This window comes from Streptomyces sp. NRRL F-5135 (genome assembly GCF_000719775.1).
GTDB classification, from domain to species: domain Bacteria; phylum Actinomycetota; class Actinomycetes; order Streptomycetales; family Streptomycetaceae; genus Streptomyces; species Streptomyces hebeiensis.
This window is the reverse complement of record NZ_JOHR01000003.1, coordinates 115,344-173,014: the sequence shown is the minus strand read 5'-3', so window position 1 is coordinate 173,014 and position 57,671 is coordinate 115,344. Positions and strand designations below refer to the sequence as shown.

Below are 57,671 nucleotides of genomic sequence, written 5' to 3'. Positions count from 1 at the left end.
CGATGGAACCGTAGATGCTGATCGGCGAGAATCCGCCGCCCTGCGCTCCGTGCACCACCATCGCGCCCATCAGCAGCGGGCTGATCCCGTGCCGCGCGGCGAAGCTCAGGGCGATGGGCGCGACGATCGCCACGGCCGCCGGGGAGACGGCACCGATGCCGGTCAGCACACCGGCGACCGCGAACATCACCCATGGGATCAGCGCGATCCGGCCGCGCACCAACCGGATCGCGGCATGGACCAGCCAGTCCGTGGTGCCGTTGGCACGCGCGATCGCGAACAGGTACGTGACCCCGACGAGGACCACGAACAGATCGCCGGGGAAACCGGCGAAGATGCCGTCCGCGTCGAGGCCGGCGACCAGCTGGCCGACGCCGAAGGCGGCGGCGAAGGCGAGAGCGCCCATGTTGATGGAGCGGGTGGTGGCGATCACGAAGACCACCACCAGCACGAGGATCGAGATCAGTTCGGCGGACATGGCGGGGCTCCCGTCCTGGGTCCCTGAGGCTGGCCGAATACGACTGGCCAAGTGGCTGAACCACAGTGAACGGAGGCTTCTCCGACCGTCAAGGGATCGGACAGAATTGGCTCAGCCACCTGACCGGCCGGTGCTCTCGCCGGGAGGGGCACTAGGCTGCCGGTCACAGGCATCGGGAGAAACCGGTCAAGCGTCCGGTCAGGGATTGGGGGTCCGGATGTCCGACGCGTTGCGGCCGATGGCCCGGCAACGGCTGTACGAGCAGGTGCTCGACCGGCTGCGCAGCTATGTCGCCGAGGCGGACCTGGCCGCGGGCGACCGGCTGCCACCCGAGCGGGAGCTGGCCCAGCGGCTCGGCGTCAGCCGGGCCTCGGTCAAGCAGGCGATCGTGGTGCTGGAGGTACAGGGCCTGGTCGAGGTGCGGCACGGCGGCGGCACCTACCTCACCGGGAACAGCCTCGAACCCGAGCCGGTCGAGCGACTGGTGGAGCGCAGACGCCGGCTCCCCGACGTACTGGAGGCCCGCGAGGCGCTGGAGACCAAGCTGGCCGAACTCGCCGCGGAACGCCGCACGGAAGAGGATCTGGCGGCGCTGCGCGACGCGCTGCGCCACATGGCCGACGAGATCGAGGCGGGCGGCCTGGGCGTGGAGGGCGACCGGCTGTTCCACGCCGCGGTGACGGCTGCCGCGCACAGCGCGCTGCTCGCGGAGTTCATGCGGTCGATCTCGGAGCAGATCGCCGAGAGCCGCACGGAATCCCTGCGTCAACCGGGCCGCCCCGGGCGGTCGCTGGCCCAGCACCGGGCGATCCTGGACGCGATCGCGGCCAGGCAGGGCAAGGCGGCGGCCACCGCGATGCGCCGGCATGTGCGTACGGTCGCGAAGGTGCGCCTGCTGGACTGGAACCCGGAGGACGAAAGCCGGTAGGACGCCCGCGGCACGGCGTCAGGGCCCTGGGCACACGCTCGACGGCGCCCGATGAGCGGTCCCGGCGGCTCGCCCCGGGCCAGGTCAGGGGCGGGCCGCCGGGCGGTGACGCCGGAACCGGTCCCGTCCGAAGCAAACCTTCCGAATGGTACAGTTTGGCGATGCGACCGAGTTCGAGGAACCTGATCCTGGATGCGGCGATCCGTGTCACGGAGCGTGGAGGAATCACCAGCCTGACGCTGGAGTCGGCGGCCGAGGAGGCCGGCGTGACCAAGGGCGGGCTGATGTACCACTTCCGCACCCGGGAGGAGCTGCTGCTGGCGATCCAGCGGCAGCTGACCGGGGCGTGGGAGGAGCAGCTGGCGGCCGAGCTCGGCAAACCCCTCGAAGAGGCCTCGCCGCGCGAGACCGTCGCCGCGTACGTACGGGTGGGCGCCGAGGCCGGGGCGAGCAAGGCGGATCTCACGTTCATGATCGAGTCTGTGAGCCGCCCGGAACTGGCGCAGGTGTGGAGCGACATGCTGAGCCGCTGGGCCGCGCCGGCACGATCGACCGAACCGCGGGACATCGACCTGTTCCTGGCGCAGTTGGCCGTCGACGGGCTGTGGCTGTACACGGCCACCAGCGGCGACCGTCTGCCCGAGCCGGTTCGGGAAGCCGTGCGGCAGAGGCTGATCGCGCTGACCGAGGCGGAGCCCACCGGCGTCGTCTGAGCGACGGCCCGACCCGTCGGCGACTCCGCCGTTGAAGCCTGGCCGACCGCCGGACGCCGGGGCGGCCCGTGCCCCGTGCCCCGTATCAGTTGAACGTGTCGGGGTCCGGGCCGGTGCGCCGGCCCTGGTCGAGCGTGCTGATCGCCGCCATGTCGCTCTCCGAGAGCGCGAAGTCGAAGACGTCGATGTTCTCCCGGATGCGCGCGGGCGTGGCGGACTTGGGGATGACGACGTTCCCGAGCTGGAGGTGCCAGCGCAGCACGATCTGCGCCGGCGTCTTCTCGTGGCGGGCGGCGACCTCGACGATCGCCTCGTCCTGGAGCAGCGCGCCCTGCGCCAGCGGGCTCCATGCCTCGGTCGCGATGTCGTGCTGGGCGTGGAAGTCCCGCAGTTCCGCCTGCTGGAAGGCGGGGTGCAGTTCGATCTGGTTCACGGCCGGGACCACCGAGGTCTCGTCCAGGATCCGCTGGAGGTGCGGGGCCTGGAAGTTGGACACACCGATGGCGCGGGCCCGGCCGTCGGCCAGCAGCGTCTCCAGCGCGCGCCAGGTGTCCACGTAGCGGTCGCGCGCCGGCGTGGGCCAGTGGACGAGGTAGAGATCCACGTGATCCAGGCCGAGCCTGCGCAGGCTGGTGTCGAACGCGGCGAGAGCCGAGTCGTAGCCCTGCGCGTCGTTCCAGAGCTTCGTGGTGACGAACAGCTCCTCGCGGGGCAGGCCCGAGCCGGCGAGCGCGCGGCCCACGCCCTCCTCGTTGCCGTAGGCGGCTGCCGTGTCGACGCTCCGGTAACCGGCCTCCAGCGCGGCCAGGACCGTGTCGGTGGTCCGGTCCGGTGCGACCTGGAAGACACCGAAGCCGAGCTGCGGAATCTTGACGCCGTTGTTGAGCACGATGTGAGGGACGGAAGCCATGGTGGTGTTCCTCTTCTCTCGCTCGACGTTTTCCCGGTGCCCGGGCCCGGGACGCTCGGGGTCCACCGCCTGCCACCAACGTAAACGAGGTCTGCCCGCCTCACCGGGTCACCGGCGCCGGATGGGGAGACACTGACCTTGGTGCCCCCGGCGGGTCCCCACCGCCGCCGGGGGAAGGTCACCACGGCGGTTCACACGGAGCAGGGAACGGACTGATCCCATGGGCGAGTTGATCCTGGTGCGGCACGGCGAGACCGCGTGGTCCCGGTCCGGTCAGCACACCAGCCACACCGACCTGCCGATGACCGAGCACGGCGAGCACCAGGCCCGCTCCCTGGTCCCGCTGCTGCGCGCGCACCGCATCGCGCTCACCCTGGTCAGCCCCATGGCCCGGGCCCGGCGCACCGCGGAACTGGCCGGTCTCGACGCGCCGCGGACCGAGCCCGGGCTGCGCGAGTGGGACTACGGCGGCTACGAGGGCGTCACGACGGACGAGATCCACCGCACGCGCCCGGACTGGGACCTGTGGACCGACGGTGCGGTGCCGGGTGCCGACGCGGCGGGCGAGAGCCCGGCGGAGGTCGGCCGCCGCGCCGACCGGGTGCTCGCCGCGGCGCTGTCGGCGCTCGACAGGGGCGAGGGCGACGTCGCCCTCGTTTCGCACGGCCATTTCCTGCGCGTCCTGACCGCCCGCTATCTGGGGCTGGCCCCGGCCGCGGGGGCGCTCTTCCAGCTGGCCACCGGAACCTTGTCCCGGCTCGGTACGGAGCACGGCCGTCCGGTGATCACCGGATGGAACCTCACGCTTCCCGAGAGCGTTCTCCGCACCGCTCCCCAGGAAGGACGACGCCCGGCCTGACCGGTTCCCGGCCCCGGAACCGCTCTCGCGCTCCGGGGCGAGCGGCGCGTGCGCCGGCGGGCGGCGGCCGGTCACGGCGACCCGCGGCGGAGGTCCGGCCCGTCCGGTCCGCGGCACACGCGCCCGCGCGCCACGGACCGGAGGGAGAGCCCGGGGCCGAGCAACGTCCGCCCCGGGCCACGCGGGTCAGGAGGGGAGGATGTTCTCCGCCTGCGGGCCCTTGGCGCCCTGGGTGACGTCGAAGGTCACCTTCTGGCCCTCCGAGAGCTCACGGAAGCCGGACATCGAGATGTTCGAGTAGTGTGCGAAGACATCGGGACCACCGCCGTCCTGTGCGATGAATCCGAACCCCTTCTCCGAGTTGAACCACTTCACCGTTCCACTGGCCATTGCTCAGTCTCCGTTCCGAGGGACACATGACGGCGCCCGCACCACACGGGCACCGGAGGTGATCGCCCTGGTCCCCGACAGACGCTGAACAGCACAAACGCCCGTGACGGCACGTCACGGGCGAGCGGTACTTCGGAACCACGACAGCTGATCACGACGCTACCGTGCGCGAAGCGATCCAGCCACAGAAACAGCCAACTCTTGCGTCTGTGGCGCGTAATCGGCCCATGACCGAGGGCCACGATCACCCGTTCGTACCAATTACCGCCAACGGGGGTGCGCACAGGCGCGCAACCGTCGGTCGTGCAGCCCCGTACGGCGCGAAATGATCAGCCCGGGCAGCGCCGGACGAGTGACGCCCGTAAAGAATTTTGCGGATCCTGCACTTTTGCATACTCTGCATCTCGTGAGAACGGAAGGCACGGTCCTGGGACTGCGCGAGCGCAAGAAGCGGGCGACCCGCAGGGCCCTGGCCGAGGCGGCCGTGCGGCTGGCGGCCGAGCACGGCGCGGAGAATGTCACCGTCGAGGCGATCAGCGAAGCCGCGGGGGTTTCGCCACGTACATTCTTCAACTACTTCGACACCCATGACGACGCATTCGTCATGATCGACCGGGATGTCGGGGAGCGGGTACGGCGTGCCGTGCGCGAGGCGCCGGCCGGCCGGCCCCCGCTCGAGGTGGTGCGCGAGGCGTTCGCCGCCGAGTTGATGAACGTGGAGGAGCAGCAGGAGATCTGGCGGCTGCGGGCCACGGTGCTCCAGCGCTCGCCTCACCTGCTGGTCCGCGGCATGGGCGCGCACATCGCCGACGAGATCGCGCTCGCCGGGGCCATCGCCGGACGCGCCGGGGCGGCCACCCCGACAGTGCCCCCGACTGGGCGGCGCCGGCCACCGTGCGCGGAGCGCCCCGCTCCGGGGCCGTTCCCCGACACCTCACACCTGGACCTCTACCCGAAGCTGCTGGCGTCCGTCGCCAACACGGCCGTACGGGTCTCCGCCGAGCACTGGTGCGCCCAGGCCCAGGCGGAAACGCCGAGTCCCGCGGCGTTCCTCGAAATCTTCCACGACGTCTTCGATCAGCTGGCCGCCGGGCTGCCGCAACCACAGCCCGGCGACCGACCATCCAAGGATTCAAGAAGGACACCTTGAGTACAACGCAGGCGCCTGACCAGGCGCCGACCTCCATGACCGACCGGCAGATACTCCAAGTCATGTCGGGTCTGATGGCGGGCATGTTCGTCGCCATCCTGGCCGGCACGGTGGTGGCCAACGCGCTGCCCCGCATCATCACCGACCTCGGCGCCAGCCAGTCCTCGTACACCTGGGTCGTCACCTCGGAGCTGCTCGCCATGACGGCGACCGTCCCGCTGTGGGGCAAGCTCTCCGACCTCTACAACAAGAAGCTGCTGCTCCAGCTCTCGCTCGCCATGTTCGTCGTGGGATCGCTCCTCGCCGGCTTCTCGCAGGGCGCCGGGCTGCTCATCTTCAGCCGTGTCGTCCAGGGCATCGGCGCGGGCGGTCTGACCGCCCTGGTGCAGGTCGTCATGGCCGCGGTCGTCCCGCCGCGGCGGCTGGGCAAGTTCTCCGGGATCTTCGGCGCCGTCTTCGCCGTCGGCACGGTCGCGGGCCCGCTGGTCGGCGGTGTGCTGGTGGACACGTCGTGGCTGGGGTGGCGCTGGTGCTTCTTCATCGGCGTGCCGTTCGCGCTCGCCGCGATCCTGATCCTCCAGCGCACGCTGCGCCTGCCCACGGTCCGCCGTGAGGTGAAGATCGACTACCTGGGCGCGTTCCTGATCGTCGCGGGTATCAGCGCACTGCTGATCTGGACGTCCCTGGCGGGCAACGAGTTCGACTGGGCGTCCTGGCAGACGGCCGCCCTCACCACGACGGGGGCGGTGCTGCTGCTGGCCGCGGTCTTCGTCGAGTCCCGGGCGCCCGAGCCGATCATTCCGCTGGACATCTTCCGCAACCGCACGATCACCCTGACCACGGTGGCGAGCCTGCTGGTCGGTGTGGCCATGTTCGGCGGCACGGTCTTCCTGTCCCAGTACTTCCAGATCTCCCAGGGCAAGAGCCCGACCGTCGCGGGCCTGATGGGTCTGCCGATGATCCTGGGCCTGCTGGTGTCCTCCACGGTCGCGGGTCAGATCATCAGCGCCACCGGCAAGTGGAAGATCTATCTGGTCGCGGGCGCCGTGGTCATGACGGCGGGTCTGGCACTGCTGTCCACCATCGGCTCCGACACCGGCTTCGGACTGCTGAGCCTGTACATGGCCGTCCTCGGCATCGGTGTCGGCATGCTGATGCAGAACCTGGTCCTCGCGGCCCAGAACGACGTCCCCGCGGCGGAACTCGGCGCGGCCACGTCCGTGCTGTCGTTCTTCCGCAGCATGGGCGGCACGATCGGCACGAGCGTCCTGGGGGCCGTGCTCGCCAACCGGGTCAGCTCCGAGCTGGCCAAGGGCATGGGCGGAGCCGGCCAGGGCGAGGGCGGCGGTTCCGGCGAGGGGAAGATACCGGACATCTCCACGCTGCCCGAGCCGGTGCGCGAACTGGTGCAGAACGCGTACGGGGTGGCCACGGCGGAGCTGTTCCTGGTCGCCACGCCGTTCGCCGCTCTCGCGCTGGTCGCGGTCCTCTTCATCAAGGAGAAGCCCCTCAAGACGACGAGCGGCATGGAGCGGCTCGCCCAGGAGCGCGGGACGTCCGACGGAGCCGGCGGGGACGCCGACGGTGCCGCCGCGACGCCGGCGACGCCCGTGAGCTGACCGCGAACCGGCCCGGGCCGGCCGGCCCGTACGGTCGCGGTCGTCACGCGCGTCGCACGCCCGCTCCGTACGGACCGCTCCCGCGCGACGCCCCGGCCCCTGCGTGGGCCGGGGCGGTTCCGGCCGCCGGCCCCGGTCGTGTCCTCGACGGACACGGCCGGGGCCGGCGGTCTTTTTCCACCGGCGTGCCAGGGGTGTCAGGAGTGTCAGCCGGACGTGGCGGCCAGCGGCCGGTCGTCGTCCGTGCTCACTCCCAGGTTCTGGTGGATCTCCATCGTGGCCGTGGAGCGGTTGAGCGTGATGTAGTGCAGGCCGGGCGCGCCCTCGGCGAGCAGTCGTTCGGCCATCACGGTCGCGTACTCGACACCGATCCGATGGCCCTCCTCCGGCCGCCCCGCGGCCGCTTCCAGGCGCCGGGCCAGCTCCGGGGGGAAGCGGGCGTCGCTGAGTTCGGCGAAGCGGCGGATCTGCCGTGCGTCGGTGGCCGGCATGATCTCCGGGATGATCGGAGTCGTACACCCCGCCGCCTCGATCCGGTCACGCAGGCGGAGGTAGTCCTCCACGTGGAAGAACATCTGGGTGATGGCGTAGTCGGCGCCCGCCCTGCATTTGGCGACGAAGTGGCGGATGTCGCTCTCCCAGTCGGGCGAACGCGGGTGCCGCTCGGGGAACGCGGCCACCCCGACCGTGAAGTCCCCCAGGTCCCTGATGAGGGTGACGAGTTCACCGGCCTGCGCGAACCCCTCCGGGTGGCGGACCCACTCGCCGCGCGGGTCGCCGGGCGGGTCACCGCGCAGGGCGAGGACGTCCCGGATGCCCGCGTCCGCGTACTGGCCGATGATGTGCCGCAGTTCCGCCACGGAGTGGCCCACGGCGGTCAGGTGCGCCACGGGGCGCAGCGTGGTCTCGGCGGCGATGCGCTTGGTGACCTCGATCGTCCGGTCCCGTGACGAGCCGCCGGCCCCGTAGGTCACGGAGACGAAGGTCGGCGCCAGCGCTTCGATACGGCGGATCGCGTTCCAGAGCGTGCGCTCCCCGGCGTCGGTCTTCGGCGGGAAGAACTCGAAGGAGTACGAGCGCTTTCCCTCGGCCAACAGGGCGCGGGGACCGGGCCGGGCGTGCGGGGGACGGTCCGCGGTAGCTGCCGCCATGGCGGGGGTCCTTTCTTCACGTCGCTCGGTGCGTGGACACGCACACGGTGCGCACACACTAGCCGTGCGGGCTCGTGCGCCCATGGTGTGCCCACGAACTGGTCAGCGGTGCCGCGGTGCAGGTCAACGCGACGTCTACCAGGGCGCGTTGACGAACATGGCTTCGGGCGTGCCGGGCCCCGGGCCGGTCAGGCCGGCCCGCGCGTACTGTCCGCGGCCACCTCCTCGACGAGGTCCAGGTAGCTCTGTGCGCGCCGTTCGGCGGCCGGGCGGCGCGCCGGGGGCAGTGTCCGCAGGGCGCGGCGCCGGGAGCGGCGGGTGAGCAGCGTGAGGGAGAGGTCCGTCCGGGGGGAGCGCAGGAACACGCGCGCCCGCCGCCGGGCCCGGTGCCGGAGAGTGAGGTAGAACCCGGCGGCGATCAGGAAGTTCAGGGCCACCTTGGCGACGATCCCGGTGGCCGAGGTGAGGACGGGGGCGTCGAACAGCGCGTGCATGCCCATGGCCGTCAGGACGCAGAGCACGGCCGGTCCGGCGCGCCGACGGCGGTCGTCGTGCGCGAGCAGGATGCCGACCGCCGTCCCGGCGACCGCGCTCAGAGCCCAGTGGGTGCCGAGGCCCGTCACCAGGACGCGGGTGAGGAAGGACCTGAGGACATCGGCGGAGCCGTCCACCCCACCGCCCATCAGAACGGAGTTCATCGCGTAGGTCCAGTTCTCCACCACCTGGAACCCCAGTCCGGTGAACGCGCCCAGGAAGAACCCGTCAAGGGGCCCGCGTACGCGGCTCCGGGCGCCGAGCGCGATGAGCGCGACGCCGGCGAGTTTGAACAGTTCCTCGTTCAAGGGGGCGGTGAGGGCGGCCGCCCACCGTGAGGCGAACGCGATGCCGGCGGTCTTGGCCCAGATGCCCTGGAGTCCGGTGTTGGCGACGATCGCGCAGCCGGCCGCGGCGGTGGCCCCCCAGGCGACCCCGCTCCAGGCCCAGGCCCGCGGTGGCGGCCGGAAGGGGCGCACCCGGCCGAGGACGGCGACGCCGATGCCCACGGTGAACAGCAGCAGCAGGAGGGCGAGCGACGCGGGGCCGGAGAAGACCCGGATGACGGCGGCGAACTCGGCGAGCGTCAGCAGGGCTCCGAGCAGACACAGTCCACCGCCGAGCCAGCGAGCCGGTCTTTGCCGCCAGGACCGGCGCACGGCCGTGTACGCGGCGGGCAGGGCGGGGCCGGTCATGACCCTCCCCCGAGGAAGGCGACGCTCCGGGCCGTCGCCGAGGCGTCCGCTCTCGCGCGCGGGCCGGCGCCCGGTTTCGCCAGTACGGTGACCTCGACGGCGTAGCTCGCGCCGGGCGGCAGCCAGAGGGTTGCCGTCCCGGCGCGGCCGTCCCGGGCCAGCGCCCCCGTCAGTCCGCTCGCGCCCCCGCTGCTGGTGACCGGTCGTGGTCCGCCCAGGCGGCTGTCCTGGTCGGCGACGGACTGCACCCTGCCCAGGCCCGCCCACAGGCGTCGGGCGCCGGTGCGGGAGGCGAGTGCGACGTACCTCGCCACCAGATCGACGCCGTCGAGCGAAAGGGCGTACGACACGTCGGGGTCGCTCTCGGCCTTGCGCACCTGCCAGCCGTCGCCGACGATCCGCAGCGCCGCGCTCTGCCGACCGGGTCCGAGCCACAGCACCGTGCCCGGCCGGACCGGCTCCCGGTCCGACAGGGCCAGGCCGATCAGCGGCCAGCCGGCCGTCAGCGTGACCATGCCGAGCGCGATCGCGACGATCCGCCGGCGGTCCCGCGGCCCGTGGGGCGGCGGGTGCCCGAGTGCCGATGTGTTGTCCATGTGTCCACGGTCCGTCTGACACCGGGTTCACGCGGTGTCAGACCCTCGTACGAGTGAGACGGGTGGTGAGGGGCACGCGCTCAGGGCTTGTGGCGGAGCGGGGTGATCTGCTCGATGTCGTAGCGGAGGCGCAGGTCGGCGATGGCCTCGGGGTCGGGTGTGGCCCCGTCCTTGAGGATGTCGAGCAGTTCCTCGAAGTAACGTTCGTGGTCGGAGGGCGGGGACGACTGGAAGAACATCCGGGCCGGCGCGTCCGCCCGGTTGGCGAAGGCGTGCGGGCAGCCGGGCGGGACGACGATGACCGTGCCGGGCGTGGCCCTGACCGCCGTCAGGCCGGACTCTGACTCCCAGTGCCGCCAGTCCTCCGTGCGTACGCGCGGCTCGAAGGCGAGGACGTCGAGTTCACCGTCGAGGATGTAGAACAGTTCCTCGCTGTGCGCGTGCCGGTGGGCGCCGACGTCGAATCCGGGCGGCACGACGACCTCGAAACTCGAGGACACCGTCGAGTGCTCGCCGGTGACCTTGAAGGTCACCTGCTGGGCCGGGGTACGGACGGTGGTGCCTCCGCCCGGCGGGACGATCAGCCCCTCCGTCCGTGTCAGCTGGGTCATCCGGTTTGCTCCAGGCAGTCGAGTTCGGGGGCCGCGGGCCCGGCGATCCTAGGGTCGGCAGTGCCGGGACCGGAACCTTCGGCCCCGCGGAGCGGGACAGGGCCCCCGCGACACCGGTCACGGCCGGCGCCGGGGACCCGGTCCCGTCCTCACCGTCGTCAGCGCATGGACCCGGCCGCGGAGCGGAGGTTCGTTCCCTGCGCGCCCAGCATATGAGGCTCCATCAGCTCCGGTACGATGCCCGGCCCGCCGGCCGTCCACCGCCCCAGGGCCATCTCGGCGGTGATACCAGGGCCGAATCCGGCGATGATGCCCTGGGCCCCGTCCGTCACCGCGCCCTCGTCGAAGAGTCTTCGGACGGCGTCGAGGACGACGGCGCTCGCGATGTTGCCGTACTCGGTGAGAGTGCCCCGGCTGAACCGGAAGGCGTCCGGTGGCACTTCGAGGAACCGGCTGAGGTCGTCCAGAATGCGCGGACCGCCGGCGTGGATGATGTAGAAGTCCAGCCCGGTGGCGTCCCAGCCGTGCTGGTCGGCGATGGTGCGCAGGGCCGGGGCCAGCGGCTCCATGGTGGTGGGGACCCGCTTGTCGAGCAGGAAGTGGAACCCGGTGGCCCGGACGCTGTAGGCGATCCAGTCGGTGGTGTCCGGTACGAGGTGCGACGCGTTGCGCTCCAGCGAGATGCCCGTGCCGCCCTCACCGCGTACGACGGCCGCGGCGACCGCGTCCCCGAACAGGCCGTTGGACAGCAGCGATCCGACCCCGAGATCGGTCGGCTGGTAGCACAGGGAGCAGAACTCGCAGGCGACGATGAGGACATTGGCCTCGGGGTACGCCTGGCAGAAGTCGTGCGCCCTGTTGATGGCCGCGCCGCCCGCCGCGCAGCCGAGCTGGGCGATCGGGAGCTGCCGGGTGTGGCTGGGGAAGTCCATCTCGTTGATCAGCCAGGCCGTCAGCGACGGCATCATGAAGCCGGTGCACGAGACGTAGACGATCAGGTCGATGTCCGTGGGGCGGAGTTCGGCGTGGTCGAGCGCGCTGTTGATCACAGCGGGCACCCGCGCCTTCGCCTCGGCCTCGTACAGCACGTTGCGGTCCTCGAAGCCCGGGTGCTGGAGCGTCTGCTCGATGGGTTGGACGATATGCCGCTTCGCTACGCCGGTGTTCGAGATCAGCCGCAGTGCCAGGGGCAGTTGTGGATGGTCCGCGTGCAGTGAGCGCGCGAGAGCGAGTGTGTCTTCCATGGTGATCACGTGCTCGGGAACCGAGACAGCGGGTTTACACAGAGTCGCCACGACACGCCTTTCTTGATGTCTGTTCGCTCAGAAACTGCTGCCCACACTCACGGGCGATCAACCACCGCCGCAACCCTACTTGTGCAGGTCGAGAGGGGTGCGAGAGGCATTGCTGACTGATAATCCATTCATCAGATGAGCCGTCAAATCCTTGTCTGACGGATACAGAACGTAAGAATGACCAAGAACGGCCTCACCCGTTCAGGGGTCTGTGCGCGGCGATCCGGTGACCGTTCGCGGAACGCAGGAACCGATGCGACGCGACGCCCATCGGCCCCGCCGGCGCCGTTCCCCCGGCACCCCGGGCCACGCGGTCCTCATGACAACGTTCACTCGTCCGGCTCCATCCCGTACCTCCGACGGGTGAACGTCCCCGCGGAGGCGACGACCGGACCGGTCGTCCCACGAGATATGCCGACCCCTCCGCCCGCACCGGCCTCTCCGCCCGGACGAGTGCGACGGCACCCGGATCGGGCGGTAGATTTCTCCTGTCGGCCTCGGTTCTCAGGGTGGGCTGCCGACGGATACGAATCCGTGCGAGACGGTGGGGTTGTTGGTGCGGGCGTTCACCGGAATCGAGCTGATGTCCCGGGCCCCCGCCCGGCGTGCCGTCCTCGGGCACCAGGTCTCGGGGGCGCGGTGGCGTCTCCTCCCCGCACCCGCCGCTCCCGGCACGCCGCCCTGTCCCGGCATCGGGCCCGGCCGGGACGCCGCACGCGCCGCGGCGACGAGCCAGGCGGTCCCGGCGTGATTCTGCTGACCGGGGTCACCGGCACCGTCGGCGGGCTGGTGGCACGACGGCTCGCCACCGACGAGCCCGTACGCCTCCTCGCCCGCGACCCCCGCCGTCTCACCGCGCTCACCGGACCGCGGACGGAGGCCGTCGGCGGCGACTTCACCGACCGCGCGAGTCTGGTCACGGCCCTGACCGGGGTCCGGGCGGCGTTCCTGGTCACGAACGACCCGCTGACCCACGCGCACGACGAGAACTTCGTCGCCGCGGCCCGCGCCGCGGGCGTACGCCACGTGGTGAAGCTCTCGGCGCGCGCGGTCGACGAGCCGGACGCCACCGACCTGGTCACCCGCTGGCAGCGCGGCAACGAGGAGCTCATCCGCTCCTCGGGCCTGGGCTGGACCTTCCTGCGCCCCCGGGCCTTCATGTCCAACACACTGGGCTGGGCCCGTTCGGTCCGGGAGGAGGGCGTGGTCCGGGTGTTCGGCGCGTCCTCGCCCAACGCCAGCGTCGATCCGCGCGACATCGCCGATGCCGCCGCGCTCTGCCTGACGGACGGTGAACCGACGACCCGGGCCCTTGCCCTGACCGGACCCGCTGCCATCAGCCCCGTCGAACAGGTCGCCGTCCTCTCCCGCCTGCTGGCGCGTCCGGTGCGCCTCGAGGAGCTGACGTGGGGTCAGGCGTGGAGCCGGTTGCTCACCCGTCATCCGGCCCCGGTGGCGGATGCCCTGATGGAGAGCGCGGTACGGCAACGGGCCGGCGCCAAGGGTGAGGTGGATCCGACCCTGGCCACGCTCCTGGGGAGGCCGGCGCGCGACTACGCCTCCTGGGCCGCCGACCACCGCTCCGCCTTCGCCGCCGGCCGCGGGACCTGACCTGCCTCGGCCGCCCGGCCTACCCGACTCGCGGCCTACCCGACTCGCGGCCCCGCCGCAGTGAGATAGCGCTGCACTGTCGGCGCCAGCCAGGCCACGATCTCGTCGTGCCCCATCTCGACGGCGGGCGGCAGCTTGAGCACATAACGGTTCAGCGCCATGCCCAGCACCTGCGAGACCAGCAGCGCGGCCCGCGTCGGCGCCTCGGCCGGATCGGGACAGACGGCCGCGACCAGGGGGGTCAACTGCTCCCGGAACACGGTATAGATCCGATCGGCGCCCGCGGGATGCGTGACGCCGACCCGCACCAGCGCGTTCAGCGTCCCGTCCTCCTCCCAGCGGTGCAGGAAGTGCCGCACGAGCCGGGCGCCCGCCTCCTCGCGCGGCGTGTCCGCCAGGGAGGGGAGCCCCAGATCGATCGCGGACGCGGCGGCGAACAGCCCTTCCTTGCTGCCGTAGTACCGCATCACCATCGAGGGGTCGATGCGGGCGTCGCGCGCCACGGCGCGGATCGTCGCCCGGTCGTACCCGTCCACGGCGAAGCGGTCGCGGGCGGCCTCGAGGATGGCGGCCCGCGTGACATCCGAACGCCGCGGCTTCTCGTCCGCCCCGGCTGGTTCCCGTTCCATGCCCACAACTGTAGGCCAACGGTTGTTGACGCACCAGAGACGCCCGCTCTACGCTTGTCAACGAGTGTTGGCCAACAACCGTTGGCTACTGATGCACGGCATCTTCGGGAGGTCGTCATGGCTGCCGGCACACCCATCCCGCCCCACTCCCCGACACCCGGTCCCCCCTCCGTCCCGCGCGCGGAGGGGACTGCCGACGTCCTGGTCGTCGGCGCCGGACCGACCGGACTGCTCATCGCCGGAGACCTGGCCGCGGCCGGGCACGACGTGACCCTGGTCGAGCGCCGCGCGGCGAGCGTCGGCAATCTGACCCGCGCCCTGGTCGTCCACGCCCGCACCCTGGAGTACCTCGACGCGCGGGGCCTCGCCGACGAGCTGGTGAGCCGGGGCCATCGCGTGCGGGAACTGCGCCTGTTCGGCCATGCCACGATCCGGCCCACCCGGCTGGCCAGCCGCTTCCCGTACGTCCTGGTCATCGGGCAGTACGAGGTGGAGCGCCTGCTGGAGCGCAGGGCCCGCGAGGCGGGAGTGACCTTCCGGTACGGCACGGAGGTGACCGGTCTGCGGCAGGACGGCGGCGGCGTCGAGGCGGACGTGCGGCCCGCCCCCGGCGGGCGCGGCCGGTCCGGGGCGACCGTGTCCGACGCGGCACGCGAGGACGGTTCCGCCCGTACCGTGCGGGCCCGGTATCTGATCGGCGCGGACGGCGTGCACAGCACGGTCCGCGGCTGTCTGGGGCTGCCCTTCCCCGGCACGTCCGTGATCCGCTCGATCGTGCTGGCCGACGTCCGGCTCGCCGAGCCCCCGTCCACCCCCTTCGAGCTGGACGCGATCGACAACGCCTTCGCGCTGGTCGGTTCGTTCGGCGACGGCTGGTACCGCGTCATGGGCTGGAACCGCGACCGCCAGCTCCCCGACAGCGCGCCCGCGGATCTGGCGGAGGTCAGGGACTTCACCCGGCTGGCCCTCGGTACCGACTTCGGCATGCACAGCCCGCGCTGGATCTCCCGCTTCCACAGCGACGAGCGGCAGGCCCCGCACTACCGGGTGGGCCGGGTCTTCCTCGCGGGCGACGCCGCGCATGTCCACTCCCCCGCCGGCGGCATGGGGATGAACACCGGACTCCAGGACGCCGCGAACCTCAGCTGGAAGCTCTCGGCCGTGCTCCGCCGCCACGCGCCGACGGCGTTGCTGGACACCTACGAGCGGGAGCGGCACCCGGTCGGGACCATGGTCCTGCGCACCAGCGGTTCGCTCCTCAGGCTGGCGCTGGCCGGCAACGCCCCGCTGCGGGCGCTGCGGAGCGCCGCCGCCTAGGTGGTCAACCGCGTCGGTCCGGTGTCCGACCGCGCGGTCCGTACGGTGTCGGGCATCGGGATCTCCTACCCCCGGCCGCGCGGCGCCCACCCGCTGGTGGGCAGGCGCGCGCCCGACCTGGCGCTGACCTCCGGACGGCTCTACGAGGCGCTGCGCCAGGGCAGGTTCGTCCTCGTACGGCCGACCGGCAGTCCCGGGCCGTACGGAGCCGACGACCACGTCCTGACGGTCGAATCGGCACGGAACGGTCGGCGGACCCTGCTGATCAGGCCCGACGGCCATATCGCCTGGGCGAGCGACGAACCCGACCCCGACGGCCTGCGCCGGGCGCTCGAGCAGTGGACCGGACGGCGACCCGCGCCCGTCGGCTGAGCCCCCGCTCCGCGACGGCCCGGTGACGGGCCGGGAGCCGAGTGGGCCGACGGCCGGCCGGCCCACGCGGTCAGCCGTCAGGCATCACCTTCCTTCGACGCTCCCGTGGCCGCGCCCATCGCCAGACCGGCCACGATCAGCACGGCGCACACGTAGACCTCGTAACCGTCGAAGAAGCTCACCCTGGCCACCAGGGACCAGAGGTCGAACCACCCGTCGGTCCACTCGTGCAGCAGGCCGCCCACGCCCTGGGAGAGCAGGATGAAACAGAGGATCCCGAGAAACGTCTTCACCCCCGCACGCTAAGAAGTGCCCGCCGGGAGCGGCCAGCGGCCATGGGGAGGGAACGCGCCTACCGAAGTCGCGGATCCGGCCGCGCTCCCTCCTACCGAAGTCGCGGCGACGGCCCGGCCGGCCGGTGCCGCGATCCTGATCTCCGCCCGCCGTGTCGTCCCGCCCACCGTCACGGCGAGCGTGACCGTGCCCGGCCGCAGCGCGGTCAGCGTGCCCGTGGCCGGGTCGAAGACCGCCGTATGACGAGGCCGCGCGCCGTGCCGGTCACCGACGCGCAGGTTCGGCGACCCGGTCCAGTCGGCGCTCAGCGGGAAGCCGACCGGGACCGCCCGGGCTCCCTGCGTGACGGTCGCCGTGACCTTCCCGCTCCCGCCCGCCGCCAGGACCGCCGGCGCGTCCAGTGCGAGGGCGTCGGTGTGGGCCCTGGTCTGTACCGAGACCCAGTCGGGCCCGCCCCGCCACGGCCGCCGGACGGCGGCGGCGCGCTCGCCCCGGCTCACCGCGTCCACCCCGACCAGTGACCAGCCGGTGAAACCGCCGTCGGCCGCCGGCCCGGCCGGAGCCTTGCCCGCGTTGCCGTTGACCAGGTACGGCACCCCGTCGACCCGTGCCGCGTCGAACACGCCCACGTGGCTGCCGACGAGAGCCGCGCCCTTGCCCGTGGTGCGGCGGAAGTCCGCGAGCCAGCCCTCCAGGAGCGCCGCTTCCTTCCGGTCGCTCAGCTCACTGGCCTTCTGCGCGGTCGGGTCCCGGGGCGGTACGTGTTCGATCAGCATCACCGATCCGACGCGGTCGTCGTCCGCCGCCTCGTCCAGCCCCCTGCGGAGTTCCTTGATCTGGTCGAGGCCGCCGCCGCGCAGGCTCAGGGTCGAGGTGTCCAGGGTGAGGAAACGGGTCCCCCTGTGGTCGAAGACGCGGTGGGCGGGGCCGAACTGTCCGGTGAAGTTCGCCAGGGAGCCGCCCATCACCTCGTGGTTGCCGGGTACGTAGTACCAGGGGAGGTCGCCGCCCAGTTCCTCGGTCAGGACCGTACGGGCGAAGGCCAGGTCCGCGGGGGAGCCCTCGTCGACCAGGTCGCCGTTGACGACCAGGAAGTCCGGCCGCGCCGCCTTGATCTCCCGGAGGGTGCGGCGGGCCTGCGCCACGATCGCGCTGTCCGGCTCGCGCGCGACGAACTGCGCGTCGGACATCACCGCGAACCGCCAGTCCCGGCCCCGCACGCGCGCGGCCGTGCCGATCAGCGGGTCGGCGGGGCGGGCCTGATCGGGCAGGTCGACCGTCGGCGGCACCTGCGCGGTCAGCTCGTCGATGACGATCCCGCCCGTGTACTGCTTGGCCGCGGCGGTCTCCGCGAGATAGAAGCGGTGCACGCCGAGGGGCGCGGCGGCCCCCGGCGGCACGTCGAAGGTGACCTGCCGCCAGCCGGTCCAGGTGAGGTAGGGGCCGCGCAGCAACTGGTCCGATCCGGCGGCGTCCTTGAGGTGAAGGGTCGGCCAGGCGCCCTGGCCGTCGCCCTTGATCCAGAGTTTGAAGGACCGCGGCTGCCCGGCGACCGGGATCCGCGCGGGCGGGGTGGCATAGGCCGCCCGGGTGGCGGTGGACCGGGTGAAGTCATAGGTGAGGGCGAGCCCGGTGCCGGTGCGGCCGTCGGGGGTGGCGGAGAGGGAACCGCCCGCGCGGGCCTGGCCGAAGGTCCATGCCGCGGCGTCGTCGAGACCGGTGACCGCGCGCTCCTCCAGGCCGACGGTGACGGCGAGGGCGGTGGTGACACCGCGGACGGTGGCGGTGATCCGGCCCGCGGCGCCCTCCGTCCGGGACGTCACGGTGAACGATCCCCGGCCGTCGTCGGTGACCGTGAACAGCGAGCGGTCGTAACCGAGCCGCACGTCCCGGGGTTCGACGGGCGCGCCGGCGCCCTGGGCGTCCAGCCCGACGAGGCCGAAGGTGCCGGTGGACGCGGCGTCGGCGAGCCCGAGGCGGCGAGTGGTCGGCTGCAGGCGGTCGAGGGCGCCGAGGACGGTCAGCACGGTGCCGCCGGCGGCCCGGCCGCGTTCCGCGCGCACTTCGGTGGTACCGCTGTGGAGCGCGGTGAACAGCCCGTCGCGGTCGACCCGTCCCACCGAGGGCCGCAGGGACCGCCAGTGCGGGGAGCCGGCGGCCGGCCCGTAGGTCTCGTCGTGTCCGGCGGCGGTGAGGCGGCGGGTCAGCCCGGGGAAGACCCGGTCGGGGTGGCCGCCCTTGACGGGATCGGCGGTCGGGGCGTCGGCGGCGGGCGTCCGGGTCCGGACCCAGTAGCCGGTGAGGCGTCCGCTGCCGTCGGGCACGGTGAGGGCGAGGCCGTTGGGGACGGCCCGTTCGCTGCCGTCGGACGGGCTGTTCTCCACCGTGAGGGTGTCGCTGCCGGGCATCCGGGCGACCAGGGTGGAGGAGCCGCCGCCGTCGAGGTTGAGCGCGTTGTGGGCACCGGCCTGACGCATCATCGCGCCGAGCCGGGTGAGGGTGACTCCCCCGCTGTCGGCCTGCCGGCCGTCGACGGTGATCACCTGCATGGCGGACCCGTCGCGGGAGAAGCCGACGGCCGTGCGGGGTGCCGCGGTGTTGTTGCCCTCGCCGTCGTGGTTCTGCGCCACACCGTCGACGACGAGCAGTTCCCGGCCGCCGACGGCGGTCCTCGGCACGGGTCCGCCGTCGGCGCGCGGCCGGTAGGCGAGGCTCACGGGGTCCCCCGGCCGCAGTGCGGCGAGCGCTTCGGCGCCGGCCTCGCGGCCGACCAGGACGGTGCTGCCGGCCGCGACGGGGCCGCTGCCCGGGCGGTCGGCGACGGAGGTGACCTTCCCGTCCCGTACGGCCACTTCGGCGACGGGGGTGGCCCGGTCCACGGTGAGTGCGCGGTCGGCCGTGCCCCAGGCCGCCGTATAGGCGCCGATGCCGCCGGCGGGCACGTTCGCCGCGTTGTAGGCGGCCAGCGTCCGCGTCCCCGAGGGAAGGGTCACGGTGCCGTCGAAATAGAGCTCCAGGATGCGCCCCGCCGCCTCCGGACCGATGCCGACGGCCCGATGGGCGCCGGTCTGCGGAGAGTGGACGACCTCGCCGTTCGCGACACCCGGGCCCTGGGGCGCGCCCGTCTCGTTGATGTCGAAGAAGTCCCCGTTGACGGCGGCGACGGTACGGCGGCCGGGGCCCGGGTCGTGCTGTGCGGCGAGTTCGGAGACCGTACGGCGGTCGCTGACCCGGCCCGAGGAGAGGTAGTCGGCCCTCGTGCCGCCGGCCGCGAGGTCGACGGAGAGCGCGTCGACGCGCAGCCACCCGGCGGGTTCGAGGCGGTCGTAGGAGGTGAGGCGTACGCCGGGGGCGACGGGACGTGAGGTGCGCGCGGTCTCGATGCCGTCGGCGTCCACCGCGCTGCCGGGGGCCGCTCCGGCTCTCGCGTCCGCGGGCGTTCTCGGGTCCGTGGGCGGCGCGCCGGCCGGGGGCGGCGCGATCGGCCGCAGTATCTCGGCTGCGGTACGGGGGCGGGGGTCGGGGTTCGAGTCGGCGGCGGAGGGCACTGCCGCCCCCGCCGTCAGGACGGTCACCGCCGCGAACAGCACGGCGGACCGCTTGGCGGTACCTGGGCCCACAACTACTCCTGGAGGACGGTGGATTCACGCGCGTCGGTTCTGTCTGCTGCCGTCAGCATCGCCGTGCCCGCGCCAATGAACCAGGGGGCCGCGGCGACGGCACGGGGAACACGCGGTGTCCGGACCCGTACGGGTCGTTCGCCGGCCGCCACTGCGCTGTTCCGGTGGCCGTCCGGGCAATTCGGTTATTTCCGCCAAGTTGTCCGTTACCGACCGCGGGTAGCGGCGTTGAACGTGCGAAGGCCGCTCACCGTGCGGCCGTGCTTCACACGTTCAAGGAGAAACTTGATGTCGCGTATCGCGAAGGCAACCGCTGTACTCGTCGGCACGGGAGCGGTGCTGGCCAGCGGCGCCGGCCTGGCTGTCGCCGACTCCGAGGCCGACGCCGCGGCCATCGGCTCGCCGGGTGTCGTGTCCGGCAACGTCATCCAGCTGCCCATCCACATCCCGGTCAACGTCTGCGGCAACACCATCAACGTGGTCGGGATCCTCAACCCGGCGTTCGGCAACCAGTGCGCCAACGTCTCGAAGAAGGAAATCAAGCACCACAAGGGCGGCCACCACAAGCAGGGACACCACAAGGGTGCCCACCACATGGGCGGCTTCAGCGGCTGACCCCCGGTCCTCGGCGCACGGCCCCGGGCCTTGTGACACCGGCGAATTGACGGCCCCCCGCGACCGCGCGGGGGGCCGTCGCACGTACCGGGCCGTGCGCGTCGGCGGACCCGTCCTGTCGGCTCCCGGGGCGGCCCGTGGGCCCGGCGGGAGTGCGGTGCGGCGGTGCGGGTCACGGGTCCGAGAGCGGGATGAGGCAAGGTAGGCCCTGGTCGCAAGAGGTCGTACATGACGCGGGAGGCAGCGTGTCCGCCGAGGAACACGGGCGTGGGGGGCCGTCGCGGTCCCGCGGAGGGGAGCCCGCCGAGCGGGGTCCGGACGTACGGCGGCACCGGAGCCGGCTGTCCGGTGCGCTGCTGCGGACTCCGGTGGCCCTGTGGCGGGACGACGCGGCGGACCGGGCCGCGGCCCTCACGTACTACGCGGTGCTGGCGATCTTCCCGGCGCTGCTGGTCACGGTCTGCTGCATCGGCCTCGCCGGGCCCGGCGCGAGCGGGAAGCTGGTGGGCCAGGTGGCGGCTCTCGTACCGGGTGAGTCGCGGGCGCTGGTGCACAGCACGCTGGCGGAGATGGCGGACCAGCGGTCGGCGGCCTGGCTTCTGGTGTCCTTCGGGACGGCGGGCGCGGTGTGGTCCTCGTCCAGCTATCTCGGGGTGTTCCGGCGCGGGCTGCACGCCATGCACGGCGCGGTCGATCACCGTCCGCCGTGGCGCACGGTGCCGCGGATCGCGCTCGCCGCCTGCGCGCTGCTGGCGCTCCTGGTGACCAGTGCCTTCACGCTCGTCCTGACCTCGGAGGCCGCGAGCGCGCTGGGGAAGGCCCTCGGGATGGGGTCCACCGTGTCCCTCGTGTGGAAGGGGCTGAAGTGGCCGCTGTTGCTGGGGCTCGCCGCGGTGCTCGTGCTGATCGTGTTCCGTACCGGCCCGCCCGGGACGCGCCGGTTGCGCCGGGCACTGCCGGGCGGTGTGCTGGCGGTGGCGCTGTGGCTGCTGACGTCGGCGGGTTTCACCTTCTACACGGCGCACGCCGGTACGTACAGCCGGCTCTACGGGTCGCTCGCCGGAGTCATCGTCTTTCTCGTCTGGCTGTGGGTCACCAACCTGTCGCTGCTGGCCGGTGCCCAGTTCAACGCCGAACTCGCCCGGGCACGGGTCCGGCACGAGGGTGATCCTCACACCGGTCCCGTGCCCGTGCCGGCGCCGGGCTCGGGCCGGTCCGGCGGCACACCGAAGAGTGATGTGCCTGTCGCCGGACCGGCGGAGCGAACGTCCTAGAAAGCCTTGGGCGACGGCGGCCGGGCCGCTCAGCAGCTCAGGTTGGAACCGGGGGTCGTCCCCAGGATCTGGACGAAGCGCTGGTAGCTGTTGATCCGGCTCTGCACCTGCCCGGGATTGCCCCCGTTGCACTCGAGGGAACCGTTGATGCTGCGGATGGTCTCGCCGAAGCCGCGGCCGTTGACCATGGCGTCATGGGGCGTCATCGTGCCGGGGCCCCGCTGGGTGTTCCAGTACCACAGGGCGGTCTTCCAGGAGACGGCCGCGTCGGTCTGGACGAGGCTGGGATTGCGCAGCAGGTCGATGCCGAGGGCGTCGCCCGCCGCCTTGTAGTTGTAGTTCCAGCTCAGCTGGATCGGGCCGCGGCCGTAGTAGGCGGCCTGGCCGGCGGGGCACCCGAAGGGCTGGTTGGCGTCGCAGTAGTGCGGGTAGTTGGCGGTGTTCTGCTCGACGATGTGGACGAGTCCGCCGGTCTCGTGGCCGACGTTGGCCAGGAAGGCCGCGGCCTCCTGCCGCTTGACCGTGTCACTCCCGGTGTTGGCGAAGCCCGGGTAGGCGCTCAGCGCGGCGGTCAGGCCGCGGTAGGTGTAGAAGGAATTCCGGTTCGGGAACATCTGGTTGAACTGGCTCTCGCTGACCACGAAGCCGCCGCTCGGGGGCGGGTTGTCGCCACCGCCACTGCAGGAGTAGGGCTCCCAGTACCAGGTGCTGATGACGGGGTCGTAGCCCGGGTTGTCGTGCTCGGCGCGGTAGTACTTGCCGTCGGTGTACTTGACGATGTCCCCGGCGACGTACCACTTTCCGGCGACCCACGCCGGGTGATTACAGCTCCCGCCGTTCCCACCGCCGGTCCCGCCGTCGCAGGCGCCCTGGTCGGCCCAGACGTCGCTGGTGCCGGGGGCCTCCCCCTGGGTCCACCACTTCGCCTGCCAGTTGCGGCCGTTGTACGAGGCGCTGTTGCCGCCCACGTAGACGGCGGACGCGTTCCAGCCGGCGGCGCAGGCGGCCGCGGAGGCCGAGGACGCGGGGAGGAGGACGGTGAGGGCGAGGGCCGATGCCACCACGGTGAACAGGGTCAGTACGCGTTGTCTCAGTTGTCTCAAGCGACTCACTCCTTCGCGCGACGCACCGGTGCCCCGGTGGTCGCCATGGGGGGTGAGGGAACCAAAGCGGAAATCTCATGCACCTGTCAAGGTCTAGACCAAGCATGTCCGCTTCCGGCCGCGCCCGGCCCGGCGGGTTCCGGTCCGCGTCCGCCACGACGCGTACGGGCGCGCTACGGCAGCCGGGTGGGCAGCGCGGCGGGCTCCTCGACGGCCCGGTCCGCCGTGCTCTCTGCGGGGATACCGCGCCAGCTCGTGCCCGGCCCCAGGTGCTCCCCCTTCATGAGCAGCGACAGCGCTCCGAGCCGGGCCCCGCTCTCCACCACGGAGTCGTACAGCACCACCGCGCGGGTGCCGACGCCGGCGCCGGCGCGCACGGTGACGGCCGACATCTTCATGACGCGGTCTTCGAACAGGTGCGTCTGCAACGACGCGTCCATGCCGATCGCGGCGTCGTCGCCCAAGGTCACCAGGTCGAACTCGGTGAGATACGTCGTGCCGATCCAGACGCGCCGGCCGATCCGCGCGCCGAAGCGGCGCAGCACCACCGGCAGGAGGGGCGTGCCGGTCAGGTAGAAGAGCGCCGCCGGCACCGCCGCCGCCTCGTACAGGCCCGTGATGAACTCCGTACGCCGCACGAACAGGCTCCACAGCGGTTCCACCCGTGGCCGGTAGGTGCCGATGACGACACGCTTGAGCACCACGCAGTACGCGATCACCGCGAGCGCCGCGCCCGCTGTCAGGACCGGCGAGAGGAGGGCGACCGCCGGCGGGGCCAGGGAGCCTGCCAGCGCGGAGAGTCCCAGCAGATACAGCCACGCGCTCGTCGCCAGCGCGGAGGCGGGCATCGTCACGCGGAAGAACTCGATGCCGAGCCGCTGGAGCACCGCCGCGCGGGTCGGCCGGAACGTGAGGTGCTCCGGGTACGACCCGCTGCTCTGGCGGACCGGCAGGCGCAACGCGGGCGAGCCCAGCCATGTCGTGTCCTCGGGCACACAGGACCCGGGCGGCACCGTCGCCACCCCGACCAGGGAGCCGGGCCCCATCGACGTGCCGGCCGGCACGAACGCGGCGTTGCCCACGAACGCGCGCCGCCCCACCTCGGTGGGTCCGAAGGCGACCTGGCCGGCCGCGAAGGTGGCGGTGCCGACGCTGGCCAGGTCGGCGACGAAGCTTCCCTCGCCGAGGGTGAGCAGGTCGGGGTCGAGGTGGGCGGCGGTGGAGACCTCGGCTCCCCGGCCGATCCGGGCACCGAGCAGCCGCAGCCAGGGCACCGTGTACAGAGTGGCGTAGAGCGAGTTGGTGTACAGCAGGCTCGTCTCCAGCAGCTTGTCCACCAGCCACTTGCGCACGCCGAGCGAGGACCGCGCCGGATGGATACCGACCGGCACCCGCCACAGGACCAGCCGTTTGCCGACCGCGACGACGGCGCACGCCGTCACCACGAACACCGGGCCCGCGAGTGCGGTGGCGGCGATTCCGCCCCACGCCCCCCAGGTCAGCGACGCCCACCAGAAGAGCGCGACACCCGGCAGGAGCATCGCGAACGGGGCGCCCTCCAGGCACACCAGGCCCAGTAGCGCGGCCGCCCGGTGCCGGCTCCGCCACGGGCCGATGGAGCGGTGGGAGCGCAGCATGCTCTCCACCGCGGGGCCGAGAGCGTCGACCGGTCCGGGCGGGGACCCGGCCCAACGCGCCCCCGCCGGTACCGTCTCGCCCTGTCCGAGGACGGACTGTTCGCCGAGCGCGGCCCCCACCTCCACCCGCGCGCCCGGTTCGAGGACCGCGTTGGCCCCGACATAGGCGTGCGCCCCGATGTCGATGGGGGCGAGGGTCACCCAGCCGTCCGCCACCTCCCACGCGCGCAGGGAGACGTCGTAGCCGATCGAGGCGCCCCCGCCGACGCGCAGCATGCACGGCAGGCTGATCCTGCGCGTGGCGATCAGGGTGCGGGGTCCGATCCGCGCCCCGAGCAGCCGCAGGTAACCGGCCATCAGGGGGGAGCCGCTGAGTATCGGCAGCGGACTGAGGGCCAGCAGCAGGTTCGCCGTCCACAGCCGCAGGTAGGTCCTGCCCCACAGCCGGTGGCGTCCCGGCACGACCCCCGCCGTCAGGGGACGGACGAGCAGCACGGGCAGGAGCCAGCGCACGGCCAGGTAGCCGGCCAGCACGCCGGCCGTCGCCTGCGCCGCGGACCCGACCGAGATCCGGCCCGCGTGCCGCCCGTAGACGACGGACACCGGGAGCGTGAGGACCAGGAGCAGCCCGTAGAGAACCGCGGCCTGGGCAGCGCCCGCGGCCGCGACGCGCCGGGCGGTGTGCCTGAGGGGCGCGGCCCGGGGCGGCGGCGCGGGCCGGTTCGTGGCCGCGGGGGCGCGCACCAGCCCCGCCAGCCCGCGTACGGTCGGACGCGCGTAGAGGTCGCGCAGCGCCAGACCGGGGCCGATGTCCCGGGCGCGCAGCACCGATACGGCCCGGGCCGCGAGCAGGGAGTGGCCACCGAGTTCGGTGAAGAAGTCCGCCTCGACCGACACCGACGCGGGCTCGATGCCGAGCACCTCCGCCCAGACGTCGCGTACCCGCGCCTCGTGGTCGTCCACGGGAGGCGCCACCGTCCCCCGTCGACCGGTCGGCGAGCGTCGGCCGGTCGGCGGAGGCAGTCGGCCGCGGTCCACCTTGCCGCTCGGCATGGCGGGCAGGGCGTCGAGCACGTCGAGGAACGACGGCACCATGTAGGCGGGCAGCCTGCGTCCGAGACGTTCGTACAGTCTGGCGAGGAGGGTCGTCTCGTCCTCCGCGCTGCCCGGCGCGCGTGTCACGTAGGCGGCCAGTTCGCCGGTGTCCCCGTCCTCGCCGGGCCGACGGGCAAGTACGGTGACGGCCTCGGCCACGGCCGGGTCCTCCAGCAGCACACTGTCGATCTCGCCGGGGTCGACCCGGTAGCCGCGGACCTTCACCTCGTCGTCGGCCCGGCCCAGGAACTCGATCTCCCCGTCCGTCCCGCGGCGGCCGAGGTCCCCGGTGCGGTAGAGCCTGCCGTTTCCAGGAGCCAGCGGGTGCTCGACGAAGCGTTCGGCGGTCAGGGCGGGAAGGCCGACGTAGCCACGGGCGACACCGGGGCCGCCGACGCAGATCTCCCCCACCGCGCCGTCGGGCACGGGCCGCAGCGACGCGTCGAGAAGTTCCACCGTGTAGGTGGGCAGCGGGCGTCCGATGGTCACGGGACGGCCCGGCAGCAGTTCGGACCAGGTGGCGGTGACGGTCGTCTCGGTCGGGCCGTAGGTGTTGAGCATCCGTCGCCCCGGTCCGCTCCAGCGCGCCACGAGCTGCGCCGGGCACGCCTCGCCACCGACCACCAGGCTGCGCAGTCGCGGAAGTTCCCGCGGGATCGTCTCCAGCAGGGTCGGCACGCAGTAGAGGACCGTGATGTCCCGGGCCGCCAGGAAGTCGCCGAGGTCGGCCCCGAGCAGGCCCACGTCGGGCGGGCCGGCCACGACCGTGGCGCCGACCGCCCAGGTCGGCCAGATCTCCTCGATGGAGAAGTCGAACGAGATCGTCATGCCCTGGTACACCCGGTCCTCCGGCCGCACGTCGTACACGCCGGGGATGACGTCGAGGAAGTTGCAGATGCTCGACTGGGCGATCTCCACCCCCTTCGGCCTGCCGCTCGACCCCGAGGTGTGGATGACATAGGCGACCGGGTCGTCGTCGAGGGGACCGTGCGCGGCCGTGCCGGGTTCCGGGCGGGTGACGGGCCGTACGGCGATGTCCCGCGCGTGCGTGTCCAGCTCCGTCCGCCCGGGGAAGCGACCCGGTGCGCCCCGGGCCAGTCCGGACAGGGTCAGTACGGCGTCGGCACCGGCGTCCTGAAGGATGTAGGAGACGCGGTCAGGCGGCGCCGCCGGGTCCACGGGGACGAACGCGGCCCCGGCCTTGCCCACCGCGAGCAGGGACACATAGGTCTCCAGCGAGCGCGGCAGCAGGATCCCGACCCGGGATCCGGGGCCGATGCCCAGAGCGCGCAGGTGGTGGGCGAGTTGGTTGGCGCGTGCGTCGAGTTCCGCGTAGGTCAGCGTCCGCTGCCCGCACTCCAGCGCCGTCGCGTCCGGGGTACGGTCGCACGCCGCCTCGAAGACGTGGTGCAGCCTTCTGCCGGTCGCCGCCCGCCCGGTACCGCTCGGACCACGCTTGTCCATCGCCTGTCTTCCCTGTTCCTCGGCACGCGGCGCGGCAGGACGCGAGGCGGGCGCCGTCCTTGCGCGGCACGGTGCTGTCACCGGCCGGAACCGCCGTCCGGCGCACTCAGATTACGGGGACCGGGCTCATCGGGCATGTCGGGAAGGCCGGTTGACGAGGGAGAGTCCCGAGGTGGGTGCCGTCCGACGGTCACCCGCCGGACGGGGCGGCGGCCGTCGGACGGCGCTCAGGGGCTCCGGGGCTCAGGGGCTCAGGGGCGCGGGCGGGACAGGGTGGAGCCCCGTACCACCAGCTCCGGCTGGAGCACGATGCGCCGGTGCTCGTGCGCATGGGCCGCGTCGCCGGTCTCCTCGATCAGCAGGTCCGCCGCGGCGGCCCCGAGCCGGAAGGCCGGCTGGCGCACCGAGGTCAGCGGCACGGCGGCGGCCGAGGCGAACTCGATGTCGTCGTAGCCGGCGAGCGCGACGTCCTCGGGCACCCGGACGCCGGCGTGGTAGAAGGTCTGGAGCACTCCAAGCGCGAGCAGGTCGTTGGCGCAGAACACCGCGCCCGGCCGGGAGGCCATACCGAGCAGCCGGGCGCCGGCGTCGCGGCCCGCCGCGACGTCGAGGCGGGCCGCCTCCACATGGCGCAGCGCACCGGGCGGCAGCCCCGCCTCCGCGAGGGCCAGCTCCGCGCCCTCCCGGCGGTTCCGGCACTGCGCGAGGTGCATCGGGCCGCTGACGTACGCGATGTCGCGGTGTCCTCGGCCCAGCAGATGGCGTACGGCGAGGGCGCCGCCGGCCACGTCGTCCACGGAGACCGAGCAACCGTGCGCGCTGGGCACGATCCGGTCCACCAGCACGAAGGGGATGCCGTGGCGCCGGAACGCGTCGAGATTGCCCCCGCTCAGGTCGGCGGGTGTGACCAGGACGCCCCGTACCTGCTGCTCGGAGAACATGGTGAGGTAGGCGGCCTCCTCGGCGGGGCTCTCGGCGCTGTTGCAGAGCATCACGCCGAGCCCGGCGGCGCGTGCGGAGCGCTCCGCTCCCGAGGCCACCGCCACGAAGAAGGGATTGGCCATGTCGAGCACGAGCATGGCCAGGATCCGGCTGCGGCCGGCCCGCAGCTGACGCGCGGACTCGCTGCGGACGTAGCCGAGCCGGTCGATGGCGGTGAGGACGCGCCGACGGGTCTCCTCCGTGACGGTTTCCGGGCGGTTGATCACGTTCGACACGGTCCCCACCGACACCCCGGCCGCGCCGGCCACGTCCTTGATCCCCACCGGGCGGCGCCTCACGGGAGCCGGAAGTCCACGACCCTCAGGGGCGAGGGGGTGGTGCCGGAGGAGCGCTGCTGGTACATGAACGACAGGACACCGTCCTGGGCGAGGCGGGTCTCGTCCACGACGACCTCGCCGAAGGCGTTCAGCCCCGCCCCGTCGAAGAGGGTCTTCCAGTCGCTGTACCCGGAGTCCTTGGAGGCCGCGACGATCCGCCCGTACGGCATGACCGCGTAGGCGTTGTCGTACCGGTCGAGGACGAGGCGGGTGCGCTGGCTGGAGCCGAGCGGGACGGGTGTCTCGGTCTTCTTCCAGGTGCCCGCCGCGTTCTTGACGAGGTGGAAGGCGCGGCCGTTCGCCGTGCGGTCCTCGACGTAGTCGGTGGTGCACTGGCCGAAGCGGCCGGGGACGTAGCTGATGATCGCCTGCGGCAGCCCGGCCGAGTCGGTGGCCTGGCTCTCCTGGTTCATCAGGGAGTGGTCCGGGTTCAGCGGGTCGACGACCGTACCGGGGTCCCCGACGGCGACCTTGTCCGGGCCGCCGGTCGTGCCGACGACCGCACCCGCGGCGGTGCGCCAGGTCCGGCCGCGGTCGGAACTGTGGACGTATCCGGTGTCGTGGTTGGTGATGCCGCCCGGGGCGCACATGACCGCGTTGTCCTGCTCGCGCCAGGTGAAGAAGGCGTGCAGCCGGCCGTCGGCGCCGTAGTCGATGCCGTGGAGATACATGTTGCGGGCCGCGCTGGAGCCGTGCTCACTGGTGTAGGTGCCGGTGGCCGACGACCACTCGCCGAGGTTCGTCCAGCGGGAGCCGTCGTACTCGGCGAGACCGTTGCGGCCGTTGCCGGAGACCCCGGCGCGGTAGCTGAGCTGGAGCCGGCCCTCGGGGGTGGCGACGAACTGCGGGTAGGTGAACTGGGAGGTGAGGGCGAGCCCGTCGAGCGTGGTCTGGACGGCGCCGAACTGACCGGTGTCCCAGGCCCGCCCGGCGGGGGCGTCCAACAGCCCGGCCGCGGACTTCACGTAGAAGAAGCCGCTGCTGTGCGAGTCCATGTTCAGGTGCAGCCGGCCGTCGATCCGGGAGACTCCCATGGAGATGACGTTGTGGGAGTCGTCGAGGGTGAGCTTGTGCGGCAGCCGTACGGTCTGCCAGGTGTTCGCGCCGAGCGCGCGGCGGGCCACGGTCGCGGTGCGGTCGGCGGTGTACCAGGCGGCGTACTGGTAGCCCTTGTAGGTCAGCAGACCGTGCTTCTGGAAGGCGTTGTTGTTGACCAGGCCGTTGTACGACTCGAAGTAGACGGCCCGGCCGTCCAGCTGGGTGTCGGCGACGCGGGTGACCGCCGGACCGGGGGCGACCGCCCGGGCCTGGGCCGCGGCGCCGGGCGGGACCGTGGCGGTGAGGAGGACCGCGGCCAGCGCCGCGGCGGTCGTGGGGGTCATGTACGCAACCTCTTCGGATGTCGGTGAGCACCGGGCCCCCTCCGGCCCGGTCCTCGTGGACCCGTGAGGGCCGCGGGAAGCCTGCGAGGATCATGATGGGGAGGGACCACGCGGGCGTCAGACGAGGTGGAACACTTCGGTGAGCGGCTTCATCGCCTCGTCCGGCCGGGCGCCGTCGAGGGCCTCGAAGAAGTCCGCCATCTCGGCCTGCCAGCGGGCGTTGACCTCGGTGGCGGCCATCGCGGCCTGGGCAGCGGCGAAGTCCTCGGTCTCCAGGTAGCCGACGAGGAGGCCGTCGTCGCGCAGGAAGAGCGAGTAGTTGTGCCAGCCGCTCTCGCTGAGGGCCCCGAGCATCTCGGGCCAGACGGTCTCGTGCCGTTCGCGGTACTCGGCGATGCGGTCCTGGCGGACCTTGAGCAGGAAACAGACGCGGGCCATGGGTTCCGCTCCGATCAGAAGTCGAACGTGTCGATGTTCTTCTTGTCGAAGACGGTCGGTTCCCCGAGGATGACCTCGCCGTCCTTGCCGATGGTGTACTCGCCCAGCTTGCCCGCGGTGAACTTCTCGCCCTCGGCGCCGGTGATCTGCCCGGAGGCGAGGGCCGCCGCCGCGTAGGAACCGAGGTAGCCGAGCTCTTCGGGATTCCACAGGGAGAACTGCTCGACGGTGCCGTCCTTGACGTACTTGCGCATCTGGTTGGGCGTGCCGAGCCCGTTGAGCACGACCTTGCCCTTGTACGAGGAGTCGCTGAGGTAGCGGGCGGCGGCGGCGATACCGACGGTGGTGGGCGAGATGATGCCCTTGAGGTCGGGGTACGCCTGGAGCAGGCCCTGGGTCTGCTGGAAGGACTTCTGGTCGGCGTCGTCACCGTAGGCGACCTTCACGAGCCGCATGTTCTTGTACTTGGGCTGTTTCAGCTCCTCCTTCATGAACTCGATCCAGGTGTTCTGGTTCGTGGCGTTCTGGGTGGCCGAGAGGATGGCGATCTTGCCCTCGTAGCCGATCTGCTCGCCGAGGTGCTGGACGAGGCTGCGGCCGATCTCCTCGGAGCTGGCCTGGTTGATGAAGACCTGGCGGCAGTCCTTGGCCGTGTCGGAGTCGTACGCGACGACCTTGATGTCCTTCTTCATGGCCTGCTTGAGCGGGCCGCACACCGCGTTGGGGTCGTTGGCCGCGATCAGGATGGCGTCCTGGCGCTGCTGGATGAGGGTGTTGATGTACGACACCTGGGAGGAGGCGTTGGCGTCGGAGGGGCCGACCTCCTTGCCGGTGCCGCCGTACTCCTTCGCGGCCGCGATGCCCGCCTCGTCGACGATCTTCTCGTAGGGGTTGTTGATCTGCTTGGGCAGGAAGGCCAGTTTGAGGCCCTTCTTCAGGGGCGCGTCCGGGTCGGCCTTCGCGGCGTCACCGGCGTTCGACGTGTCCTTGGCGGTGCTGTCCTTGGTGGTGCCGGAGCAGGCGGTCAGCGCGAGAGCGAGGGCGCAGACGCCGGCGAGGGCGGCGGCCGTACGGCGACGGGCGGCGTGACGGGTCGTCATGGCGGGCGGACCTTTCGGGTGGTTCGGCGGACTTCAGGACTCGGAGCCGGTACGGCCGGCCAGGCCCGTGGGGAGGGCGCCGGCCTCGCGTCGGTGCCGGCGTTCGACCACGGCGGCGACGACCCGCGGGGTGAGGACGGAGGCCACGAGCAGCAGCCCGGTGACGATCACCTGGACCTCGTTCGGCACGTCGTTCAGCGTGAGCAGGTTCTTGAGGACACCGATGAGCAGCACCCCGGCGACCGCCCCGAAGAGCGTGCCCTTGCCGCCGTCGAAGTCGACACCGCCGAGCAGGACGGAGGCGATGACGAGCATCTCGAAGCCGATGCCGTTGTCGGCGCGGGCGCTGCCGTAGCGGAGGGTGAAGACGATCCCGGCGAAGGCGGAGAGCAGGCCGGTGACCACGAAGAGGATCAGTTTGAAGCGCTTGACCCTGATCCCGGCGAAGTACGCGGCCTCCTCCTGCGCCCCGATGGCGAACAGCGACCGGCCGAAGGCCGTGGAGTGCAGCAGGACGGCCGTGGCCGCCGCGAGGACGAGGAACAGGACGACGGGGTAGGTGAGGAACGTGCCGGGGACGGTGCTGGTGTCCACGGCCCAGTCGGCGTACACCCGCGGGAAGTCGGTGACGGCGTCACTGCCCAGGACGACGGAGGCGAGGCCGCGGTAGAGGGCGAGCGTGCCGATGGTGACGGCGAGCGAGGGCAGACCGACGCGGGTGACGAGCCAGCCGTTGAGGAGCCCGCCCGCGACGCCTGTCAGCAGAACGACGGGGACGATCAGTTCGAAGGCCCAGCCAGCGTTCCAGAGCGCTCCGGTGAGCGCGCTGCCGAGTCCGAGCATGGAGGCGACGGACAGGTCGACCTGCCCGGCCACCACCAGCAGCGTCATCGGCAGGGCGATCAGGGCGACCTCGACGATGTCGTTGAAGGCGAAGGCGAGGTTCTCGCCGGACGCGAAACCGTCGGTGCTGCCGAGGCCGACGACGAAGACCGCCACCAGCAGGGCGCCGACCGCCGTGTCCCAGCGCAGGGCCAGGTCCCTGACCGTGTCACCGGCGCCGGCGGTACGCGGCGCGGGCGCCCGGTCCCTGGGCCGCCGCGCGTTCGGTGTCTCAGGCGCCATTGCCATGGCGGGCGCTCCTCTTCCTCAGTGCGGCTGTCATGCGCAGGGTGACGATCCGGTCGACGCTGATGGCCGCGAGGAGCAGCGCGCCGGTGATGGCTCCCTGCCAGAACGCGTCCACCTTCAGCACGACCAGGGCGCTGCCGATGGTGGTGAGGAGCAGCGCGCCCAGCGCCGCGCCCCACACCGTGCCGGTACCGCCGGTGATGGCGACGCCGCCGACGACCACCGCGCTGACGACGGTGAGTTCCCAGCCGTGGGCGTTGTCGGCGACGACGGTGCCGAAGCGGGCGAGCCACAGGGCGCCGGCGAACCCGGCCACGGCGCCGGAGAAGGCGTACGCGCCCAGCACGCGGCGCCGGATCGGCACGCCGGCCAGCCGGGCGGCCTCGGGGTTCGACCCGATCGCGTACAGCTCGCGCCCCGACCGGTAGGCACGCAGGTAGTAGGCGGTGGCGGCGAGCAGCGCGAAGGCGATGAGCGGGAGGTAGGGAACGCCGAGCACGCTGCCGCTGCCCAGATCGAGGACGGGCTGGGGCACCTCGGCGGCGCCGATCTGCTCACCGTGCGCCCACCAGTAGTCGAAGCCCTGGATGATGTAGAGCATTCCGAGGGTGACCACCAGGGCCGGCACCCGGCCGAAGCTGACCAGGGTGCCGCTCACCAGTCCGCAGAGGACACCGAGGGCGGTGCCGAGCAGCAGGACGGTGAGCACTCCATGGTCGGTCCCGGCGACGAACTTGCCGCAGGCGAAGGCGGAAAGACCGACGACGGATCCGACCGACAGGTCGATGTTGCGGGTGACGACGACCACGGACTGGCCGACGGCGAGCAGGACCAGGATGGAGGCGTTGAGGAGCAGGTCCTTGACGCCCTGGTCGTCGAGGAAGCGGGGGTTGGAGATCCAGGTGCCGAGCACGAGCAGCGCCAGCGCTCCGGCGATGGAGATCTCCCGGGCCCGGAAGACGGTGTCGACCAGGGAGCGGGCGGAGCCGTCGTCCCGGGTGGTCGTGGTGGGCTCGTCCAGCGCGGTGGTCATGCGGCGGCCTTCGTGTCGCGCCCGGTCGCGGCGGTCATCACCGATTCCTCGGTGGCCTCGGAGCGGGGGATCTCGGCGGTGAGCCGGCCTTCGTGCATGACGAGCACACGGTCGGCCATGCCCAGCACCTCGGGCAGGTCGGAGGAGATCATGAGGACGGCGAGTCCCTCGGCGGCCAGGGAGGACAGCAGGCGGTGCACCTCCGCCTTGGTGCCGACGTCGATCCCCCGGGTGGGTTCGTCGACGATGAGCACCACCGGCTCGGTGGCCAGCCATTTGGCGAGGACGACCTTCTGCTGGTTGCCGCCGGAGAGGACGCCGACGGGGTCGGCGAGCCGGTTGTACTTGAGCTGGAGCCGGACGGCCCAGTCGGCGGCCCGGCCGCGCTCCAGGGCCCGGCGCACCAGTCCGCACCTGCCGAGCCGGCCGAGTCCGGTGAGGGCGATGTTCCGTTCGATGGACATGTCCATCACCAGTCCACGTTGTCGGCGGTCCTCCGGTACGAGGGCGAGGCCGGCGGCCATGGCGGCGGTCGGGGATCCGCCGGGCAGCGCGCGCCCGTTCACCAGGACCTCGCCCGCGTCGGCCCGGTCGACGCCGAACACGGCCTGCGCCACTTCGCTGCGGCCCGCGCCGACGAGTCCGGCCAGGGCCACGATCTCGCCGCGCCGTACGTCGAAGCAGACGTCCCGGAACACGCCCTCACGCGTCAGCCGGCGCACCGACAGGGCCGTCTCCCCCACATCCGTGCCCTGCTTGGGATACAGCTCGCCGAGGTCACGGCCGACCATGGCGCGGACCAGGTCGTCCTCGGTGAGCCCGGCGAGCGGGCGGGAGGATATCCAGCGGCCGTCGCGCAGGATGGTGACGCGCCGGCAGAGTTCGAAGATCTCCTCCAGCCGGTGGGAGATGAACAGGACGGCGGCGCCCTCGGCCCGCAGGGTCCGGACGACGGAGAACAGCCGGGCGGTCTCACTGCCCGTCAGGGCCGCGGTCGGCTCGTCCATGATCAGGACGCGTGCCTCGAAGGAGAGCGCCTTGGCGATCTCGACGATCTGCTGGTCGGCGATGGACAGCCCGCGGGCCGACCGGTCGGGGTCCAGCTCCACACCGAGGCGCTTCATCAGCGCGGCGGTGGTCTCCCGGACGGCCCGGCGGTCGATCCGTCCCAGCGAGCGGCGGGGCTGCCGGCCCATGAAGATGTTCTCGGCGATCGACAGGTCGGGGAAGAGCGTCGGTTCCTGGTAGATGACGGCGATGCCCGCGTCCCGTGCGTCGGCGGGGCCGTGGAAGACGACCGGCTCGCCGTCGACCAGTACCTCGCCGGAGTCCGGACGGTGCACCCCGGCGAGCGTCTTGATGAGAGTGGACTTCCCCGCGCCGTTCTCCCCCGCGAGAGCGTGCGCCTCGCCGGGGAACAGTTGGAGGGACACGTCCCGCAGCGCCCTCACGGCACCGAAGGACTTGCTCACGTCCTTCAGGGCCAGGACCGGGGCGGGGCGCGGGCCGGTTTCCGGGACGGGCTCGTTCATGGGGACTCCTCGGCGGCTGGACGTCTGCCGGACAGCCCGCCGTGAAAGGTTTCAATGAGGTTGCACGGAAGCTAAGCGGCGCCGCCCGAAGGCGTCAATGGGCTGTGCACGACATTTTTCCGAGGGGTTTTGGACGTACGCGACCGTGCGGCGACGGGCGTCGCGCGAAGGGTTGACACTCCCGGGCGGCTCCCTTAACTTCACGGCAATGAAACGATTCACACCGGCCTGCGCCGATCACTTCGACGACGTCGACGACTCGCGCCGCGGGTCCGTACCACGGGAGCGCTGAGATGACGGGTCGATCCACCGAGTCCGCTGTGAAGGCGGCGCTGAAGTCGCAGGCCGTCGAGACGCCTTCGTGGGCGTTCGGGAACTCGGGAACACGTTTCAAGGTGTTCACACAGCCCGGCGTGCCGCGCACCCCGGAGGAGAAGCTGGCGGACGCGGCTCGGGTGCACGCGCACACGGGTGTGGCGCCGACGGTGGCCCTGCACATCCCGTGGGACCGCGTGGACGACTACGGCGCGCTGGCGGAGTACGCGCGCGGGCTGGGGCTACGGCTCGGGGCGATCAACTCGAACGTGTTCCAGGACGACGACTACAAGCTGGGCTCGGTCACGCACCCGGACCGGGCGGTGCGCCGCAAGGCGCTGGGCCACCTGCTGGAGTGCGTGGACATCATGGACGCCACCGGGTCCCGCGACCTGAAGCTGTGGTTCTCCGACGGCATCAACTACCCCGGACAGGACGACATCTCCGCACGGCAGGGGCGGCTGGCCGAGGCCCTGTCGGCGGTGTACGAACGGCTCGGCGACGACCAGCGGATGCTGCTGGAGTACAAGCTCTTCGAGCCGGCCTTCTACGCCACGGACGTCCCCGACTGGGGCACGGCGTACGCCCACTGTCTGCGCCTCGGCCCGAAGGCGCAGGTCGTGGTGGACACGGGGCACCACGCGCCGGGCACGAACATCGAGTTCATCGTCGCGGTGCTGCTGCGGGAGAAGAAGCTCGGCGGCTTCGACTTCAACTCCCGCTTCTACGCGGACGACGACCTGATGGCGGGGGCCGCCGACCCGTTCCAGCTGTTCCGGATCATGTACGAGGTGATCAAGGGCGGCGGACTCGTCGCGGGCACGGCCTTCATGCTCGACCAGTGCCACAACATCGAGGAGAAGATCCCCGCGATCATCCGCTCGGTGATGAACGTGCAGGAGGCCACGGCCAAGGCGCTGCTGGTGGACGCGGCGGCGCTGGACGCGGCGCAGCGCGCGGGGGACGTGCTGGCGGCCAACGCGGTGCTGATGGACGCCTTCAACACCGACGTACGCCCGCTGGTCGCCGAGGTCCGCACGGAACTGGGCGCGGACGCGGACCCGGTGGCCGCGTATCACGCGTCCGGGTACGGCAAGAGGATCGTCGCGGAGCGGATCGGCGGCACCCAGGCGGGCTGGGGAGCCTGAACCGCGCCGCGTCGCACGGTGGTTCACCGCTCTCACGCGCGTCCGCTCGCTCCCCGCGGGGAGCACGGCCCACGTGCGTCCCGTAGACCGAGTGGGAACCGCAGACCTCGTACATCCCGCACACCCCGTTACATCACAGAGGGACACCATGACCGACCAGCCCGATCTGCATCCCGCGGCGGCCCAGTTGCTCGAGCGCTCGCACCGGCTCGGCGCCGACCCGCGCAACACCAACTACGCCGGCGGCAACACCTCCGCGAAGGGATCCGCCACCGACCCCGTGACCGGCGACGACGTCGAGCTGATGTGGGTCAAGGGGTCCGGCGGTGACCTGGGCACCCTCACGGCGGGCGGGCTGGCGGCCCTGCGCGTGGACCGGCTGCGCGCGCTCACCGACGTCTACCCGGGGGTGGAGCGCGAGGACGAGATGGTCGCCGCGTTCGACTACTGCCTGCACGGCAAGGGCGGCGCCGCACCGTCCATCGACACCGCCATGCACGGGCTGGTCGACGCGGCCCACGTCGACCACCTCCACCCGGACTCGGGCATCGCCCTGGCCTGCGCGGCGGACGGGGAGAAGCTGACGGCCGAGTGTTTCGGCGACACGGTGGTCTGGGTGCCCTGGCGCCGTCCCGGCTTCCAGCTCGGCCTGGACATCGCCGCCGTCAAGGAAGCCCATCCGAACGCGATCGGCTGTGTGCTCGGCGGGCACGGCATCACCGCCTGGGGCGCGACCTCCGAGGAGTGCGAACGCAACTCGCTGCACATCATCAGGACCGCCGAGGCGTTCCTGGCGGAGCGGGGCGCTCCCGAGCCGTTCGGCCCGGTGCTGGCGGGTTACGAGCCGCTGCCCGAGGCCGAGCGGCGTGCCAGGGCCGCGGCACTCGCCCCGCTGATCCGGGGCCTGGCCTCCACCGACCGGCCGCAGGTGGGCCACTTCGACGACAGCGAGCCGGTCCTCGACTTCGTCTCCCGGACCGAGCACCCGAGGCTGGCCGCCCTGGGCACCTCGTGCCCCGACCACTTCCTGCGCACCAAGGTCCGCCCCCTGGTCCTCGACCTGCCGTCCGCGGCGCCGCTGGAACGGGTGCGGGAGCGGCTGGCGGAGCTGCACACCGCCTATCGCGAGGAGTACCGCGCGTACTACGAGCGGCATGCCTCCGCCGATTCGCCACCGATGCGCGGAGCCGACCCGGCGATCGTGCTGGTGCCCGGCGTGGGGATGTTCTCGTACGGCAGGGACAAGCAGACCGCGCGGGTCGCGGGCGAGTTCTATCTCAACGCGATCAATGTGATGCGCGGGGCCGAGGCGGTCTCCTCGTACGCGCCCATCGAGGAGTCGGAGAAGTTCCGGATCGAGTACTGGGAGCTGGAGGAGGCCAAGCTGCGCCGGATGCCGGCGCCGAAGGCGCTGGCCGCGCGGGTCGCGCTGGTCACCGGCGCGGGCTCCGGGATCGGCAGGGCCATCGCCCACCGGCTCGCGGCGGAGGGGGCGTGCGTCGTGGTCGCCGACCTGGACGCCCAGAGCGCGGAGCGTGTCGCCGAGGAGCTGGGCAACGCCGACCGGGCGGTCGCGGTGGGCGCCGATGTGACCGACGAGGAGCGGATCAGGGCCGCGTTCGACGCGGCGGCCCTGGCCTTCGGCGGGGTGGACCTGGTCGTCAACAACGCCGGGATCTCCATCTCCAAGCCGCTGCTGGAGACCACGGCGGCGGACTGGGACCTCCAGCACGCGATCATGGCGCGCGGCTCGTTCCTGGTCTCGCGCGAGGCCGCGCGGGTGATGGCCGATCAGGACATGGGCGGTGACATCGTCTACATCGCCTCCAAGAACGCGGTGTTCGCCGGCCCGAACAACATCGCGTACTCCGCGACCAAGGCGGACCAGGCCCACCAGGTGCGGCTGCTGGCCGCCGAGCTGGGCGGCCTGGGGATCAGGGTCAACGGCGTCAACCCGGACGGTGTGGTGCGCGGCTCCGGGATCTTCGCGGGCGGCTGGGGCGCGCAGCGGGCGGCGGTGTACGGGGTGGAGGAGGACAAGCTCGGGGAGTTCTACGCCCAGCGCACGCTGCTGAAGCGGGAGGTGCTGCCCGAGCACGTGGCGAACGCCGTCTTCGCGCTGACGGGCGGCGACCTGACCCACACGACGGGGCTGCTCGTCCCGGTGGACGCGGGCGTCGCGGCGGCGTTCCTGCGCTGAGGGAGCGGCGGGGGCGGCGGGGCGGGGTCCGGGACGGTACGCGGTGCCGGGCCCCGTCCCCTTTCCACCGCTCCCCCGGGTTTCCCCGAACTCCCCGTACCGTCCTGCCTCCCCCTGACTTCGCGTACCGCCTCGCTCCCGCCTCCTCGTACCGTCCGCCGTCCTTTCCCTGCCGCCCGCCCCCGTTCCCCCGCCGTCCGCCCCGCTTGCTCGTACCCTCCGCCCGGTTCCCCCCACCGTCCGCCCGCCCGCTGTCCTGTCAACGAGGTCCGTCGTGTCACTCACCGAACCGCTTCCCTTCGCAGCCGTCGATCTCGGTGCCTCCAGCGGCCGTGTCATGGTCGGACACGTGTCCGGGCGCGGCTCCGGCACGCTGCGTCTGGAGGAGATCCACCGGTTCCCCAACCGGCCGGTGCGGGCCGCCGGAACGCTCCACTGGGACATCCTCTCCCTGTACGCGGGCGTGCTGGACGGGCTGCGGGCCGCCGGGGCCGCGACAGGACGGGCGCCGGCCGGCGTCGGTATCGACACCTGGGCCGTGGACTTCGGCCTGCTCGACGCGGACGGCTCGCTGCTGGGCAACCCCGTGCACTACCGCGACGCCCGTACCGACGGCGAGGCGGCGAGGGTTTCCGCCGTCGTGCCGCCTGAGGACCTGTACGCGGCCACCGGTCTCCAGTACCTGCCGTTCAACACGCTCTACCAGCTCACCGCGGCACGGGAGAGCGCGACGCTGGCCGCCGCGCGGCGGCTGCTGCTGATCCCCGACCTGATCGCGTACTGGCTCACCGGCGAGGCGGGGACGGAGATCACGAACGCCTCCACGACCCAGCTGATCGATCCGCGTACGCGCGACTGGGCCAGGCCGGTCGCGGACGCGCTGGGCGTCGATCTCACCCTGTTCGCCCCGCTGCGCGGGCCGGGCGATCCGGCGGGGCTGCTGCTGCCCGACGTCCTCGCCGAGACCGGCCTGACGGGGCCGGTACCGGTGACGGCCGTGGGCTCTCACGACACCGCCTCCGCCGTGGCCGCGGTACCGGCGTCCGGCGAGCGGTTCGCCTACGTCGCCACCGGCACCTGGTCGCTGGCGGGGCTGGAACTGGACGCGCCCGTCCTCACCGAGGAGAGCAGGCTCGCCAACTTCACCAATGAACTCGGCGTCGACGGAACCGTCCGCTACCTGCGCAACATCATGGGGCTCTGGCTGCTCCAGGAGTGCCTGCGTGCCTGGGAGGCGGACGGGACCGGCCGGCCTCTTGACCGGTTGCTGCGCGAGGCCGCCGATGTACCGGGACTGCGGGCGGTGGTGGACGCGGACGATCCCGCGTTCATCGCGCCGGGTGACATGCCGCGGCGCATCGCGGATGCCTGCCGCCGCGTCGGCGGGCGGGTGCCCCAAAGCCCAGCCGAGATCACCCGCTGCGTCCTGGACTCGCTGGCCCTCGCGCACCGCCGCGCCGTGGAGGACGCGCAGCGGCTGTCCGGCCGCACGGTGGACACGGTGCACGTCGTCGGCGGCGGGGCCCACAACGAGTTGCTGTGCCGGCTGACCGCCGACGCGTGCGGGCTGCCCGTGGTGGCCGGCCCGGCGGAGGCGGCCGCCTTCGGAAACGTCCTCGTGCAGGCACGGGCGGCGGGGGCAGTCCGCGGTGATCTGACCGACCTGCGGGCGCTGTTGAGAGGCGCGCTGGAGCCACGCCGGTACGAGCCGTCCGGCGACCGGAAAGCCTGGGACCGTGCTGCGGAACTGCTCGCCGGCGAGCGGGCGGCGCGCTGACGGGGAGCCCGGCACACCGGCATCGGCATCGCATCGGCATCGGCATCGGCATCGGCATCGGCACCAGAACCGGCCACATGCCCCTCATCGGCGACGTTCACCCTCCGCATATGATGGTCACACCGATCAGGAGACGTAAACGAGATGTGACGGGGCGGGCGGGACGCGTGACGCAGACGGTCGGCATCAAGGACGTGGCCCGGCTGGCCGGTGTCTCGGTCGGGACCGTCTCCAACGTGCTCAACCGGCCCGAGAAGGTGTCGGAACACACCCGGGTACGGGTCCGCGCGGTGATCGACCAGCTCGGTTTCGTACGGAGCGAGACGGCCCGCCAGCTCCGGGTCGGCACCAGCCGCATCCTGGCCATCCTGGTGCTCGACATGGGGAATCCCTTCTTCGTCGCCGTGGCCAAGGGCGCTGAGCGCGCCGCCCGCGAGGCCGGGCTCGGGGTGATGCTCTGCAACAGCGCGGGCAGCACCGCCGAGGAGGCGGAGTACCTGTCGCTCTTCAGCGAACAGCGGGTTCGCGGTGTGCTGCTGACCCCGGCCGACGCGACCGGCGGCAATGTGCGGACGTTCGCGCGGCGCGGCATTCCCTACGTTCACGTCGACCGGGCCGTGCCGGCCGATGAGGGCTGTTCCGTCTCGGTCGACGACGTGGCGGGCGGCACGCTCGCGGTCCGGCATCTCCTCGCGGCCGGTCATCGCTCCGTGACGTACATCAGCGGACCGATGTCCCTGCCGCAGTGCCGGGACCGCCGCACGGGGGCGCTGGCCGCCCTGCGTGAGGCGGGGCTGCCGGAGACGGCGCTGCGGCATGTCGAGTCGGCGCGGCTCGACGTCGCGTCGGGCATCGACGCCGGGGCCCGGCTGCTGGGCCTCGCGGACCGTCCCACCGCCGTGTTCTGCGCGAACGACCTGCTCGCGCTCGGCGTGCTGCAGGCGATGTACGGGGCGGGGGTCGATGTTCCGGGCGACATGTCGATCGTCGGTTACGACGACATCGAGTTCGCGGCGGCGGCGGTCGTACCGCTCACGTCCGTACGGCAGCCGGCGGACGCGATGGGGCGTACGGCGGCCCGCATGCTGATGGAGGAGACGGGCCCGGACGCGGAGGGGCACCGGCACCGCTCGGTGGTTCTCCAGCCCGAGTTGGTGGTGCGCAGTTCGACCCACGCGCCGGCTCCTCGCCCGTCGGCGTCCCGTCGCCCCGCACCTCACGACCCGGCGCGCTGACACCCGGTCGACGCGGGCTGCCGCACCGGGTCCCGAGCCGTGGACGAGGGGGCCTCCGCCGTGTCCGGGGCCCGGCGCCCGGACCCTGGAGTACGGCGGACCTCACGTCTCGGGGCCCTGGAAAGCCGGCCTCGACATGGGGACGCTGCGGACACCGGCCGTCCGGAACGATTCGCCGTTCCGACAGGCTCACGCGCTCGGATTCCCCCGGGAGAGCACTCGGCGCGGAGTCATCCTTCACCCTGACGAGTGGCACTGCACGCCCGCACCCGGCGGTCCGCCACGCCACGGCGCGCGGCCGGACCGGCGGCGGGACGGACTCAGAGCGGCGCCGCGTAGCACCGGACCGTGACGGTCCGCTGCTCGCTCCAGCGCTGGTCCACCTCCGCCAACAGGCTCCAGCCCAGACGCTCGTACAGCGCCGCGGCGGCGGTGTCGGTGGCCACGACGTCGAGTACGGCGTGCAACCCACGCCCCCGGGCCTCCCGTGCCGCCTGCGAGATCAGCAGGGCGCCGATCCCGTGGCCCCGCGCAGAGGGCGAGACGAACAGGCGGCTCACCACGGCCACGTCCGCGGGGCTCGTGCCCGCGCGGTCGCTCCAGAGACCGGGGGCCAGATCGTCGGATCCGGCCGGTGACAGGGCCAGGTGGCCGACGATCCGGCCGTCCTGCTCGGCGACCCAGGCGCCGAACTGCGCGGGCTGCGCCAGCCATTCAGCTGGGCACTCGGGCCAGTTCAGCGGGTAGCCGTCTCCCTTGTGCACCTCGGCGAGCATCCGCACACAGTCCTCGAGATCGGCCCCGTCCCGGAGACGGACCTCACACATGGGGATGTCATCTGCCGTCGGCATAGTCTGTCGATTCACCGAACCATGCAACCACAATCGGCGGTCATCCCTGTCGCGAAGACGCCGTCGCCCGACCCGAAAGGCGCGTCGCCTCCGCGCCGTTGGTCGGAGGATGGCTGAACAAGCACTGTCGGCACATGAAATCCCTGAGGAACGAGGGGCGGTTGTTCCAAGAATGAGTCAACGACCGGTCCCTACCAACCGTTGGCCAGAGCATTACGCACAGCTCTTGATTATGGCGCGGCCGAGCACGGCAGGACCGGCCGGACGCGGCTGGACGCGGCCGGGAGGCCGGCCCCGGGCATCTCTTCCCGTCACGGCACGACCCTCTTGATGTGGACGCGACACCTGTGTCATATATGTCCAGACCACTTTCCCGGGTGGAGGACATTGCCCATGCGAGGGTTCCCCCGCACCGCCGCGTTCCTGTCCGCCGCCGTCCTGACGCTGACCGCCTGCGATGCCGAGGGCGGGAGCCCGCGGGCCCCTTCGGCACCCGCCGGGGTCACGGCCCAGGCCGGAAGCGCCACCTCCGTTCACGTGATGTGGCACGAGGCACCGGGCACGGCCGATGTCGAGCGCTACGAGATCTACCGCGGCAAAACAAAGGTGAAAGATGTCCCGGCCCAGCACACCATGGCGGACGTCACCGGTCTGAAGCCGGCCACCTCCTACACCTTCACCGTCCGGGCCCGTGCCGGACGAGGCCTCTCACCGCACAGCGGCGGTGTGTCCGTCACCACCCCCGCGGCGGTCGCCGAGGACACCACGGCCCCGGCCCGGCCCACCGGTCTGAGGGGGGTCAGCGACGGCGCCCGGGCCGCACGGCTCCAGTGGGACGGGGCCACCGGGGACCAGGGCATCACCTCGTACGACGTCCTCCAGAGCGGCACGAAGATCCACAGCGTGGCCGGAAACACGACGACGACGCGCCTGACCCGGCTGCGACCGGGCACCCGCTACCGCTTCACGATCGTCGCCCGGGACGCGGCGGGCAACGCCTCACCCGCCGGCCGCGCCGTCGAGATCACCACCCCGCGCGGCCCGGGCGACGATCCCGCCACCGCGCCCCTGGACTTCCGGGTCGCGCCACGCGCTGCCGACGGCGCGTACTACGCGGACCTGTCCTGGCTGGCGCCCAGGACGGGCGCCGAAGTCCTCTCGTACCAGATCCGTCTCAACGGGTCCTTCGCCACGACCCTGACCTGGGGCGACGAGCCGCCTCGTGGCCGGGCCACCTACCGGATGCACCTGGGCCGGAAGGCCGGCGAGACCTACCGGATCGCGATCCGCGCCCAACTGCCCGACGGCACCTGGGGCTCCCTCTCCCCGGAGCGCACCGCCGTCACCGGCGGGGGCCGCCCGTAGGCGCTGTCCGGCGGCCTCACCGGGGCCGAGCCGCCACGCGCGGACGCCTGCTCCTGCCGAGCCCCAGACGGGCCAACAGCCCCGCGCGGCCGTCCCCGCAGGGTGCCACCGGTGCTCGCGGCGATGTCACCGTCTCCCGGCCCGTATGCGGAGAGGGCCCCGGACCGGCCGGTGGCGGCGCGACGGCGTCGGAAGGAGGCGTCGGCACGTTCTCATCGGAGGGAGGCACCGGGCTCCGTGCCGCGGCATCGGCTCCTCGATCGTCCGGGGGCACCTCGTCGGGGCGGGGCGCGGGATGCGCGCACCGCGCCGTCTCGAGCAGCAGGGTGAGCCCCGCGCGGTGCCACTGGATCTCGTCCGGATCGTCCGCCACCAGCAGACGCCGGACCTTCCCCCGCGCCGTTTCGGACTGGGGATGAACCTGGGACAACTCGGGCATCAAGCGACGTACATAGGCACGTTCATAGGGATCCGGGACCAACTCGGCCAGCTGGGCCGGATCCAGCACACCGGCCACGACCGCCGCGCGCTCCCATGGCCCGGCGCACTCGTGCAGCAGACGGCCGATCCGCCGCCCCCGCCAGTTACGCGCGCGCAGGTCCCGCCCCGCCGCCGTCCCCCCGTCGAGACCTTTCGGGAAACGGCCGGAGAGCAGGGTCCGTTCCCGTTCCGCGAATTGCCTCAACTCATCGGCCAGATACAACCACACGATCGCGCGGTAGCGGTTCAGATAGAACCTCACCGGCGTGATGAACCCGGCTCGCGCGAGCCTGCCGAAGCGGCCGGGGCTGATCAGCATCAGCTCGGCTCCCTCGGCCGTCCCCACGGTCCTGACCCGTTCGCGCAACGCGTCCGGAAATCCCTCCGCCGCGCGCAGCCGATCGATCTCCCGCCGGGAGACCTGCCGACGGCCTGCGACCGGTCCCGCGATCGTGCGGACGTGCCCCAGCTCCGCGGCGAGCTCGAATTCGCCACGCCGCAGGCACAGTTCCTGCGCCGCCCGGGCGATCCCCACCGCCGCCGGACTCTCCGCGGCCTCCTCCACTCCTGTGGCCTGCCCGTCCCGAGCCCCGCACTCCGGCGGCTCCCCCGTCCCCGGCTCCGGTGCCCGAACCCGCTCCTGCCGTCGCGTCCGCCCCGGCCCCCGCTCTGGCCCCGGCCCCGGCTGCGGCTGCGGCTGCGGCTGCGGCTGCGGCTGCGGCTGCGGCTGCGGCTGCGGCTGCGGCTGCGGAGACGCTGCCACCTCCCCCACTCGGCCGCCTGTGCTGCCGCCGCGGACGTCGCTGATCGCCATGATGGTCCTCCCCCGTGAGGTGTAACTACTCTCGGTGATGACCGTAGCGCGGCAGGGGCACATCCCGCCCGGCCTGTGGACAACTCACAAGGCGCGCGGAAAGCACCAGCTCAGAGGCCCGTCGCAGGACGTTCAGAGGCCGCTCAACGTGGTGTGGTCGGGCTGGCGTGCCGCGACGCCGAGATGTTCGCCGACCCGGTTGACGAGCAGCGTCATCTCGTACGCCACCTGCCCGACGTCCGCCTCGGCCGCGGCGAGGACGCACAGGCAGCTGCCGTCACCGGCGGAGGTGACGAACAGCATCGCGTCGTCGAACTCGACCATGGTCTGCCGCACCTTGCCCGCCTTGAAGTGGCGCCCCGAGCCTCGCGCGAGGCTGTGCAGCCCCGAGGAGACCGCCGCGAGATGTTCCGCGTCCTCGCGCGCCAGATCCGTACTGGCTCCTGTCACCAGGCCGTCGTTCGAGAGCACCAGTGCGTGCTTGATGTGCTCGACCCGTTCGGTCAGGTCGTCCAGGAGCCAATCGAGCCCTTTTTCCAGCGCCATCTCTGCCCTCCCCGTTCCTACGTTCCCCAAGATCCCTCGATGCTCGTAGCCTTGCGCACCGGCCGCGTGCGGGCAAGCGGTCCTCGCACACAGGTCCGGGGAACCCGGTATTCCCGGCCCCGCGTCGCGCGGAGCACCTGTGCGGCGCAGAATGCCCCCATGGCGACGAACATGAGCAAGGACGAGTGGCATGCCTTCGTCTCGGAGGGCACCCGCACCGGCAAGCTGTCGACCGTACGGGCCGACGGAAGCCCGCACATCGCGCCTGTCTGGTTCGTCATGGAGGGCGACGATCTCGTCTTCAACACCGGCAAGGAGACGGTGAAGGGCCGCAATCTCGCACGGGACAACCGGATCGCTCTCTGCGTGGACGACGAAAAACCGCCGTTCGCGTTCGTGGTGATCCACGGCCGCGCCGAACTCGACGAGGACCCTCGGCGACTGCGCGAGACGGCCACCAGGATCGCCGCTCGGTACATGGGCCAGGACCGGGCGGAGGAGTTCGGTGCGCGCAACGGCGTGCCGGGCGAACTCCTGGTGCGGGTACGGATCGACAAGGTCTCGGCTTACACGGGTGTGGCCGAGTGAATCGCATGGGGCGGGCCGACGCGCCCACCGTGGGGGGATCATGGGTCCATGGACCATGACCACACCCGAGTACGGGAATTCTTCGGCGTCCGGGCGGCCGGCTGGGACACGCGTTTCCCCGACGACGGCCCCGCCTACGCCGCGGCAGTGGCCGCGCTCGGGCTCCGCCCCGGCGACGCGGTCCTGGACGCGGGGTGCGGCACGGGCCGGGCACTGCCCGCCCTGCGGGAGGCCGTGGGCCCCCGGGGCACGGTGCTCGGGGTCGATCTGACTCCGGAGATGCTCCGGGCGGCCGTACGGGCCGGGCGCCGGGGCAGCGGTCCGCTGCTGCTGGCCGATGTACGACGGCTGCCCGTGCGCTCGGACACGCTGGACGCCGTGTTCGGTGCCGGGCTGATCTCCCACCTGCCGCTTCCCGCCGACAATCTGAGGGAACTGGCTCGAGTGGTACGGCCGGGCGGCCTGCTGGCGCTCTTCCATCCCGTGGGCCGGGCGGCGCTCGCCGCCCGGCAGGGCCGGCGGATCACGGACGACGACGTGCGTGCCGAAAGCAATCTGCGCCCCCTGCTGGCCGGCTCCGGCTGGCGGCTCGACGTGTACACCGACGAGGATTCCCGCTTCCTGGCCCTGGCCACCCGGCAGGGGTGAGCCGTCGGAGCGAGGCCCTCCACGCGGGCGAAAAACAGACCCTCTTCTGCCCGGAGCTCACCAACCGTACGTTGGAAGAGTGACCCCGGACGTCAGCCGAGGTCCGTGCCTCGCCGGGCAGTGGAGGGAAGGTGATCCCGGTGTTCGACAGACTCCGCAGCATCGTGGTGCCCACGAAGGCCGCCGCAACGGTCGCGGAGCGGCCCCGAGCGCGGCAGCACAACATCTTCGAGGCCGCCGCCGATTACGTGTCGGCATGCGCGGACGACGACCAGCAGCGGATCGACGAGGCCGCGAGCTGGGTCTCCCCCGAGGCGCTCTCCTTCGGGGTGAGCGAACTCGCCTGCCGCGCGGTCATCGCGCTCGCCCGGGAGCGTGACGAGTCGCCGCAAACCGTGGCGCGCAGCCTGCTCGGCCTGCCGGCCGCCTGAGAGGCACGGAACGATCCGGCCACCGCGATCGCCGGGCCACCGGGCACAAGCCATCCCGGCGGCCCGCCGGGAGGCAGCCGCGTTCTCCTGCGACGACGGGCGCGTCCGCCTCGGCCCGTGCGCGCCGCGACGCGTACTCCCGACCGTCGCATACGCGGCGGCCGGGCCGACGCCCGCGCCACTCCCGGCTCCCAGGAGGGCCGAGCCGGTACCTCAGCGGCCGAGTTCCTTACGGCTGATCCGGCGCAGCCTCTTGCGCTGCGACGGGTCGAGCATCAGATACGCCACCGTCGGCACTCCGAGCACCACCAGCAGCGCGAACCAGAATCCGATCAGCGGAATCAGAAGTAGGCCGACGGCCACTCCCCCGATGGCGATCTTCGCTCTTGTCGACATCTCGACGCCTCCTCCGCGGCCCGTGCCGCTTCCTCACCGGTGAACGCGCACGGGAGTCCGTCAGTTCCACTATGCGCCGACGCGCAGCGGTTCGCCGACCTCGTGCAGATGCCCGAGGGCCTGCCGGTACGAGTCGATCAGGCCCGTCTCCGTGTACGGCACTCCGAGCCGGGCGCAGTGGGCCCGGACCAGCGGCTGGGCGAGGCGCAGGTGGGGGCGCGGCATGCTGGGGAAGAGGTGGTGCTCGATCTGGTAGTTCAACCCGCCGAGGAACCAGTCGGTGACCGCGCCGCCGCGGATGTTCCGCGAAGTGAGGACCTGTCGGCGCAGATGCCCCCAGGCCGCGCTCCGCTCCGGATCGGGCATCTCCATGCCCTTGTGGTTGGGCGCGAAGGACATTCCGAGGTGAAGGCCGAGGAGCATCTGATGGATCAGGGCGAACACGATCGCCTGCGCGACGGTCAGGGTGGTCAGCAGCAGCGCGAGATAGCCCACGACATGGGTCACGAGCAACAGCCCTTCCCGTATGCGCCGCCGCCCGGGCATGCGGTTGTCCTTCCGGGAGAAGACCGCCTGGAAGCCGTACACCTTCAGGGCGATGCCCTCCAGGGTGGTCAGCGGGAAGAACAGCCATGCCTGATGGCGGGTGAGCCAGCCTCTCAGCCCCGACCGCCCCTCTGTCTGGTGCTGGGCGAAGACCAGGATGTCCGCGGCGACGTCCGGGTCCTTGTCGATGTGGTTCGGATTGGCGTGGTGGCGGTTGTGCTTGTCGTTCCACCACTCCTGGCTCATGCCGAGCAGCAGATTCGCGTGGACGAGCTGGACGAGCCGGCCGGTGCCCCGGTCGGCGGTGATCTGCCCGTGCCCCGCGTCGTGCGCGACGAAGGCCATGCGCGCCGAGACGAGGGCCAGCGGAGGCGCCAACAGCAGCGACCACCAGGAGGGCCCCAGCAGCACCAGTCCGACGGTGATCACGGCCAGGATGAGCAGATTGACCGTGATACCCCGGGCGTACCACCCGGCTCGGCGCTCCAGGAGACCCTGCTCCCTCACCATCCGCAGCAGCGGTGCGAATTCGCTTCCGCGACCGCCGCGCACGGCAGCGGGCGCGGGCTCGGCAGCGGGCACGGCCCCCGCAGGGAGTGCGGTCTCCGGAGAAGGCGCCAAAGCGGGCTCCGCAGGCGTGGGTACGAACTCCGCGGTGGGAGCAGGGGCGGTTCGGGGCATCACGGTCTCCGGTCTCCGGGCCGCCGCGGCGGCGGCTGAGGCTGGTGCCCCTCTCGGCACCAGGTCACGCGGAATGCGCTTGACCTCCCAAAACGTACGTTCGGTCAACACCCCGCCACCATGAGGTCACCACCCGGATCCGGTGGGGTTTCCCGTTGACCGGAGGTGGGGTTGACCACACCCCTGGGTCCCGGAAAATCCGGTTGCCACCCTCGCGCCGCCGGCCCTGACGTGCCCGTGGATCGACCACAGGTGCCCACTCAAGTCGGCCGCCTGTCCGGTGCCCGCTCGAGCGGGCCATGAGGTACCCTCGGCGGCCGCGCCCACTAGTCAAACTTGAAGAATGTGACCTCGCTGTGCCCCATCACCACCGTCACCGCCCTTCTCACAGCTCCCACGGTTCCTTCGCCGGCCCACCGACCGGCGTCACCGACCTCGCCCGCTGCTCCACCGCTTTCCTCCCCTCGGATCCGGCCAGGACCGGCAGGGTCGCCTTCTGGCGTCCGGACGGCACCGGGGCTCCCGACCTCCCCGCCGCCACGGACCGGAGCGCGGTGGGCGAACTGACGGTCGCCGCCGGCCCCGACGGCGACACCCGCACGATTGAGGCGCTGCTGGTCCCGACCGCCACCGCCCTGCCCCTCCTCACCAGGGCGCGCCTGGCGCCCGACGCTTCCCCGTCCACCGCCTTCTGGGGTGCGGCCGCCCTGCTCGCGCTGCGGATCGCCGCCGACGGAAAGCTGCTGCCGGATCTCTCCGGCACGGACCACGACGCATGGCGGGCGGGCCCGCTCACCGCCGAGGACCAGGAGCGCGTCCGCCTGCTCGCGGCGGCGATGCCGGCCGTGGCGCACAGTGTCCCGCTCGGCACCGCACCGCCGCGGTCCCTTCTCCTGCCCGCCCCCGAGCGACTGCTGAGGTCGTTCGTCGACGCGGTCGTGGACGGGCTGCCCAGGACGCCCGCCGCACCGCTCGTCGCGGCGGGTCCGGCCTTCGCCGCCGCACCGGTGCGCCGCCCCGCCCCGTCGCACCTGGCCGTGGTACGTGACTGGGTCGCGGACGTCTCCGCCACGACCGAGTCCGGCGTACGTCTCTCGCTGCGCATCGAGGTGTCCGGTCTGACCGCCGCCGAGTGCGCGCCCGAGGACCGTCCGCGGCGGCCCCGGGCGAAGGACGCCCCGGCAACGGCCCGGCCCCCCGGACCCGCGTTCCGGGCCGTCCTCCAGATGCACAGCGTGCTCGACCCCTCGGTGGTCGCCGACGCCGCCGACGTATGGTCCGGGGCGGCCACCGGTACGGTTTTCGGCCCGCGCGCCCGCCGGGACGCCCTGCTGGCCCTGCGCCGCGCGGCCCGCGTCTGGCCGGCGCTCGGCCCGCTTCTCTCCGCCGCCGTACCGGACGCCGTCGACCTCGCGGACGACGAGATCACCGAACTGCTGGGCCGCGCGTCCGAGGCGCTCGGCGCGCTCGGCGTCCAGGTGCACTGGCCCCGGGAACTGGTCCGTACGTTCACGGCCCGCGCCGTCATCGGCCCGTCTCCCAGCGCGCCCGGAACACACGTCACAGGCGACACGCCGCTCACACAGCAGGCACCTGGCGCGCCCGACACGCCGTACCAGGAACCCACCGATCCGCAGGGCCCCGCGGGACAGGCAGCATCCGGAACTCATCTGCCCCCGTTCCTCTCGGCCGACTCCCTCCTCACCTTCCACTGGCAGTTCGCGCTGGGCGACCACCGGCTCGGCCGCGCCGAGTTGGACCGGCTCGCAGAGGCCGGCCGGCCTCTGGTGCGCCTGCGGGACCAGTGGGTGCTCGTCGATCCCGCGCGGGCCCGGCGCGCCCGTGACCAGGAGGACAGGCGCACGGACCGCTCGCTCACCCCGATCGACGCGCTCAGCGCCGTCCTGACCGGATCCACCGAGATCGACGGGGAGCGGGTGGAGGTCCGGGCCTCCGGACCGCTCGCGCGGCTGCGGGACCGTATCACCGCCCCGGAAGGCGCCGACGGGCCCGACGACTCGTTCGCCGGGATCGGACAGCCGGCCGGGCTCGCCGCCACGCTGCGCGACTACCAGCTCCGGGGCTTGAACTGGCTGCACCGCATGACCTCACTCGGCCTCGGCGGCTGCCTCGCGGACGACATGGGACTGGGCAAGACCATCACCCTCATCGCACTGCACCTGCACCGGCAGGGCGAAGACCCGGCCGGCGAGCACCTCCCCACCGCCCTCCCGGACTCCGGGCACGGTCCCACGGCCGGGCCGACCCTGGTGGTCTGTCCGGCGTCCCTGCTGGGCAACTGGCAACGCGAGATAGAGCGGTTCGCGCCGGGCACTCCCGTACGGCGCTACCACGGCGCCGGGCGTGATCTCGCGACACCGGCGGCAGGCGAGTTCGTCCTCACCACGTACGGCACCATGCGGCTCGACGCGGCCACGCTCGCCAGGACGGACTGGGGCCTGGTGGTCGCCGACGAGGCGCAGCACATCAAGAATCCGTACTCCGCCACCGCCAGGCAGCTGCGCCTGATCGGTGGCCGGGCGAAGGTGGCGCTCTCCGGCACGCCCGTGGAGAACAACCTCTCCGAGCTGTGGGCGATCCTCGACTGGACGACGCCCGGACTGCTCGGCCGGCTCGGTACCTTCCGCGGCCGCTACGCGCGGGCGATCGAGGGCGGCGGCGACCCGGCCGCGGCCGAGCGGCTCGCCGCGCTGGTCCGTCCCTTCCTGCTGCGCCGCCGCAAGTCCGACCCGGGAATCGCGCCCGAGCTGCCGCCGAAGACCGAGACCGACCGTGCCGTCTCCCTCACCGCGGAACAGGCGGGCCTGTACGAGGCGGTGGTGAGGGAGACCCTCGCGGCGATCGGCGCGTCGGGCGGCATGGAACGGCGGGGGCTGATCGTCACCCTGCTCACGGCGCTCAAACAGATCTGCAACCACCCGGCGCAGTACCTCAAGGAGGAACAGCCCCGGCTGGTCGGCCGCTCCGGGAAACTGGAGCTGCTGGACGAACTGCTCGGCACGATCCTCGCCGAGGGGGCGAGCGTCCTGGTCTTCACCCAGTACGTACAGATGGCGCGGCTGCTCGCGCTGCACTTGGAGCAGCGCGGCGTACCCGCTCTCTGCCTGCACGGCGGGACCCCGGTCGCCGAGCGCGAGGCCATGGTCGACCGGTTCCAGAGCGGTGAGGTGCCGGTCTTCCTGCTCTCGTTGAAGGCCGCGGGCACCGGGCTGAACCTGACCCGCGCCGAGCACGTCGTGCACTTCGACCGTTGGTGGAACCCCGCCGTAGAGGCACAGGCGACGGACCGCGCGTACCGCATCGGCCAGGACCGGCCCGTGCAGGTGCACCGGATGATCACCGAGGGCACGATCGAGGACCGCGTCGCCGCCATGCTGGCCCGCAAGCGGGAACTGGCCGACGCGGTGCTCGGCTCCGGCGAGGCGGCCCTCACCGAACTGACCGACGCCGAACTGGCGGATCTCGTGGAGCTGCGAGGGAGCATCCGATGAACCACGGGCACGACGACACCGAGCGCGTCTTCGCCGCGCTGCCGCCCGCCCGCGGGCGCGCCTTCGCCCGGACCTGGTGGGGCCGGGCCTGGCTGAAGGCGCTGGAGGACACCGCGCTGGACGGCGAGCAGCTGAAGAGGGGGCGGCGGCACGCCAGGGCGGGCGCGGTCGGCGCCGTGTCGGTACGCCCCGGCCGGGTCACCGCGGTCGTACGGGACCCGGACGGCACCGCGCGCCGCAGCGACGTGCTGTGGCGGCCGCTGGGCGAGGGGGAGTGGGAACGCTTCCTGGACATGGCGGCCGACCGGGCGGGTCATGTCGCGGCGCTGCTGGACCAGGAGATGCCACCTCACCTGGTGGAGGACGCGGCAGACGCCGGAATCGATCTGCTGCCCGGCATCGGCGACCTGGACGCGGAGTGCGCCTGCGGTGCGTGGGACCACTGTCCGCACTCGGCCGCGCTCTGCTACCAGGTGGCGCGGCTGCTGGACGAGGACCCGTTCGTCCTGCTGTTGCTGCGCGGACGCGGGGAGCCCCGGCTCCTCGCGGAGTTGCAGGCCCGGAGCGCCGGCCGCGCCACCGCCCCGGCCGGGGCGACGGAGCCGGACGTGGCGCGCCCCGGGGACCCGGCCGGCGTACCGGTCGCGGCCGCCTTCGCACGGGACGCCTCGCCCGCGCCGCTGCCCGCTCCCCCGGGGCTACCCGCCGGGCCCGGACAGCCCCCCGCCCTCGCCACCGGAACCGCGCCGCCCCCTGAAGTCGATGTCGATGCGCTCGAGCTGTTGGCGGCGGACGCGGCGGGGCGGGCGCTGCGCCTGCTGTCGGAGGCGCTGTCCCCGGGGCATGAGCGGACGCCGGTGGAATCGGACCTGTCATCGCGTCAGGACGCGGTGCGGCTCGCCGCCACCTCGGGCGCCCGTCTCACGTCCGCCCTCGCGGCCCGGCTGGCCGCGGGCAGCGGCCGCGAGCCGGCCGACCTGGACCTGGCGGTACGGGCCTGGAACCACGGAGGCGCGGCGGCCCTGGCCGTCCTGGAGGAAGAGGAGCCACCCCTGGGGCCGGAGGCGCTGACCCGCGCGCGGGCGTCGCTCGGCGCGGCCTGGGAGGAGGTGACGGCGGGTGCCGGGCGGGCGGACGCGTGGGCCGAGTCGGGCAGCGGCCGCTGGACCCTGGCCGGCGCTCCCTTCCAGCTGCGCCTCGGCCACGACGGGCGCTGGTGGCCGTATCGTGAGGAACACGGGCGCTGGGCCCCGGCGGGGGCGGGCGGCCCGGATCCCGCGACCGTCCTGGCGGAATGGGCGGGATCGGCGGGATCGACAGAGCAACGGACGCTGACGGAACCGACGGAGCCGGTACCGCCGACGGAACGGAGCTGACAGCGCGGACGGGACAAGCGGACGGGACAAGAAGAGCACCGGCGGACGGGACGAAACGCTTGCCCGGCCGCGAGAGCCGGCGCGAGGATGGGGCCGTGTCCGGCGGCATCCGACCGGGGAGGCGCGGTTGACCGGCTCGTGGGTGGCCCTGGAAGCGGGCGCCGACCCCGTGCGGCGCCGGGGCGCGCTGCACAGGGCGTACGAGTCCTTCGCGTCGACGGGTCGGGTGGAGCGTCCCGTACGGACGGTGGTGGCGGATTCCTGGCGCCGTTCGGTCCGTGCCCGGGTCGGCCGGGAGGACATGGCCCGGGTGGAGTTGTCCGACGACGAGCTGGCCGCTTACCGGGACGCCCATCCGCTGGCCGGGGCCATGCCCCTGTTCCGTGAGCTGATGGGCGCGTACGCGCTGGACGGCCGCCATCTGATGGCGGTGTGCGACGCGCACGGCAGGCTGCTCTGGGTCGAAGGTCACCGCGCGACCCGACGGCAGGCGGACCGGATGAACTTCGTCCCCGGGGCCTGCTGGGCGGAGGCCGTCACCGGCACCAACGCGCCCGGCACGGCGATCGCGGTCGACCGGCCCGTGCAGGTCTTCGCCGCCGAGCACTTCCAGCGGCCGGCGCACCCCTGGACCTGTGCGGCGGCGCCCGTGCACGACCCCCGGACGGGACGGCTGCTGGGCGCGGTCGACATCACCGGCGGAGACCGGCTGGCCCACCCGCACAGCCTGGGATTCGTCGGCGCGGTGGCGCGGGCGGCCGAGTCGCACCTGGCGCTGCTCGACCCGGCGCCCGAGCCGGGTTCCGTACGGCTCACTGTCCTCGGCCGTGACGAGGCGCTGCTGCGGGCGGGCGGGCGTACGGTCCGCCTGAGCCGTCGGCACAGCGAGATCATGACTCTGCTCGCGCTCCGCCCGGAGGGTGTCACGGGCGACGAACTGCTGGTGGAGCTGTACGAGGACGAGTCGGTCACCCCGGTCACCCTGCGCGCCGAGCTCTCCCGGCTGCGCGGGCTGCTCGGCCCCGGCCTGCTGCGCTCACGCCCGTACCGGGTGGCCCCGTCCGTCGAGTCGGACTACGGCGCCGTCGTCCGGCTGCTGGCATCGGGGGCGACGACCTCCGCGATGGGCGCGTACGCGGGACCGCTGCTGCCCGGTTCGCGGGCCCCGGCCGTCGTACGGCTGCGGCGTCGGCTGGCCGACCAGTTGCGCGCGGCGCTGATCGCCCGGGAGGACCCGACGCTGCTGGCCGACTGGGCGTACAGCCCTTGGGGCGAAGACGACCTGCCGGTATGGCGGGCCCTCGCGGCCGCGCTCCCGGCACCGCAGCGACCGGCGGCGCGGGCGCGGGCCGAGGAACTCGACGCGCGGCAACGCCTTCCGCGTACCGCCCGCCCTCCCGCAGGCGGAACGTGACGTATCTCCTTACTGTCGGTGGATAGAGCACCCCTCGCGCGGGCCGTACGACCGGCCTGACCGCCCCGGGTGCACCGCCCGAGTAGGAGGAGCCCTCATGCCGGAGCTGTTCATCGGCGGCACCTGGACCACTGCCGTCAGTGGGCAGGTGCGCGAGATCCGCTGCCCGGCGGACGGCACCCTGGCCGGTGCCGTGGACGAGGGCGGGCCGAAGGACGCCGCGGCGGCCGTCGCCGCCGCCCGCGACGCCTTCGACCGGGGCCCGTGGCCCGCCACTCCGGCCGCGGAGCGCGGCCGGCTGCTGCTCCGCGTCGCCGACCTGCTGGAGCGCGACAGGGCCGCGCTCGCCCGCGCCGAGTCCCTGGACACCGGGAAGCGGCTCGTGGAGAGCGAGTACGACATGGACGACATCGCGAGCTGCTTCCGTTACTTCGGGAACCTGACCGCCGCGGGCGGCACCGACCGGATCGTCGACACCGGAAACCCGGGGATCGACAGCCGGGTGGTGCACGAGCCGGTCGGGGTGTGCGCGCTGATCACTCCCTGGAACTACCCCTTGCTGCAGACCGCGTGGAAGGTCGCGCCGGCGCTCGGCGCCGGCAACACCTTCGTCCTCAAGCCGAGCGAGCTGACCCCGCATACGGCGATCCTCCTGATGCGGCTGCTGACGGAGGCCGGGCTCCCCGGCGGCACCGCGAACCTGGTCCTCGGCACCGGTCCCGCCGTCGGCGCGCCGCTCACCGAGGACCCGCGGGTCGACATGGTGTCGTTCACCGGCGGGCTGGTCACCGGCCGGCGGATCATGGCCGCTGCCGCCCCCACCGTGAAGAAGGTGGCGCTGGAACTGGGCGGCAAGAACCCCAATGTCGTCTTCGCCGACGCCGACTACGAGGCCGCCGTCGACTACGCGCTGACCGCGGTGTTCCTGCACTCGGGGCAGGTCTGTTCCGCCGGCGCCCGGCTGCTCGTACAGGACGAACTGCACGACGCGTTCGTCGAGGACGTCGTCGCCAGGGCGCGCGTGATCCCCCTGGGCGGGCCGTTCGACGAGCACGCCCGTACCGGACCGCTGATCTCCGCCGCGCACCGCGACAAGATCGAGGCGTACGTGGCGGCGGGAATCGCCGAGGGCGCCGTGCTGCGCTGCGGCGGCGCGCGCCCGGACGACCCGGAGCTGCGTGACGGCTACTACTACCTGCCGACCGTGCTGGACGAGTGCACTCCGGAGATGACGGTCGTACGGGACGAGTCCTTCGGGCCCGTCCTGACGGTCGAACGGTTCCGCGACGAGGCGGAGGCGGTCCTGCTCGCCAACGACACGGTCTACGGCCTGTCCGGTGCGGTGTGGTCGCAGGACGTCGGCCGGGCACACCGGGTGGCCGCGCGGATCCGGGCCGGCACCGTATGGATCAACGACTTCCAGCCTTACGTGCCGCAGGCCGAGTGGGGTGGGATGAAGCAGTCCGGCTTCGGCCGTGAGCTGGGGCCGGCCGGGCTCGCGGAGTACCAGGAGGCCAAGCACGTGTGGCGCAACCTCGCGCCCCGGCCGCAACGGTGGTTCGAGTGAGGCGGGGGCCGGACGCGGGCGGGTCGCGGGAAGAGCCCGACGGGTCACCGGAAGAGGCGGACGGGTCACCGAAGGAGCCCGGCGGGTCACCGGAGAGGGCCGGCCCACCGGACGACCGCCGTGACAGCGGCGACGAGCACCTCCGCCGAGCCCGCCGGGCCCGCCGGACCCGTGCGGAAGCCCGACAAGCCTCGGACCTTGACGACGACGAGTCGCTCAGAGCGTTCGGCTACAAACCGGAACTGAAGCGCACCCTCGGCAATTTCCACACCTTCGCGGCCGGAATCAGCTACATCTCCATCCTCACCGGAACCTTCCAGCTCTTCTACTTCGGCGTCAAATTCGCCGGTCCGGCCTACTGGTGGTCCTGGCCCATGGTGTTCCTCGGCCAGCTGATGGTGGCCCTGTGCTTCTGCGAGCTGGCCGCCAGTTATCCCGTCGCCGGTTCGGTCTACAACTGGTCGAAGAAGCTCGGCGGTCCCCATGTCGGCTGGCTCGGCGGCTGGATGATGACGACGGCCACCATGGTCTCGCTCGCGGCCGTCGCGCTCGCCTACCAGGTGACACTGCCGCAGATCTCCGCCTTCTTCCAGTTCGTCGGCACCGGGCACGGCCCCACCGACGCGGCACAGAACGCCGTTCTGCTGGGCACGGTCCTGATCCTCTTCACCACGCTGGTCAACGCCTACGGCGTCAAGCTGATGGCGAGCATCAATTCCGCCGGTGTGATGATCGAGCTGATCGCGGCTGTCGTCCTGGTCCTGCTGCTGGCCGCGCACATCACCCGCGGCCCCGCCGCGATCGTGCGCACGGACGGCTACGGCGCCGGTCAGCCGCTCGGCTACCTCGGCGCCTTCCTCACCGCCTCGCTCGCCTCCGCGTACGT

Annotated in this window: 46 protein-coding genes and 1 pseudogene (2 of these 47 cut by a window edge); 22 read left to right on the top strand and 25 right to left on the bottom strand. The window is 72.5% G+C overall.

The window, feature by feature from the left end; genetic code table 11:
* Positions 1–478 carry the 5' portion of an SLC13 family permease gene (locus IG02_RS0106110; protein ID WP_030742717.1) on the bottom strand. It extends 824 nt beyond the left edge of the window, so the window shows 478 of its 1,302 coding nt (coding positions 1–478); the start codon lies at positions 476–478; its stop codon lies off the left edge, out of view.
* 217 nt (positions 479–695) lie between these two features.
* Between IG02_RS0106110 and IG02_RS0106105 the strand changes: the two genes are divergently transcribed.
* A complete protein-coding gene (locus IG02_RS0106105) occupies positions 696–1,406 on the top strand; it encodes a FadR/GntR family transcriptional regulator (protein ID WP_030742715.1) in 711 nt (236 codons plus the stop codon).
* Positions 1,407–1,567: 161 nt separating this feature from the next.
* Positions 1,568–2,119 carry a TetR/AcrR family transcriptional regulator gene (locus tag IG02_RS0106100; protein ID WP_030742711.1) on the top strand — a complete coding sequence of 184 codons (552 nt, stop codon included), beginning with the start codon at positions 1,568–1,570 and terminating at the stop codon, positions 2,117–2,119.
* An 85-nt stretch (positions 2,120–2,204) separates the two neighbouring features.
* Here IG02_RS0106100 and IG02_RS0106095 read toward each other — a convergent pair whose 3' ends face one another.
* On the bottom strand, positions 2,205–3,029 hold the full coding sequence (locus IG02_RS0106095) for an aldo/keto reductase (RefSeq protein ID WP_030742708.1): 825 nt from the start codon (positions 3,027–3,029) through the stop codon (positions 2,205–2,207).
* A gap of 220 nt (positions 3,030–3,249) precedes the next feature.
* Between IG02_RS0106095 and IG02_RS0106090 the strand changes: the two genes are divergently transcribed.
* Positions 3,250–3,888, top strand: coding sequence for a histidine phosphatase family protein (locus tag IG02_RS0106090; RefSeq protein ID WP_030742706.1), 639 nt, complete (start codon positions 3,250–3,252; stop codon positions 3,886–3,888).
* Positions 3,889–4,074: 186 nt separating this feature from the next.
* Here IG02_RS0106090 and IG02_RS0106085 read toward each other — a convergent pair whose 3' ends face one another.
* Positions 4,075–4,278 carry a cold-shock protein gene (locus IG02_RS0106085; protein WP_030742703.1) on the bottom strand — a complete coding sequence of 68 codons (204 nt, stop codon included), beginning with the start codon at positions 4,276–4,278 and terminating at the stop codon, positions 4,075–4,077.
* 397 nt (positions 4,279–4,675) lie between these two features.
* Between IG02_RS0106085 and IG02_RS0106080 the strand changes: the two genes are divergently transcribed.
* Both IG02_RS0106080 and IG02_RS0106075 read left to right on the top strand, forming a co-directional pair.
* A complete protein-coding gene (locus IG02_RS0106080; RefSeq protein WP_051764599.1) occupies positions 4,676–5,428 on the top strand; it encodes a TetR/AcrR family transcriptional regulator in 753 nt (250 codons plus the stop codon).
* Positions 5,425–7,047: an MDR family MFS transporter gene (locus IG02_RS0106075; protein WP_030742697.1), complete on the top strand. Its 1,623-nt coding sequence runs from the start codon at positions 5,425–5,427 to the stop codon at positions 7,045–7,047. Before IG02_RS0106080 ends, IG02_RS0106075 begins: the two co-directional genes overlap by 4 nt.
* A gap of 206 nt (positions 7,048–7,253) precedes the next feature.
* On the opposite strand, the gene metF is transcribed toward IG02_RS0106075, so the two are convergent.
* The 5 genes from metF to IG02_RS0106050 all read right to left on the bottom strand — a co-directional run bounded on the left by metF (position 7,254) and on the right by IG02_RS0106050 (position 11,929).
* Positions 7,254–8,198: a methylenetetrahydrofolate reductase [NAD(P)H] gene (gene metF, locus IG02_RS0106070; protein ID WP_078854242.1), complete on the bottom strand. Its 945-nt coding sequence runs from the start codon at positions 8,196–8,198 to the stop codon at positions 7,254–7,256.
* A 188-nt stretch (positions 8,199–8,386) separates the two neighbouring features.
* Positions 8,387–9,427, bottom strand: a complete 1,041-nt coding sequence (locus IG02_RS0106065; protein WP_051764541.1) for a PrsW family intramembrane metalloprotease — start codon at positions 9,425–9,427, stop codon at positions 8,387–8,389.
* Positions 9,424–10,023, bottom strand: a complete 600-nt coding sequence (locus tag IG02_RS35995) for a hypothetical protein (protein WP_051764536.1) — start codon at positions 10,021–10,023, stop codon at positions 9,424–9,426. Before IG02_RS35995 ends, IG02_RS0106065 begins: the two co-directional genes overlap by 4 nt.
* Positions 10,024–10,103: 80 nt before the next feature.
* On the bottom strand, positions 10,104–10,634 hold the full coding sequence (locus tag IG02_RS0106055) for a cupin domain-containing protein (protein ID WP_030742686.1): 531 nt from the start codon (positions 10,632–10,634) through the stop codon (positions 10,104–10,106).
* A gap of 158 nt (positions 10,635–10,792) precedes the next feature.
* Positions 10,793–11,929, bottom strand: coding sequence for a type III polyketide synthase (locus tag IG02_RS0106050; protein WP_078854241.1), 1,137 nt, complete (start codon positions 11,927–11,929; stop codon positions 10,793–10,795).
* 747 nt (positions 11,930–12,676) lie between these two features.
* Between IG02_RS0106050 and IG02_RS0106040 the strand changes: the two genes are divergently transcribed.
* Positions 12,677–13,540, top strand: a complete 864-nt coding sequence (locus tag IG02_RS0106040; protein ID WP_030742680.1) for an NAD(P)H-binding protein — start codon at positions 12,677–12,679, stop codon at positions 13,538–13,540.
* Positions 13,541–13,575: 35 nt separating this feature from the next.
* On the opposite strand, the gene IG02_RS0106035 is transcribed toward IG02_RS0106040, so the two are convergent.
* Positions 13,576–14,169, bottom strand: a complete 594-nt coding sequence (locus IG02_RS0106035; protein ID WP_030742679.1) for a TetR family transcriptional regulator — start codon at positions 14,167–14,169, stop codon at positions 13,576–13,578.
* 117 nt (positions 14,170–14,286) lie between these two features.
* Between IG02_RS0106035 and IG02_RS35990 the strand changes: the two are divergent.
* Positions 14,287–15,858, top strand: a pseudogene (locus IG02_RS35990) (FAD-dependent monooxygenase).
* Positions 15,859–15,935: 77 nt separating this feature from the next.
* Here IG02_RS35990 and IG02_RS0106025 read toward each other — a convergent pair.
* Positions 15,936–16,151 carry a hypothetical protein gene (locus tag IG02_RS0106025; protein WP_030742678.1) on the bottom strand — a complete coding sequence of 72 codons (216 nt, stop codon included), beginning with the start codon at positions 16,149–16,151 and terminating at the stop codon, positions 15,936–15,938.
* Positions 16,152–16,160: 9 nt separating this feature from the next.
* Positions 16,161–19,772 (bottom strand): phosphodiester glycosidase family protein, encoded by a 3,612-nt coding sequence (locus IG02_RS0106020; protein ID WP_234314620.1) that lies wholly within the window; start codon positions 19,770–19,772, stop codon positions 16,161–16,163.
* 288 nt (positions 19,773–20,060) lie between these two features.
* Here IG02_RS0106020 and IG02_RS0106015 point away from each other — a divergent pair, with 288 nt between their 5' ends.
* Positions 20,061–20,387 carry a chaplin gene (locus IG02_RS0106015; RefSeq protein WP_051764530.1) on the top strand — a complete coding sequence of 109 codons (327 nt, stop codon included), beginning with the start codon at positions 20,061–20,063 and terminating at the stop codon, positions 20,385–20,387.
* Between the two features lie 245 nt (positions 20,388–20,632).
* Positions 20,633–21,661 (top strand): YihY/virulence factor BrkB family protein, encoded by a 1,029-nt coding sequence (locus tag IG02_RS0106010; protein ID WP_063756732.1) that lies wholly within the window; start codon positions 20,633–20,635, stop codon positions 21,659–21,661.
* A 29-nt stretch (positions 21,662–21,690) separates the two neighbouring features.
* On the opposite strand, the gene IG02_RS0106005 is transcribed toward IG02_RS0106010, so the two are convergent.
* The 9 genes from IG02_RS0106005 to IG02_RS0105965 form a co-directional block, all read right to left on the bottom strand.
* A complete protein-coding gene (locus IG02_RS0106005; protein WP_037802446.1) occupies positions 21,691–22,755 on the bottom strand; it encodes a glycoside hydrolase family 19 protein in 1,065 nt (354 codons plus the stop codon).
* Positions 22,756–22,937: 182 nt separating this feature from the next.
* On the bottom strand, positions 22,938–26,960 hold the full coding sequence (locus IG02_RS0106000; RefSeq protein ID WP_030742673.1) for a Pls/PosA family non-ribosomal peptide synthetase: 4,023 nt from the start codon (positions 26,958–26,960) through the stop codon (positions 22,938–22,940).
* A gap of 251 nt (positions 26,961–27,211) precedes the next feature.
* Positions 27,212–28,225 (bottom strand): LacI family DNA-binding transcriptional regulator, encoded by a 1,014-nt coding sequence (locus tag IG02_RS0105995; RefSeq protein WP_420707725.1) that lies wholly within the window; start codon positions 28,223–28,225, stop codon positions 27,212–27,214.
* A gap of 11 nt (positions 28,226–28,236) precedes the next feature.
* Positions 28,237–29,661 (bottom strand): BNR repeat-containing protein, encoded by a 1,425-nt coding sequence (locus IG02_RS0105990; protein ID WP_030742670.1) that lies wholly within the window; start codon positions 29,659–29,661, stop codon positions 28,237–28,239.
* Positions 29,662–29,778: 117 nt separating this feature from the next.
* On the bottom strand, positions 29,779–30,099 hold the full coding sequence (locus tag IG02_RS0105985) for an L-rhamnose mutarotase (RefSeq protein WP_030742668.1): 321 nt from the start codon (positions 30,097–30,099) through the stop codon (positions 29,779–29,781).
* 14 nt (positions 30,100–30,113) lie between these two features.
* A complete protein-coding gene (rhaS, locus tag IG02_RS0105980) occupies positions 30,114–31,199 on the bottom strand; it encodes a rhamnose ABC transporter substrate-binding protein (RefSeq protein WP_030742665.1) in 1,086 nt (361 codons plus the stop codon).
* A 33-nt stretch (positions 31,200–31,232) separates the two neighbouring features.
* Positions 31,233–32,330: an ABC transporter permease gene (locus IG02_RS0105975; protein ID WP_030742662.1), complete on the bottom strand. Its 1,098-nt coding sequence runs from the start codon at positions 32,328–32,330 to the stop codon at positions 31,233–31,235.
* A complete protein-coding gene (locus IG02_RS0105970; protein ID WP_030742660.1) occupies positions 32,314–33,363 on the bottom strand; it encodes an ABC transporter permease in 1,050 nt (349 codons plus the stop codon). Before IG02_RS0105970 ends, IG02_RS0105975 begins: the two co-directional genes overlap by 17 nt.
* Entirely contained in the window at positions 33,360–34,895 is a 1,536-nt protein-coding gene (locus IG02_RS0105965) for a sugar ABC transporter ATP-binding protein (protein WP_030742658.1), read from the bottom strand. Before IG02_RS0105965 ends, IG02_RS0105970 begins: the two co-directional genes overlap by 4 nt.
* A 293-nt stretch (positions 34,896–35,188) precedes the next feature.
* Between IG02_RS0105965 and rhaI the strand changes: the two genes are divergently transcribed.
* The 4 genes from rhaI (at position 35,189) to IG02_RS0105945 (ending at position 41,570) form a co-directional block, all read left to right on the top strand.
* Positions 35,189–36,358: an L-rhamnose isomerase gene (gene rhaI / locus IG02_RS0105960; RefSeq protein ID WP_030742655.1), complete on the top strand. Its 1,170-nt coding sequence runs from the start codon at positions 35,189–35,191 to the stop codon at positions 36,356–36,358.
* Positions 36,359–36,506: 148 nt separating this feature from the next.
* Positions 36,507–38,558, top strand: coding sequence for a bifunctional rhamnulose-1-phosphate aldolase/short-chain dehydrogenase (locus tag IG02_RS0105955; protein WP_030742653.1), 2,052 nt, complete (start codon positions 36,507–36,509; stop codon positions 38,556–38,558).
* 337 nt (positions 38,559–38,895) lie between these two features.
* Positions 38,896–40,335 carry a rhamnulokinase gene (locus tag IG02_RS0105950; protein WP_078854262.1) on the top strand — a complete coding sequence of 480 codons (1,440 nt, stop codon included), beginning with the start codon at positions 38,896–38,898 and terminating at the stop codon, positions 40,333–40,335.
* A gap of 167 nt (positions 40,336–40,502) precedes the next feature.
* The gene (locus IG02_RS0105945) at positions 40,503–41,570 is read left to right on the top strand and encodes a LacI family DNA-binding transcriptional regulator (protein ID WP_051764516.1); all 1,068 of its coding nucleotides are present in this window, start codon (positions 40,503–40,505) and stop codon (positions 41,568–41,570) included.
* Positions 41,571–41,890: 320 nt separating this feature from the next.
* Here the strand turns inward: IG02_RS0105945 and IG02_RS0105940 are convergent, their stop codons facing one another.
* Positions 41,891–42,397: a GNAT family N-acetyltransferase gene (locus IG02_RS0105940; RefSeq protein ID WP_107055544.1), complete on the bottom strand. Its 507-nt coding sequence runs from the start codon at positions 42,395–42,397 to the stop codon at positions 41,891–41,893.
* Positions 42,398–42,814: 417 nt separating this feature from the next.
* On the opposite strand from IG02_RS0105940, the gene IG02_RS0105935 reads away from it, so the two are divergent.
* Complete coding sequence (locus IG02_RS0105935) at positions 42,815–43,786, top strand: fibronectin type III domain-containing protein (RefSeq protein WP_030742645.1); 972 nt, start codon at positions 42,815–42,817, stop codon at positions 43,784–43,786.
* Positions 43,787–43,802: 16 nt separating this feature from the next.
* On the opposite strand, the gene IG02_RS0105930 is transcribed toward IG02_RS0105935, so the two are convergent.
* On the bottom strand, positions 43,803–44,831 hold the full coding sequence (locus IG02_RS0105930) for a DUF6397 family protein (protein ID WP_051764514.1): 1,029 nt from the start codon (positions 44,829–44,831) through the stop codon (positions 43,803–43,805).
* A 381-nt stretch (positions 44,832–45,212) separates the two neighbouring features.
* Positions 45,213–45,626, bottom strand: coding sequence for a roadblock/LC7 domain-containing protein (locus IG02_RS0105925; RefSeq protein WP_030742641.1), 414 nt, complete (start codon positions 45,624–45,626; stop codon positions 45,213–45,215).
* A 159-nt stretch (positions 45,627–45,785) separates the two neighbouring features.
* On the opposite strand from IG02_RS0105925, the gene IG02_RS0105920 reads away from it, so the two are divergent.
* The 3 genes from IG02_RS0105920 to IG02_RS0105910 all read left to right on the top strand — a co-directional run bounded on the left by IG02_RS0105920 (position 45,786) and on the right by IG02_RS0105910 (position 47,293).
* Complete coding sequence (locus IG02_RS0105920; protein WP_030742638.1) at positions 45,786–46,214, top strand: PPOX class F420-dependent oxidoreductase; 429 nt, start codon at positions 45,786–45,788, stop codon at positions 46,212–46,214.
* A gap of 48 nt (positions 46,215–46,262) precedes the next feature.
* On the top strand, positions 46,263–46,862 hold the full coding sequence (locus IG02_RS0105915) for a class I SAM-dependent methyltransferase (protein ID WP_030742635.1): 600 nt from the start codon (positions 46,263–46,265) through the stop codon (positions 46,860–46,862).
* A 161-nt stretch (positions 46,863–47,023) separates the two neighbouring features.
* Positions 47,024–47,293: a hypothetical protein gene (locus IG02_RS0105910; RefSeq protein WP_051764597.1), complete on the top strand. Its 270-nt coding sequence runs from the start codon at positions 47,024–47,026 to the stop codon at positions 47,291–47,293.
* A gap of 213 nt (positions 47,294–47,506) precedes the next feature.
* Here IG02_RS0105910 and IG02_RS0105905 read toward each other — a convergent pair whose 3' ends face one another.
* Complete coding sequence (locus tag IG02_RS0105905; RefSeq protein ID WP_030742630.1) at positions 47,507–47,689, bottom strand: hypothetical protein; 183 nt, start codon at positions 47,687–47,689, stop codon at positions 47,507–47,509.
* Positions 47,690–47,758: 69 nt separating this feature from the next.
* Entirely contained in the window at positions 47,759–48,745 is a 987-nt protein-coding gene (locus IG02_RS0105900) for an acyl-CoA desaturase (protein ID WP_420707724.1), read from the bottom strand.
* A gap of 470 nt (positions 48,746–49,215) precedes the next feature.
* Between IG02_RS0105900 and IG02_RS0105895 the strand changes: the two genes are divergently transcribed.
* From IG02_RS0105895 to IG02_RS0105875, 5 genes are all read left to right on the top strand, one after another.
* Positions 49,216–52,428 carry a DEAD/DEAH box helicase gene (locus tag IG02_RS0105895; protein WP_078854238.1) on the top strand — a complete coding sequence of 1,071 codons (3,213 nt, stop codon included), beginning with the start codon at positions 49,216–49,218 and terminating at the stop codon, positions 52,426–52,428.
* A complete protein-coding gene (locus IG02_RS0105890; protein ID WP_063756731.1) occupies positions 52,425–53,804 on the top strand; it encodes a hypothetical protein in 1,380 nt (459 codons plus the stop codon). Before IG02_RS0105895 ends, IG02_RS0105890 begins: the two co-directional genes overlap by 4 nt.
* Before the next feature lie 127 nt (positions 53,805–53,931).
* A complete protein-coding gene (locus tag IG02_RS0105885) occupies positions 53,932–55,218 on the top strand; it encodes a GAF domain-containing protein (protein ID WP_051764508.1) in 1,287 nt (428 codons plus the stop codon).
* A 97-nt stretch (positions 55,219–55,315) separates the two neighbouring features.
* Positions 55,316–56,785, top strand: a complete 1,470-nt coding sequence (locus IG02_RS0105880) for an aldehyde dehydrogenase family protein (RefSeq protein WP_030742617.1) — start codon at positions 55,316–55,318, stop codon at positions 56,783–56,785.
* On the top strand, positions 56,782–57,671 hold the 5' portion of the coding sequence (locus tag IG02_RS0105875; RefSeq protein ID WP_234314619.1) for an APC family permease. Its footprint extends 847 nt past the window's final position; only the first 890 of its 1,737 coding nucleotides appear in the window; the start codon lies at positions 56,782–56,784; its stop codon lies off the right edge, out of view. The genes IG02_RS0105880 and IG02_RS0105875 overlap by 4 nt, the downstream gene beginning before the upstream one ends.

Bases quoted from the DNA above. Each gene is read 5' to 3' on its own strand.
- IG02_RS0106105 (WP_030742715.1), top strand. From the start codon at position 696: ATGTCCGACGCGTTGCGGCCGATGGCCCGGCAACGGCTGTACGAGCAG.
- IG02_RS0106100 (WP_030742711.1), top strand. From the start codon at position 1,568: ATGCGACCGAGTTCGAGGAACCTGATCCTGGATGCGGCGATCCGTGTC.
- IG02_RS0106095 (WP_030742708.1), bottom strand. From the start codon at position 3,029: ATGGCTTCCGTCCCTCACATCGTGCTCAACAACGGCGTCAAGATTCCG.
- IG02_RS0106090 (WP_030742706.1), top strand. From the start codon at position 3,250: ATGGGCGAGTTGATCCTGGTGCGGCACGGCGAGACCGCGTGGTCCCGG.
- IG02_RS0106085 (WP_030742703.1), bottom strand. From the start codon at position 4,278: ATGGCCAGTGGAACGGTGAAGTGGTTCAACTCGGAGAAGGGGTTCGGA.
- metF (WP_078854242.1), bottom strand. From the start codon at position 8,198: ATGGCGGCAGCTACCGCGGACCGTCCCCCGCACGCCCGGCCCGGTCCC.
- IG02_RS0106065 (WP_051764541.1), bottom strand. From the start codon at position 9,427: ATGACCGGCCCCGCCCTGCCCGCCGCGTACACGGCCGTGCGCCGGTCC.
- IG02_RS35995 (WP_051764536.1), bottom strand. From the start codon at position 10,023: ATGGACAACACATCGGCACTCGGGCACCCGCCGCCCCACGGGCCGCGG.
- IG02_RS0106055 (WP_030742686.1), bottom strand. From the start codon at position 10,634: ATGACCCAGCTGACACGGACGGAGGGGCTGATCGTCCCGCCGGGCGGA.
- IG02_RS0106035 (WP_030742679.1), bottom strand. From the start codon at position 14,169: ATGGAACGGGAACCAGCCGGGGCGGACGAGAAGCCGCGGCGTTCGGAT.
- IG02_RS0106015 (WP_051764530.1), top strand. From the start codon at position 20,061: ATGTCGCGTATCGCGAAGGCAACCGCTGTACTCGTCGGCACGGGAGCG.
- IG02_RS0106000 (WP_030742673.1), bottom strand. From the start codon at position 26,960: ATGGACAAGCGTGGTCCGAGCGGTACCGGGCGGGCGGCGACCGGCAGA.
- IG02_RS0105990 (WP_030742670.1), bottom strand. From the start codon at position 29,661: ATGACCCCCACGACCGCCGCGGCGCTGGCCGCGGTCCTCCTCACCGCC.
- IG02_RS0105985 (WP_030742668.1), bottom strand. From the start codon at position 30,099: ATGGCCCGCGTCTGTTTCCTGCTCAAGGTCCGCCAGGACCGCATCGCC.
- rhaS (WP_030742665.1), bottom strand. From the start codon at position 31,199: ATGACGACCCGTCACGCCGCCCGTCGCCGTACGGCCGCCGCCCTCGCC.
- IG02_RS0105975 (WP_030742662.1), bottom strand. From the start codon at position 32,330: ATGGCAATGGCGCCTGAGACACCGAACGCGCGGCGGCCCAGGGACCGG.
- IG02_RS0105970 (WP_030742660.1), bottom strand. From the start codon at position 33,363: ATGACCACCGCGCTGGACGAGCCCACCACGACCACCCGGGACGACGGC.
- IG02_RS0105965 (WP_030742658.1), bottom strand. From the start codon at position 34,895: ATGAACGAGCCCGTCCCGGAAACCGGCCCGCGCCCCGCCCCGGTCCTG.
- rhaI (WP_030742655.1), top strand. From the start codon at position 35,189: ATGACGGGTCGATCCACCGAGTCCGCTGTGAAGGCGGCGCTGAAGTCG.
- IG02_RS0105955 (WP_030742653.1), top strand. From the start codon at position 36,507: ATGACCGACCAGCCCGATCTGCATCCCGCGGCGGCCCAGTTGCTCGAG.
- IG02_RS0105950 (WP_078854262.1), top strand. From the start codon at position 38,896: ATGGTCGGACACGTGTCCGGGCGCGGCTCCGGCACGCTGCGTCTGGAG.
- IG02_RS0105940 (WP_107055544.1), bottom strand. From the start codon at position 42,397: ATGTGTGAGGTCCGTCTCCGGGACGGGGCCGATCTCGAGGACTGTGTG.
- IG02_RS0105935 (WP_030742645.1), top strand. From the start codon at position 42,815: ATGCGAGGGTTCCCCCGCACCGCCGCGTTCCTGTCCGCCGCCGTCCTG.
- IG02_RS0105925 (WP_030742641.1), bottom strand. From the start codon at position 45,626: ATGGCGCTGGAAAAAGGGCTCGATTGGCTCCTGGACGACCTGACCGAA.
- IG02_RS0105920 (WP_030742638.1), top strand. From the start codon at position 45,786: ATGGCGACGAACATGAGCAAGGACGAGTGGCATGCCTTCGTCTCGGAG.
- IG02_RS0105915 (WP_030742635.1), top strand. From the start codon at position 46,263: ATGGACCATGACCACACCCGAGTACGGGAATTCTTCGGCGTCCGGGCG.
- IG02_RS0105905 (WP_030742630.1), bottom strand. From the start codon at position 47,689: ATGTCGACAAGAGCGAAGATCGCCATCGGGGGAGTGGCCGTCGGCCTA.
- IG02_RS0105900 (WP_420707724.1), bottom strand. From the start codon at position 48,745: ATGGTGAGGGAGCAGGGTCTCCTGGAGCGCCGAGCCGGGTGGTACGCC.
- IG02_RS0105895 (WP_078854238.1), top strand. From the start codon at position 49,216: ATGAGGTACCCTCGGCGGCCGCGCCCACTAGTCAAACTTGAAGAATGT.
- IG02_RS0105890 (WP_063756731.1), top strand. From the start codon at position 52,425: ATGAACCACGGGCACGACGACACCGAGCGCGTCTTCGCCGCGCTGCCG.
- IG02_RS0105880 (WP_030742617.1), top strand. From the start codon at position 55,316: ATGCCGGAGCTGTTCATCGGCGGCACCTGGACCACTGCCGTCAGTGGG.